The following is a 57,671-nucleotide window of genomic DNA, read 5'->3' on the forward strand; positions in this document are numbered from 1 at the left end:
CCTGCGGTGGGCGGCGTGTCTCGGCCCGGCCGTCCGTGCGGCGCGGAGACACGGCGTACCGGCGTACCGTTCGGCCCCGCGTGCCGTTCGGGAGGTCGGGCCATGGAGCTCACCAAGGTCACTGCCCTGATGAAGGCCACCGCCCTGGAGCTCGCGATCCTCACCGGACACCTCGTCCTGTACCCGTCCGGGATCGTGGCCGAGCGCCTCTCGCCCACCACTCCCCCGACGGCGATCACCCCGGGCCGGCGCCCGGTCCTCCTGCTGCACGGCTTCGTGGACAACCGCTCGGTCTTCGTCCTGCTGCGCCGCTCCCTCACCCGGAACGGCCGTCACTCCGTCGAGTCGGTCAACTACTCACCGCTCACCTGCGACCTGCGAGCCGCCGCCGAGCTGCTCGGCCGCCGGGTGGACGAGATCCGCGCCCGTACGGGACACGACGAGGTCGACATCGTCGGGCACAGTCTGGGCGGGCTCATCGCCCGCTACTACGTACAGCGCCTGGGCGGTGACAGCCGGGTACGGACCCTGGTCATGCTCGGCACCCCGCACTCCGGCACCACCGTGGCCCCGCTCGCCGACGCCCATCCCCTGGTGCGCCAGATGCGCCCCGGCTCGGAGGTGCTGCGGGAGCTGGCGGGACCGTCGCCCGGCTGCCGGACCCGGTTCGTGAGCTTCTGGAGCGATCTCGACCAGGTGATGGTGCCGGCGGAGACCGCGCGCCTCGACCACCCCGACCTGCTCGTGCACAACGTGCGCGTCAGCGGGATCGGCCATCTCGCGCTGCCCGTGCACCCGACGGTGGCCGCCGGGGTCCGGGAGGCCCTGGACGCGGGCGAGCCGGAGGCCTCGGTGCGGCGGGAGGAGGAGCCGGGCGCCACGTCCGTCGCGTGACACTCCGGGCCCCTTCTTCGAACGTTCATCGAACACAAGGCCAAAGCTCTCTCCGTGAGCTGGCGAAACACAGCCGATTGCCCGTTTCCTGAGAGCCCCGACCCCTTCGAAGATTGTCGGCTGCGCATACCGCCGGGTACAGTCGCGCCACTGCTTACCCCCGGGACACCCTCGACGGGCCCGCCCCGGACTGGTCCTGCTGCCGAGGCGAGAGAGACGTTGGTGAACGACCAGCACCCCCACGCCGGGTACGTCGGAGACGGCGCCCACACCACCGGCAGTTTCGCCACCGACCCGCTCTTCGGCTCCTACGCCGACGGTCAGGCGGACCAGAGCGGCCAGTGGAATCTCGGCGGGTACGACGCCACCGGCGCGTACGGAACCACGGGGCAGTACGACACCACGCAGTACGACGCCACCCGGTACGACGCCACAGGGCAGTACGGCACCACGGGCCAGTACGACACGACCGGCCAGTGGGACACGACGGGGCAGTGGAACACCACGGGCGCCTACGACGCCACCGGCGCGTACGCCACGGCGACCGCGCAGCAGGACACGCCCCCCTCGTACGACACCACCGCGCCGTACGACGCCACGGGGTCGTACGAGACGGCCGCCACGTACGACGCCGCACCCTCGTACGACACCACCGGCCAGTGGGACGCCTCCGCCTGGACCGAGGCCCAGCACACCGGCCAGTTCGAGACCCTCCACTCCGGGGCCTACGCCGCCCAGGGCGCGTACGGCTACGAGTCCTACGACGCCACCGGCCAGTGGGCCGCCCCCGCCTTCGCGACCGACACCGGCGCCTACGACGCGACCGCGTGGAACCAGGCCGCCACCGAGGACGGGCCGGTCGTCCCCCACCAGTACACGCCGCAGGCCGAGCAGCAGTACCCCCCGCAGGCCGAACACACCGCGGAGTTCGCGTTCGAGTACGTCCCCGAGACCGAGGCGGACTCCGCCGAGGCCGCCGCGGACCTCGACGACGTCCAGGCCGCCCACGACCTCGACGACGACCCCGACCCCGATTTCGGCTCCGAGTTCGGCGACATCGACGACCGTGACGGCGACCTCGACGTCGACGATCAGCCCGCCGTCGAGGTCCGCACGGACTCCCCCGTCGCCGGGCGCCCCGTGCGCCGCTCCTCCGGCGGCAGCCGCGGCCGCCGCCGTACCCCCGCCAAGCGCTCCGCGCTGCTGACCGTCGCCGTCCCCTCCGCCTGCGTCATGGGAGTCGCCGGCATCGCCGCCGCCTCCGTCGGCGGACTCGCCGGGTCCGGCACCGAGGGCGGGCAGAAGGACGACACCACCTCGCTCGCCGCGGCCGACTCGGCCTCCGTCAAGCAGGTCGCCGCCAACAACGCGCTCGACACCCAGCTCGCCGCGCTCAGCGCCGACGCCCGCGACTTCGGCGACCGCGCCAGCCGCACCCAGGAACGCATCGACCTCAAGGCCCGCCAGGCGGCCGAGAAGAAGAAGCGCGAGGAGGAGGCGGCCCGCAAGGAGGCGGCGCGCCCCAAGTTCAGCCTGCCGGTGAAGCTCCACCAGCTCAGCGCGCGCTTCGGGCAGTCGGGCGTCAACTGGATGTCCGTGCACACCGGCATCGACTTCCCCGTGATGACCGGCACGCCCGTGATGGCCGCGACCGACGGCACCGTCCGCACCCAGCTCAACAGCGCCTACGGCAACATGGTGATCGTGACCGCGCCCGACGGCACCGAGACCTGGTACTGCCACCTCAGCAGCGCCAAGGTCCGCTCCGGCCACGTGAAGGCCGGCGAGGTCATCGCGTACTCCGGCGACTCCGGCAACTCCACCGGCCCGCACCTCCACTTCGAGGTCCGGCCGGGCGGCGGCTACGCGATCGACCCGCTGGCCTGGCTGCGCAGCCACGGCCTCGACCCGACCAGCTGACCTCCCGCCCCACCCCTTCCGCACGTACGAGAGCGGGCCCCGGCCGAAGCCGGGGCCCGCTCTCGTCGTCGCGGGTCCTACAACTTCTCGACCGGCGCGTACCGCAGCAGGAGCCGCTTCGGCTTCTCGTCGCCGAAGTCGATCGTCGCCTGCGCGTCCGCACCCGCACCGGTCACCGTCATGACCGTGCCGAGCCCGAACTGGTCGTGCGTGACCCGGTCACCGATCTGCAGGGAGATCACCGGCTTCTCGCCGGCGCGCCGGGTCGCGAAGCCCGAGGGGCCCGAGCGCGAACGCGAGGAGGAGAGCGAGGAGGTGATCCCCGAGGTCGGTCCGGCCGGCTTCGCCATCGGACCGGTCCGCTTCCACTCCAGGTACGCGGGCGGGATCTCCTCCAGGAAACGCGACGCCGGGTTGTACGAGGGCTGGCCCCAGGCGCTGCGCATCGACGAGCGGGTGAGGTAGAGCCGCTCACGCGCGCGCGTGATGCCGACGTACGCGAGGCGCCGCTCCTCCTCCAGCTCCTTGGCCTGGCCGAGGGCGCGCATGTGCGGGAAGACGCCGTCCTCCATGCCGGTCAGGAACACCACCGGGAACTCCAGGCCCTTGGCGGTGTGCAGCGTCATCAGCGTAATGACGCCCCGGCCCTCCTCGTCCTCGTCCGGGATCTGGTCGGAGTCGGCGACGAGCGCGACCTTCTCCAGGAACTCGGCGAGGGTGGCGGGCTCCTCGCCGCGCTCCTGCTCGAACTCCAGGGCCACAGCGGCGAGTTCCTGGAGGTTCTCGATCCGGGTCTCGTCCTGCGGGTCGGTCGAGGCCTGGAGCTCGGCCAGATAGCCCGTGCGCTCCAGGACCGCCTCCAGGACGACGGCCGGGCCGGCGCCGGACTCGACGACGGTGCGCAGCTCGTCCATGAGCGCGTTGAACCGCTTGACCGCGTTCGCCGAGCGGGCGGCCATGCCGTACGCCTCGTCCACCCGCTTGAGCGCCTGCGGGAAGGTGATCTTCTCGCGCAGGGAGAGGGCGTCGATCATCGCCTCGGCGCGCTCGCCGATGCCCCGCTTGGGGACGTTGAGGATGCGGCGCAGCGGGACGTTGTCCTCGGGGTTGGCAAGGACGCGCAGGTAGGCGAGGACGTCACGGACCTCCTTGCGCTCGTAGAAGCGCACCCCGCCGACGACCTTGTAGGGCAGTCCGACGCGGATGAAGATCTCTTCGAAGACACGGGACTGGGCGTTGGTCCGGTAGAAGACGGCGACGTCCCCGGCCTTGGCCTCGCCCGCGTCCGTGAGCCGGTCGATCTCGTCGGCGACGAACTGGGCCTCGTCGTGCTCGGTGTCGGCGACGTAGCCGGTGATCTGCGATCCCGCGCCCGCGTTGGTCCAGAGGTTCTTGGGGCGACGGGACTCGTTGCGCTCGATGACGGCGTTGGCCGCGGAGAGGATCGTCTGCGTGGAGCGGTAGTTCTGCTCCAGGAGGATCGTCGTCGCGTCCGGGTAGTCCTCCTCGAACTGGAGGATGTTGCGGATGGTCGCGCCGCGGAAGGCGTAGATCGACTGGTCGGCGTCACCGACGACGCACAGCTCCGCCGGGCCGAGGTCCTCGTAGCCCGTGCCGACGAGCTCCCGTACGAGGGTGTACTGGGCGTGGTTGGTGTCCTGGTACTCGTCGACGAGCACGTGGCGGAAGCGGCGGCGGTAGTGCTCGGCGACGTCGGGGAACGCCTGGAGCAGGTGGACCGTCGTCATGATGATGTCGTCGAAGTCCAGGGCGTTGGCCTCGCGCAGCCGCGCCTGGTACATCCGGTACGCCTCGGCGAGCGTCTTCTCGAAGCCGTCGACGGCCTGGTCGGCGAAGGTCTCCTCGTCGATCAGCTCGTTCTTCAGATTCGAGATCTTGGCGCTGAAGGACTTCGGCGGGAACTTCTTCGGGTCCAGATCCAGGTCGCGGCAGACCAGGGACATCAGCCGCTTGGAGTCGGCGGCGTCGTAGATCGAGAAGGAGGAGGTGAAGCCGAGCCGCTTCGACTCGCGGCGCAGGATGCGGACGCAGGCGCTGTGGAAGGTCATCACCCACATCGCGTTGGCCCGCGGGCCGACGAGCTGCTCGACGCGCTCCTTCATCTCGCCGGCGGCCTTGTTGGTGAAGGTGATCGCCAGTATCTGGCCGGGGTGGACGTGCCGCGTGCCCAGCAGGTGGGCGATGCGGTGGGTCAGCACCCGGGTCTTGCCGGAACCGGCGCCGGCGACGATGAGCAGCGGGGTGTCGGTGTGGACGACGGCGGCGCGCTGCTCCTCGTTCAGCCCCTCCAGGAGCGCGGCGGGGTCCACGACGGGACGGGGGTGGCCGTCGCGGTAGTGGGTGTCCCGGGCGGGCGGGGGCACGTCGAAGTGCTCCCCGAAGAGGTCGTGCGGGACCTCCTCCACGGCCGAGGAGCCATGGTGGTCGTCCTCGGGATGGGGCGGGGGCTCCTCCGAGGAGTGGTTCATCTGGAGACCGGCCAGGAAGCTGTCGTCAAAGAGGCTGCTCATCGCCTCACGAGTCTAGGACGCCCCACCGACATTCGGGCCCGCCTTCGGCAGCCGCCTTCGTCACCCGCCTGCGGAACCGGTCACATCAGCGAGGTCGGGCGACGGCCCGACGGCGCCGCGCCCCAGGTCCGGAGGGTGACGCGGCCCAGGTCCAGGGGGTCGCGGCCCAGGTCCGGAGGGTGGCGGCCCAGGTCGCTGGTGACGCGGCCCAGGTGCGGGCGGCGCTGCCCAGGTGCGGGTGGCGCGGCTCAGGTCCAGAGGGTGGCGATGAAGATGTTCGCCGTGGTCAGGGCGCCGACGGCGGCGAAGAGGCCCTTGTCGACCCTCGCCTCGTCCCGCTTGACGTAGACGAGGCCGAGGACGACGACGAGGATCGCGAGCTTGATGCCGACCTTGAGGTTGTTCACGGTCTGGTCGTCGGCCTGGTTGAGGCCGACGAGCGCGACGCCCGTCACCAGCATGGTCAGCGCGCCGTGCAGCATCGCCGGGGTGAAGCGTGCCGTACCGGTCCCCATCGCCTTCATCTGGGTGAGGAAGCCTCCGAGCAGAGAGGCGATACCGATGATGTGCAGGGCGACGAAGACATTGATGAGTACGTCCATGGGGCGGAGCCTAACCGGGGCCCCGGCACCTCCTCCGGCCGGGTCCACCGGGGCCCTAGCACCGGCCCCCGGCCGGGTCCAGCGGCTCCGGCACTTCGGTCGGTCGGCCGCAGGAATGCCCTCCGGCCCGCTCCTCGGGCGAAAGAGACCGGTCCCCGACCGTCAACTGTCGCCAATAGCGGTCAACTCACCGCCCGGGCGTGACCTCAGGTTTAGCGTCCTCCACCAGGTGGCCGGCTCCCCACCACCGCCGGCGATCCGGCGGCTGTCGGTCACCCCCGCCGAGAAAACCCGGCGGCGGTCCGCTCCCCTGTGCGGACCGCCGCCGGCCCGGCGGGCCCGTCCCCCAGGCAGAGGATGTGACCCGCCCTCGTGGCAGCACACCGAAAACCCAAGCAGTCGCCCCTCGGTGGCCAGGCGGTCCGCACCGCCGCCACCCTCGCCCTCGCCTCCGCCGCCACCGCGACCCTCTTCGAGGGATCGGGCCACGCGGACCCCCGGCCCACCACCGCCCAGGTCAAGGCGAAGGTCGACCGGCTCTACGAGGAGGCCGGGGTCGCGACCGAGCGGTACAACGGTGCCAAGGAGAAGGCCGACGAGGCCCGCGCCGGCTTCGAGCGGCTGCGCGACGAGGCGGCCCGCAGGACCCAGCGCCTGAACACCGCGCGGGACCGGCTCGGGGCCATGGCCGCCGCCCAGTACCGCTCCGGCGGCCTCGACCCCGCCGTACAGCTCGCCCTCACCTCCCACCCCGACGACTACCTGGAGCGGGCCGCGCTCGCCGAGAAGGCCGGGGACCGGCAGGCGGCCGTGGTGAGCGCCGTACGACGTGAGCTCGCCGCCATCCGGCAGCTGCGCGGCGAGTCCACGGGGCACCTGGACACGCTGCGCGAGCACGAGACGGAGCTACGGCGGCAGAAGGCGGCCGTGCTCGCCAAGCTCCGGGCGGCACGCACCCAGCTCGCCCGGCTGACCGCGGAGGAACGGGCCCGGTACGAGGCGGCCACCGCGAGCCGCGGTGGCACCGCCACCTCCATCGGCAACAGCGGTACCGCCCCCGCGGCCACGTCCGGCGGCTCCGCGACGCAGCGGGCCGACCGCTCCTCGGGCGGCGAGCGCGGGCCGGTGACCGCCCCCGGCACACGGGCCGCCCAGGCCATCTCCTTCGCCCGCGCCCAGCTCGGCAAGCCCTATGTGTGGGGGGCGACGGGCCCCTCCGGCTACGACTGCTCGGGCCTCACCCAGGCGGCCTGGCGCGCGGCCGGCGTCACCCTGCCCCGCACCACGTACACCCAGATCAACGCCGGCCGGCGCGTCTCCCGAGCCCAGCTCGCCCCGGGGGACCTGATCTTCTTCTACTCCGGCATCAGCCACGTCGGGCTCTACATCGGCGGCGGCCAGATGATCCACGCCCCCCGACCGGGCGCCCCGGTACGGATCGCCCCGATCGACGAGATGCCCTTCGCGGGAGCGACCCGGGTCGGCTGAGGACTTCTCCTCCACTCGGTCCGGCCACCGCCCGCGCGTACGGGCGGGTGGTCGGCGGGCCTCAGACCAGGCGGCGGGCGGTGGCCCAGCGGGTCAGCTCGTGGCGGTTGGAGAGCTGGAGCTTCCGCAGCACCGCCGAGACGTGCGACTCGACCGTCTTCACCGAGATGTAGAGCTGCTTGGCGATCTCCTTGTACGCGTACCCACGGGCGATCAGTCTCAGCACCTCGCGCTCCCGCTGGGTCAGCCGGTCCATGTCCTCGTCCACCGGAGGCGCGTCCGTCGAGGCGAAGGCGTCGAGGACGAAACCGGCGAGCCTCGGGGAGAACACGGCGTCGCCCTCCTGGACCCGGAAGATCGAGTCGACCAGATCCGTGCCGGTGATCGTCTTCGTGACATAGCCACGGGCACCGCCACGGATCACCCCGATCACGTCCTCGGCCGCGTCCGAGACCGACAGGGCGAGGAAGCGGACCGGATTCTCCGTCGCGCCCATCAGGCTGGTGCAGCGCCGCAGCACCTCCACCCCGCCGCCGCCGGGGAGGTGCACGTCGAGGAGGACGACCTCGGGGCGGGTCGCCGTGATGACGGTGACCGCCTGGTCGACGTCGGCGGCCTCACCGACCACCTCGACGCCGGTGACCTCGGTCCGGCCGATCTCGGCCTGGACTCCCGTACGGAACATCCGGTGGTCGTCGACGAGCACCACCCGCACCCGGCGCTCCGGGCCCGTCGCCCCCGCTTCGGTCGCTGCCCCGGTCTCGTCGCTCATCCGTCCGCCCTCTCCATCTCAAGCTCCACTTCGGTGCCCCCGCCCGGCACGGACCGCAACCGGGCGGTGCCGCCGTTGCGCTGCATCCGACCGATGATCGATTCTCGTACGCCCATCCTGTCCTCGGGCACCGCGTCCAGGTCGAATCCCGGCCCCCGGTCGCGCACCGACACGAAGACCGTGCGTCCCTCCACCTCGGCGTACACCTGCACGGCCCCACCCTCGCCACCGTACTTGGCGGCGTTGACCATCGCCTCGCGTGCGGCCTGCATCTGCGCGACCAGTCCTTCGTCGAGAGGGCAGTCACCGACGACGACCACCTCCAGCGGGACCCCGTGGTTGTCCTCGACCTCGGCCGCGGCCTTCTTCACCGCCTCGGCGAGGGTCTCGGGCTCCTCGTCCTTGCCGGTGCCCTCGGGCTTGTAGAGCCAGTTCCGCAGCTCCCTCTCCTGGGCACGGGCGAGGCGGCGGACCTCGCCGGCGTCCTCGGCGTTGCGCTGGATCAGGGTCAGGGTGTGCAGCACGGAGTCATGGACGTGGGCCGCGACCTCGGCGCGCTCCTGGGCGCGGATGCGCATGGTCCGCTCCTCCGTGAGGTCCTGCGACATCCGGACGAGCCAGGGGCCGGCGAGCAGGGCTATGCCGGTGAGGACCGCCAGGGCCGCGGTGAGGGCCGTGCCCAGCTGGGCGACCGAGCCGCGGACCACGACGAAGACGGCGAGGCCGGTACCGACCAGGGCGACGCCGACGAGACCGCGGGTGATGCGGAAGGCGCGGCTGTGTCGGCCCGCGTCGGTCCAGCTGGCCCGGCGGGCGTTGTCCGCCTGGCGCCAGACCACGGCGGCGCCGACGGAGATGAGGAGCAAGGGCCAGATGTACCGCCAGGACTGGCTGTCCAGGCTGATGCTCTGCACCAGGAGCACGGCGCCCACCGCGAGGGTTATCAGGGCGAGGATCTGTCCCCGGTCGGGCTTGCGCAGTCTGCGCCGACCGTCCGGGGTGGTCTCGAAGACGGGGCGCGGGACGTTCTTCCCGCCGACGCCGAGGGGGACGACGATCCAGAAGGCCGCGTAGAGCAGGAGTCCGAGGCCGTCCATGAAGAAGAGGACCACGAAGATCACTCGCACCCAGACGACCGGGAGGCCGAGGTGTCCTGCGAGGCCGCGGGCGACACCGCCGAGCCACCGCCCGTCGGCGCTGCGGTAGAGCCGGCGCACGGGCGGTTCGTCGGTGTCGGTGACGCGAGCGGTTGCGGACATGCACCGATCGTCACACGTTCGGCCCGCCCGGGACATCAGGGTCGGCCCTGAGATCTTCCCTGGTACCGCCTCGGGGAGGACGGGGCGCCGAATATCAGGGTCGGGCCAGGGTCGGCCCCGGTGCCGCTCGGCGTCACGGGCCGTCACCATGGACGCATGACGAGTTCGATGCCTTCGCAGCACGAGGCCCCGCCGACGGCGGAGGCCGTTCCCGCCCCGCCCCTGCGGCGTTCGCGCGGCAGCAAGGTCGTGGGCGGGGTCTGCGGCGGTCTCGGCCGTTACTTCGACATCGACCCGGTGATCTTCCGCGTCGCGGTCGGCGTGCTGGCGGTGCCGGGGGGCCTCGGGCTGATCCTCTACGGCTTCGCCTGGCTGCTGATCCCGCTCGTGGGCGAGGAGGAGAACGAGGGGCGCAGGCTGCTGACCGGCCGGGTCTCCGGTGCCACGCTGGCCGCCATATTGATGGCCCTCGTGGGCTGCGGCATCTTCCTGTCGATGCTGCACAGCGGCACGATGCTGGGCTCCGCCCTCCTGGTGGCGCTCGTGGTCTCCACGGCGGCGGCCTGGTCGCGGCGCCGGCGGACCGGTGTCGTGGAGCCCGAGGGCCGGCCGGAATCGGCGCCCACCGGCAAGACGGGCGCCGAGGCCCCGCCGGAGACCAAGGCCCCGCCGCTGGTCGAGTTCACCTCCTGGTGGAAGGACCCGATAGTCAAGGACGGCTCGACGGGCAAGGTGGCCGTGGGCTACCTGTGGGGGCCGCACGGCGTCCTGGACGAGAAGGGCCGGGTGGGCGGCAAGGTGCCGAAGCCCGGCAGCCAGTGGGGTCCCGACCCCACGGCCCCCGGACGCCCCAAGCCCTCGGTCCGGCGGAGCCCGCGGTCCATCGCCGGCCTCGTCCATCTGCTCGCCACGGTCGCGGCCGTGCTCGGTACCGCTCTCACCTGGGAGACCGAGCCGCTGGGCACGAGCCTGCAGACCGGGCTGGTCGCCGCCCTCGCGGTGTTCGGCCTCGGCCTGGTCGTCAGCAGCTTCCTCGGCCGGACCGGGTTCGGCACGGTCTTCCACACGGTGATCACCGCGGGCCTGCTCGCACTGGCGACGGCGCTGCCCCAGCAGATCACCACGGAGTGGATGCGGGAGACGTGGAAGCCGGCGTCGGTCACCGCGGTCCAGCCACACTACGAGGTGGGCACCGGGGTCGGCACCCTCGACCTGTCGGGGCTCCCGGTCCCGGCCGGTGCGACCGTCTCCACGACGGCCGAGGTGGGCGCGGGACAGCTCAAGGTGATCGTCCCCAAGGACGCGGTCGTGAAGCTCCGCGCCCAGGTGGGGCTCGGCGATCTGCAGCTGCCCGGCGAGCCGCCCAACGACATCGACGTCTCACCGGATCGCGACGTGACCCGGACGCTCGACCCGCCGACCGGGACCACCCCGGCGGGCACCCTGGACCTCTCTCTCGAGGTCGGTATCGGACAGGTGGAGGTCACCCGTGCTGCTTCATGAGTTCCGTCCCGGCCGGCTGCTCGCGGGCCTCACGGCCCTGGGGCTGGCCGCGGTCTACGCGGGCGACGCCGCCGGGGCCTGGACGACCCCGTGGTACGCGGTGATCCCGCTGCTCTGCGGCGGCCTGGGGCTGGCCGGCCTCGCGACCTGGGTCGCCTACCGAATACGGCGCCGGTCGGCGAGGAGCCTGTCCAGCGACAGCACGGACGCCCCGGCCAGTACCAGCGGGAGCCAGGCCATCAAGTAGGCGAGGTCGTTGCCGAGGTAGTACGGGTCCACCTGCCAGCTCACCGTCAGCCAGAGGCTCAGAGAGAGCAGCGCGCCCCCGAGGGCCGCCAGGCGGGCGAAGAGACCGAGCAGGGTCCCGATGCCGACGGCGAGCTCGCCGAAGGCGATGGCGTACCCGAAGCCGGCCGGGTTGTTGAGGGCGAGGTCGACCAGGGCGGGGACGGCCGAGGTGTCCCGGACACCGCGCATGGTCTCGCCGATGGAGCCGCTGCCGGTGTCGGAGAAGAAGGCCGAGTCGGTGAGCTTGTCGAGCCCGGCGTAGACGAACGTGACGCCGAGAAAGATCCGGAGCGGAAGGAGCGCGTAGCGGGAGCCGGTCGCCTTCCACCGGTCGAGGGTGCCCCGCCACCCGGCACGACGACCCGCCTCAGCGGATCGCCCCGGACGGCCCACCTCACCGGACCGACCCGGACGGCCCGCGCCCGCCACGCCGCCCGCGCCCTCCACGGCGTGCGTACCGGCCACCGCGTCCCTACCACTCGCACCCGCCACGCCGCTCTTGGCGTCGCCAGGCGTACCGTCCACGCCGCCCGTGCCGCCCACGGCGTCCGCGCCGCCGCCGGTCACGCGGTCCGGGTCATGGGCCCCGTCGGCCGTGCCGTCCGCCCGGTTCGCGTGTCCCGTCATCGCCGGCCACCTCTCCTCGCCCCGTACGACTGTTCGCGGAACGATTCTCCTCGCACCTGCGCCCGGGGGATACGGGAAGGGGGCCGGACGATCAGTCCACGACGTCGATCGTGACCCGATTGGTCTCGACGCCGGCCGCCGTGACGACCGAGACCTCCACCCGGCCGGGTTCCACGTCCGCCGGGAGGGGGACGGTCAGGGCCGCGTCCGTGGGGTTGGCGAAGCCGCCGGGGACGGGGACCAGCGGGACGTGGGCGTGGACGGGTCCGATGCGGACGACCAGACGGGTCAGTGGTTCGGGGGCGCCGGCGCCGGGCGGGACGAAGCCGCAGCCGCGGATCTCGATGTCGTCGCCCGTGCGGATCGGGGCGTCGAGGTCGCCGGCCTCCCGGGAGCGGACCACGGAGTGGATCGTGGGGCGGACCCCCTCGGTGAACTTGGCGGCGAGGTGCCAGGCCGCCGAGACGGCGAGGAGGAGCACGAGGGACCAGGGCACCTCGGGGAGCCCGGCGGGGGTGCGGGCGAGGCCGGCGGCCGCCAGGGCGAGGACGCAACCGGAGACGAGGAGGTACTGGACGTCGGCGAGGCTCGCCCGGCCGCCGTCGTCGCAGAGCAGATCGGCGGCGCGGGGACGGTCGGCGCGGACCTTCTGGAGACGGCCGGCCGCGATCCCCGCGGTGACGGCGAGGCGGGCGGTGACGGTGACGGTGGACACCAGGGCGAGGACGGTCAGCAGCCCCGCGCCGCGGGCCAGGCCGAAGGCGGTCGCGCCCGGCGACAGGAAGACCAGGAAGAGGAGGGTGTAGCCGAGGAACAGGAGCCAGCCGGCGGCGACGGCACGGGTGGTGGAGAGCCGGTTGTCCTCGCCGATCAGAGGGGCGAGGAGACCGCCCCGGGAACGGTGGGTGTGGGCTGCCGCGCTGAGGAGGGCGGCGAGGACCAGCGCGGCACAGAGGCCGGCCGTACGGGCGCCGGTCCAGGCGCCGCCGATCGCGGTGAGGGCCTGGCCGAGGAGGAGGGCGAGGAGGGCGCCCCAGACGGCCACGAGGCCGCCTCGCCGGACCCGGTCGAGCCAGGCCACCCCGGCCTCCCGGCCGTGGACGGCCACGGCGCGGGCGGACTGGGCGAGCTCGTCGGAGACCCACTGCCGGGCGGCGACCGGGGAGTGGGCGACGGCGGCGGGGACGCCGTGTCCGGCGGCGAGTTCGTCGCGCCGGGCGAGGAAGGCGGCGACCGCGCGCCGGTGGCCGGCCTGCCCGCAGTGGGCGCAACCGGCACAGGCCGTCGCGTGTTCGCCGTACTGTCTCGCCTCTTGAACCGCCACGGTGCTCACTTCCCGAGCTCGCTTCACGACACCGGTGCGTCCCGAAGGGTCAACCAGCCTTATATTCCACGGAATTGTGTCGCACCGGCGGCTTCCGCGCCCACCGCGTGCGCCCCGCCGGAGAGTGATTGACGCGCCATCCCATTGACGTACAGAAGGGTGAAGCGATGGTGTTACGACAGGAGTTCGGGCTCCGCTCGGCTGATCCTGCGCCAGAGCGGCTGGTAGTTGATCCAGGCGACGAGGTCGCTGCCGAGCTGTTCGCGGGTGGCGACGGCCTCGCGGTGGTAGATCAGGACGGGTTTCCCGGCCGCCCGCGCGGTCAGCTGGACCTGGGCGCAGCGCTCCAGGGCGATGAACCACCAGGCGGCCGCGTCGACGGAGGTGCCGACGGTGAGCAGCCCGTGGTTGCGGAGCACGATCGCCTTGAACGCGCCGAGGGCGATGGCGATCCGGCGCCCCTCCTCGGTGTCCACGGTGACGCCGGTGTAGGCGTCGTAGAGGGCGTGGTCCTGGTAGAAGGCGCAGGCCTCCTGGGTGATCGGGTCGAGGAGTTCGCCGAGCGCGGCGAGGGCCCGGCCGTGGAGGGAGTGGGTGTGGGCGACGGCGACGACGTCGGGCCGGGCGCGGTGGACCTGGGCGTGGACGGTGAACGCGGCCTGGTTGACGTGCTGGCCGCCCCGGAGGACCTGGCCGTCGCCGTCGACCAGGATGAGGTCGCTCGCGGTCACCTCCTCGAAGGGCGCTCCGAAGGGGTTCACCCAGAAGCAGTCGGGGTACTCGGGGTCGCGGGCGGTGATGTGGCCCGAGACGCCCTCCTCGTACCCGAACCGTCCGAAGACCCGGAGCGCGCCCGCGAGTCGCTGTTTGCGGTGGACGCGTTCCTCGTCGGCCGTCGCGTGGACGGGCGGCATGGCGAAGTGGAGCCGCTCGACGGGTACGGGGTCGGGTATCACGCTCATGCGCCGGAAGGTAACGCCCGGCCGGGCAAGTCACCAGAGCCCGGACACGACGAGCCCGCCCGCACCGGCACCGGACGCGCCGAACCCCGACACCACCAGCCCGACCATGCCAGGGCCGGACGCGCCGAACCCCGACACCACAGGCCCGGCCGGGCCCGCTCACCTCACCGCCCCGCCCCGCCCCGGCCCGGCCGCGACGCGACGAAGCCGCCGTCCCGGTGGTCCGGGGCGGCGGCTTCAGAGGCCTGCGGGAGCGACTACTCCCACTCGATGGTGCCCGGCGGCTTGCTGGTGACGTCGAGGACGACCCGGTTGACGTCCTCGACCTCGTTGGTGATGCGGGTCGAGATCTTGGCCAGGACGTCGTACGGCAGACGCGACCAGTCGGCCGTCATGGCGTCCTCGGAGGAGACGGGACGCAGCACGATCGGGTGACCGTAGGTGCGGCCGTCGCCCTGGACGCCCACGGAGCGGACGTCGGCGAGCAGGACGACCGGGCACTGCCAGATCTCGCGGTCGAGGCCGGCCGCGGTGAGCTCCTCGCGGGCGATGGCGTCGGCCTCGCGGAGCAGGTCCAGGCGCTCCTTGGTGACCTCGCCGACGATGCGGATGCCGAGGCCGGGGCCGGGGAAGGGCTGGCGCTGGACGATCTCCTCGGGCAGGCCGAGCTCCTGGCCGACCATGCGGACCTCGTCCTTGAAGAGCTGGCGCAGCGGCTCGACGAGCTCGAACTCCAGGTCCTCGGGGAGGCCGCCCACGTTGTGGTGGGACTTGATGTTGGCGGTGCCGGTGCCGCCGCCGGACTCGACGATGTCCGGGTAGAGCGTGCCCTGGACGAGGAAGGCCACTTCCTCGCCGTCGGCGGCGCCCTCGGCGACGATGTCGGCCTGCGCCTGCTCGAAGACGCGGATGAACTCACGGCCGATGATCTTGCGCTTGGTCTCCGGGTCGGAGACGCCGGCGAGGGCGGTGAGGAAGCGCTCCTGCGCGTCGACGACCTTCAGGTTGACGCCGGTGGAGGCGACGAAGTCCTTCTCGACCTGCTCGGTCTCGCCCTTGCGCATGAGGCCGTGGTCGACGTACACGCAGGTGAGCTGCGAGCCGATGGCCTTCTGCACGAGCGCGGCCGCCACGGCGGAGTCGACACCGCCGGAGAGACCGCAGACGGCACGCTTGGTGCCGACCTGGGCGCGGATGGCCGCGACCTGCTCCTCGATCACGTTGCCCGTGGTCCAGCTGGGCTCGATGCCGGCGCCGCGGTAGAGGAAGTGCTCCAGGATCTGCTGGCCGTGCGTGGAGTGCAGCACCTCGGGGTGGTACTGGACGCCGTAGAGCTTCTTCTCGTCGTTCTCGAAGGCGGCGACCGGCACGACGTCCGTGGACGCGGTGACGGAGAAGCCCTCGGGGGCGGCGGAGCAGGCGTCGCCGTGCGACATCCACACGGACTGCTCGACCGGGGTGCCCTCGAAGAGGGTGGAGCCGGCCCGGGAGACGTGCAGCTCGGTGCGGCCGTACTCGCGGGCACCGGTGTTGTCGACGGTGCCACCGAGGGTCGTCGCCATCAGCTGGAAGCCGTAGCACATGCCGAAGACGGGGACGCCCGCCTCGAAGATCGCGCGGTCGAGGCGGGGGGCGCCTTCCGCGTACACGGAGGACGGGCCGCCGGAGAGGATGATCGCCTTCGGGTTCTTGGCCAGCATCTCGGCCACCGGCATGGTGGACGGGACGATCTCGCTGTAGACCCGGGCCTCACGGACGCGGCGGGCGATGAGCTGGGCGTACTGGGCGCCGAAGTCGACAACGAGGACTACGTCCGGGTTGGTGACGTCGGGCGCGGCAGCGGGGGTCGCTGATGACACTACGGCGGCCTTCCGGCGGTAGGAGGAGGGTCCCCCGAAGGGGGGTGCTATTTGTCGATTCTACCGGCGCGCCGGTGACGTTTTTCGTCTCACCATCCGAACCCGGGTTGGCCCCTGCCCGGCGGCGGGGTCCATACTGTCGCCATGCGCAAGCTCACGACCTTCGTCTTTACCTATGGCAACCGGCCCACCGGCTGCCATGGTCGTGCTGCTTGAGCAACTGACAAGCGACTTCCCAGGCGCCCCGGGCCGACAGGCCCGGGGCGTTCTGTTGTTCCCGGGCCGGTTCGCTCCGGGGCATCCGACACCTCAGGAGCCCCACCATGACGACGAACACCGCCACCCCCGAGAAGACCGGCGCCCGCACCGACGAGGCGGCGGCGCTGATCGGTGACTCCCGTGAGCGGATCGACGCGCTCGACGATCGGATCATCGGTCTCATCCAGGAACGGATGGCCGTCTCGGCCGTCATCCAGGAGGCGCGGATCTCCTCCGGCGGTCGCCGGGTGAACCTGAACCGCGAGATGGAGGTCCTCGGCCACTACCGGGACGCGCTGGGCAAGCCGGGTACGGCGCTCGCGATGACGATGCTGGAGTTGTGCCGGGGGCGCATCTGAGTGGGTGCCCGGATCTGAGTTCGGGCCCGCTCTCACCCGTACGGCGCGTGACCGGCTCCGACCCGTCTTCGTTGGTCCAGGTGTCCGTGCCAGCCAGGGGCGGGCCGTAAGAAACCACGCGTGGCTTCGCTGGGGCGTGTGGCGTACCTCCGGTACGTCGTGGGACCTCGCACCAGCGCTTGTGACCGGGCAGCAGGGGACAGCAGCCCGGTCGCCCAGAAGGAGCGGTCGGTCCCGGGGACGCCCGGGGCCGGCCGCAACCGGCATCAGACAGCGCACTTCTCCGAAGACGTCCCCCGCCCTCCCGCTCCCACCCCTCCCCGCGGCGCAACCCCCCGGCGCCGCCCCGCTCGGTACCGCCGCTGCCCTGACACCGGTGCCGACCCCAAGGGCCCCGCGCCGCGACCGGAATCGCGCCACGGGGCCCTTGCATGCGCCCGCCTCATGTGTGACACGCGTCACATGAAGATCTCGTGCAACCGCTACAACCTTCTCCGCCGATCGCGGGTCATCTATGCAGCAACACCAAAGCTGGTGGGGGCGCTGCACTCGGAGGGGGGTGCAGCGCCCTTTCCTGTCTTCCGAGCCTAGAACGCCGGCAGCCGCTCCGGGCCCGACCACCGTCAGGCCACTCCGAGCCCGACCGCCTTCAGGCCGTACCAGGCCCGGAACGCCGGCAGGCCGCTCCGGGCCCGACCGGCGTCAGGACTTCTTCGGCGGGACCGCGGGCATGCCCAGGAACGGCAGCCGCAGGGCGCCGAAGGCCTCGGCCGGGACCGCGGGGGACTTCGGCTCGACCGCCGTGAGCCGTACGTACGCCTCGCCCTGCCGCGGTCGTGTGTCCTCCTCGCCCTTGTTCGGCCAGAAGGACATGGCCCGCTCCGCCTGAGCGGTGATCGTCAGGGACGGGTTCACCCCGAGGTTGGCGGAGACCGCCGCCCCGTCGACGACGGAGATCCCCGGGTGGCCGAAGAGCCGGTGGTACGGGTCGATGACGCCGGACTCGGCGTCGGCGCCGATGGGGCAGCCGCCGAGGAAGTGGGCGGTGAGCGGGGTGCCCATCAGCTCGCCGACGTTGGAGCCGGCGAAGCCGTTGATCTCCTCGGCGAGGAGGGTGGCGGCCCGGGTGGCCTCCGGGATCTGGACCGGGTTCGGGGCGCCGTGCCCCTGGCGGGCCGTGAGCAGGCCCTTTCCGAGGCCGCCGGGCTTGCGGTAGGTCGTGAGGGAGTTGTCGAGGGACTGCATGACCAGGCCGATGATGGTCCGCTCCGACCAGTGCCAGTTGGAGAGCGAGCGGGCGGCCTGCGTGGGGTGCTTGAGGAGGTTGAGGAACCAGTTGCGCACCCGGTGGGCCCCGTAGGGCACCTGGAGGACGGTCAGGCTGCCCATGGAGTTGGAGCCCTTGCCGTACCGCACCGGCTCGATGTGGGTGTTGGCGTCGGGGTGGACGGAGGAGGTGATGGCCACGCCCCTGGTGAAGTCGGCCTTCTCCTTGCCGTGCCTCTTGCGGTAGCGGCGGTCGGTGGTCTGCGCGCCGACCAGGCCCTCGGAGTTGGTGCGGGTCAGCTCGCCGAGCCGCTGGGAGATCCCGGGCAGCAGTCCGCCGTCCCTCATCCGGTGCAGCAGGGTCTGGGTGCCGTAGGTGCCGGCCGCGATCACCACCCGGCGGGCGGTGAACGTGCGCCCCTTCCCCTTCCTCCGCTGATCGGTGGGGAGGGTCCTCACCGCGAAGCCGCCCCGCGAGTCCTCGGTGACGGTGACGACCGTGGTCATGGGGTGGACGGTGGCGCCCGCCTTCTCGGCGAGGTGGAGGTAGTTCTCGTTGAGGGTGTTCTTGGCGCCGTGACGGCAGCCGGTCATGCACTCGCCGCACTCGGTGCAGGCGCGCCGGGACGGGCCCGCGCCGCCGAAGTACGGGTCGGCGACCTCCCCGCCGGGCTTCGCCTTCGCCGTGCCGTCGGCGTCGTCGCCGTCCCCGAAGAAGACGCCGACGGGTGCCATGTGGAAGGTGTCGCCGATGCCCATCGCCTGGGCGGCCGCCTTGAGGTGCACGTCCGAGGGGGTCGTCGTCGGGTTGAGCCGGACGCCGAGCATGCGCTGCGCCTGGTCGTAGTACGGCCGCAGCTCGTCCTGCCAGTCCGTGATGTCCTTCCACTGCGGGTCGTCGAAGAACGGCTTGGGCGGTACGTAGAGGGTGTTGGCGTAGTTGAGCGAGCCGCCGCCGACGCCGGCGCCCGCGAGCACCATGACGTTGCCGAGCAGGTGGATGCGCTGGATGCCGTAGAGGCCGAGGGCGGGGGCCCACAGGAAGTTCTTCACGTCCCAGGAGTTCTTCGGCAGGGTCGCGCGGGTGAAGCGGCGTCCGGCCTCCAGGACGCCGACCCGGTAGCCCTTCTCGGTGAGCCGCAGGGCGGTGACCGAACCGCCGAAGCCGGAGCCGACGACAAGGACGTCGTAGTCGTGGACGCCGTCCTCCACCTGCTCCTGATTTTGGGTAGGGGGTACCGCGGTCATGGCTCTCCTCGTACGGAAAGGGGCGGAAACGGTCGGGGAGTCCGGCGTCAGCGCAGGCGCAGGGCCTTCATCGCCTTCAGGGACACGCTCATGAACGCGGCGTACTTCTCGTCGTCCATCCCGAAGGAGGGCGCGAGCGGGATCAGCCGCTGCTGGGCGACGGTCTGGGCCTCGGTGTACTTGAGGATGCCCTCGGAGCCGTGGCGGCGGCCGAGGCCGGAGTCCTTCATGCCGCCCATCGGGGACTGCACGCTGCCGTAGGCGGGGGCGTACCCCTCGTTGATGTTGACGGTGCCGGTACGGAGCCGGGCCGCGACGGCGTGGCCGCGGCGCGAGTCCTTCGTCCAGACGGAGGAGTTCAGGCCGTACGGGGTGGCGTTGGCGAGGGCGATCACCTCGTCCTCGTCGCTGAAGCGGTAGATCGAGACGACCGGTCCGAAGGTCTCCTCACCGCAGACGGCCATCGGGGCCTCGACGCCGTCGAGGATGGTCGGCTCGTAGAAGAGCGGGCCGATGTCGGGGCGCGCGACGCCGCCGGCGACGAGCGTGGCGCCCTTGGCGACGGCCTCCTCCACGTGCTTCGTGACCGTCTCCAGCTGCCGCTCGCCGACGAGGGAGCCCATGTCGGCCCCGTACGCGAGGGAGTTGCCGAGCCGCATGGCCTTGGTGCGGGCGGCGAAGCGGTCGAGGAAGACGTCGGCGACCGACTCGTGCACGTACAGCCGCTCGATGGAGATGCAGAGCTGTCCGGCGGAGGAGAAGCAGGCGCGGACGGCGCCGGCGGCGGCCTTCTCGATGTCGGCGTCCTTCAGGACGAGCATCGCGTTCTTGCCGCCGAGTTCGAGGGAGACGCCGACGAGCCGGGCGGCGGCGCCCTGGGCGACCTCGCGGCCGGTGCGGGTGGAGCCGGTGAAGGAGACGTAGTCGGCGTGCTTGACGACCTCGGGGCCGACGACGGGGCCGTCGCCGAGGACGACCTGGAAGACCTCGGCGGGCAGTCCGGCCTCGATGAGCAGGTCGCGGGCCCACAGCGCGGTGAGCGCGGTCTCCGTGTCGGGCTTCATGACGACGGCGTTGCCCGAGACGAAGGCGGGGAGCGCGTCGCCGACGGAGAGTTCGAGCGGGTAGTTCCAGGGCGCGATCTGGCCGACGACCCCGCGCGGCTGGCGCAGCTCGGTGACCTTGGTGAGGGTCGGTACGACGCCGGTGTGGTGGCGGGGACGCAGGTAGGAGGAGGCCTTGCGGCCGTAGTGGCGGGCGGCGACGGCCACCGCCTGCACCTCCTCGTGGGCGTGCAGGCGCGCCTTGCCCGTCTCCAGCTGGATGAGGTCGAGGACCTCGGCCTGACGCTGGAGGACGAGGTCGTGGAAGCGGAGCAGGACGGCGGCGCGGGCCCTGACCGGGGTGGCGGCCCAGGCTTCCTGGGCGGTACGCGCGCGCGTGAAGGCCTCGGCGACGTCCTCGGGGGTGGACTCGGGCAGGTCCGCCAGCTTGGCCCCGGTGAAGGGGGTGTGGTTGGCGGTCCGGCCGGAGCCGACGACGCCGCGGGTGAGCCGGGCGACCACTTCGGGCGTCACGACGTCGGCGGCGGTGCGGGCGCCGGCGGGCGCGGGCGCGACCGGATTGGTCGCCGCGGCGGGCGCGGCGGGAACCGAAGGGGCGGCGGGGGCCTGCGAGTCCGTCATGAGGGCGAGCGTAGGCGGCGTTCCGGCCTTTGGGTACCCGTCGGTAACGCGTTTTCACCGGGTACGCACATCACGCCAGCGATCACTGGCACATAAGCCCTGATCAGGGGCTTACGACTGAGGAGAGGCCGCCGGCGGAGATTTCCCCGAGGGGTCCGGTGACGTCGCCGAGGGAAGGTTCGCCCCCTCAGTCGCCCGGCGCCCGCCAGTGCTGGAGGACGACGTCGAACTGCTGCCGGGTGGTCTCCCAGCTCGACTCGGGGGCGGACATGTAGATGGCGTACTCCGTGCCGTCGTCCTCGTAGTACATCAGGTCGATCGCCCGCCGCGGCCCGGGGAAGTCCTTCCGCTCGGTCCAGCTGAACTCCCACAGACACGAGCGGACCTGGTCGCGGTAGGTGGTCTGGTTGAGCTTGATCCGCTTGTAGTCCATCCGCTTCTCCAGGACCCGTTCGAGGTCCAGGGAGTGCATGTACGGGTTCTCGAAGTCGGGGCTCCTGTCGATGCTGATCCGGATCCGGTGGTTGCCGTTGTCCGGGGTGTAGTCGACCTGGTCGCCCTCCGTCTGCCGCTTCCAGCCCTTCGGTACGAGCAGGCTGAAGCCCTTGGGGTCGTCGACGCGCTGCCAGCCGTCCGGGATGACCTTCCCGCCGCCCTGGGCGGCGGTGGAGGGGGCGGAGCCGATGGCCGTGGGGCGTCCGGCGTTGCCGTTCCGGTCGCCGCCCGCGTAGTTCATGGCGGCGAAGACGCCGCCGCCGGCGACGAGTCCGGCGAGCACGGCCGCCAGGACGACGGTGCGCCAGCGGCCACGACCGGAGGCCGGCGCCGGGACGGCGGACGGCGGGACCGCGGTGAGCGGCGAGGCGGCGGCGGGGTGGTGCGGGCGGGTCTCGGGCCCCTGGGCACTGTGCGGCCCCTGGGCCGGGTGGGGTGCTTGAGCACCGTGGAGTCCCTGGGCCGGGTGGGGCCACTGGGCCGTGCGAGCGCGTCCGGAGGTGCGGGAGGCGCCCGTCGGACCCGTGGCGTCCCGCGCGCCCTCTCCGTCGTCCTCCTCGCTCAGCTCCACCAGGTCGAGACCGAAGGCGGACCCGTCCCCCGAGGGCTCCAGGTCCTCCCTGGCCACCCGCTGGGTCGGCACGTACGCCTGCGCCGCCGCCGGGGTCCGCCCCTCCATCGCGTCGAGCAGCATCCGCCCGGCCTCGTCCGCCTGCGGCCGCTGCTCCGGGTCCTTGCGCAGCAGGGCCACGATGACGGGGGCCAACGGGCCCGCCTTCTCCGGGTACGGCGGCTCCTCGGCCACCACGGCCTGCATGGTGCTGATCGGCGAGGTGCGGCGGAACGGCGAGCTGCCCTCCACCGCCGTGTACAGGGTGGCGCCGAGGGACCAGAGGTCGGAGGCAGGGCCGGGGTCGCCGCCCCGCACCCGCTCGGGCGCCAGATAGTCGATGGAACCGACGAGTTCACCCGTCCGGGTGATCGTCGCGTCTCCCTCGATCGCCGCGATCCCGAAGTCGGTGATCAGGACGCGCCCGTCGCGCGCCAGCAGGACGTTGCCCGGCTTGACGTCGCGGTGCAGCACCCCGGCGGCGTGCGCGGCCCGCAGCGCGCCCAGCACGTGCAGCCCGATCCTGGCCGCCTCGTGGGGATCGATCGCGCCCTTCTCCTTGGCGGCGTCGGCGAGCGACGGACCGTCGACGTACTGCATCACGATCCACGGACGGTCGTCGTGCTCCAGGACGTCGTGGACGGTCACCACACCCGGGTGCGTGATCCGCGCGGCGGCCCGCGCCTCCTTCTGCGTCCGGGCGTGCAGCACGAGCCGGTCGGCCTCGGCCACGAACCGGCCCGCCGTCAACTCCTTCACCGCCACCACGCGGTGCAGTACCTCGTCGTGCGCGCGCCAGACCTTGCCCATGCCGCCGCGCCCGATGGACTCGCCCAGCCGGTAGCGACCGGCGAGCAACAGCCCCGATCCTGTGCTCTGAGAATGTTCCACGTGCCCCCGCCTGTTCCTTCGGATGCCAGGTTACGGAGGGGGGACGGGGTGACGGAACCTCGGGGCGGTCATAGGAACAGCACTGTGACCGGGGGCCGGTGGCCGATCCGGGCGCTCCCGCCGTCCCTCCCCCCGTTCAGCGGCCCGGCCGGAACGCCTTCGTGGCCTCGTCGAAGATCTCCGAGACCTTGTCGCGCCGGTCCTTCGGGCCGATGACCTGCACGACGTGGTAGCGACCGCCGTCGATGAGGGCGAGGTTGCGGACGAACACCTCGCGGCCCGTACTGTCCAGCCACCAGTAACTCCCCGTGGCCGTCGCCGTCCTGCCGATGTCGACCCGGCGCACCTCGTCCACGTCCGCCCAGCTCGACGTCCGCCACGGATCCAGTTCGCGCTCCCTGGAGTTCTGGTACTCCAGCGGATCGGAACCGTTGTCCCGGACACTGTCCCGGCCGGGGACGACGATCATCGTGAAGTCGCCTCCGGTGTAGCGCACTTGCCCGGCGTCGTTGATCGGGCTGCGCCGCCACCCGTTCGGCACCCCGATCCGGAACCCCTCGGAGTCCTGGCGCAGCGTGTACCCGGCGGCGAGAGCCGGAGCCGGGGGATCTCCGGCGGGCGGGGTGGTGCGCGGCGCGGTGGGCCGGCCCGTGGTCGGCGGCGCCGTCGTGGCCGGGCGGCTCGCGGGCGCGGTGGTGCGCGGGGTCTGACCGGCGGTGGGAGTGGTCGGCCCGGCGGGCGTCTCCCCTTCGCCGGGCATGAACAGGACGGCGTACGCGACGACCCCGCCGAGCAGGAGGAAGACCAGGATCAGGAGCGTACGGCCGAGGGCGCGCGGGGAGCCGGACGGACGGGACGACGACGGGCGCGCGGTGCGCGGCGCCCTGACCGCGCGCTGCGGGATCTCCTCGTGGTACGAGTCGTGGAACTCCTCGCGGAAGTCCCCCCGCGCGTCCGCCCGTACGGGGTCGGGCTCGCGTTCCCGCGGGTGCGGGTCCTCCCGGTGGACGGGCGGCCGCGGGTCCTTGCCGCGCTTGTGGCGGTGGCGCCCGGCGCCCGCTCCCCCGCGCCTGCGGCGCACCAGCTCGCCGCGCCGCCGCACGATCGGCAGCCGCGCCTCGTCGAAGGACGGCAGCGGCACGATCCCGACGCCGGCCTCCGGCTCGGGAGCCGAGCGCACGAGGGAACGCAGCCAGCCGCGCAGCTCCTCGAAGTCGGGCCGCTCGGTCGGGTCCTGACGCAGCAGGGACTCCACGACAGGGCGCAGCGGCCCGCACTCCTCGGCGAAGGCGGGCGGCTCGGCGCAGACCAGCTGGACGAGCTCGGCGGCGCTGTCCTCCGGGTAGGGGGCGTGCCCCTGGACGGCCCGGTAGAGGAGCGCGCCGAGCGCCCACAGGTCCGTGGCGGGGCCGATGGGCGGGGCCAGGCGCCAGTTCTCGTGCACGGGTCCGGCCTGTTCGGGCGCCCAGCGCTCGGTGACGGCGCCGACGACCGCGATCCGGGTCTGCCGGGCCCGCTCGGCCGCCAGCCGGGTGGTGGGGCCGCGGTCCGCCTGCGCGGGGATGGCGACCGGCGCCGCCTCCCGGCCGCCGGCGGGGGCCGGGAGCAGGGCGGGGTCCGGGGTCGCGGCGGTGTAGCCGGCGGGCAGGGCCGGCCGTCCCGAACCGGGCAGCACGGGACCGCGGCCGGGGCCGGACCCGCCACCGGCCGGGATCGGCGCGGAGCTGTCGCGGGAGGCGTGCGGGCCGTCGCTCCAACTGCCCTTGAGCATCACGCGCGGCGGCGGGCCGGAGCGTGGTCCGGGGTCGCCGTACGGCTCGTCGCCGTCGCCGTCGTCCTCGTCGTCCTCGTCGTCCGCCACGCGCGCCCACCACTGCGGCTCGGGCGCACCGGCCGCCTGCGCCGTCGGCGCCGGGGGCGGCTCGGGCGGATCCGCCGGCGCGGGGCGCTGGGCGGGGAGCGCCCCGGTCTCGCTGAGCCGGGCGGCGGCGCGGGCGCCGGCGCGGTAGGCGGCGATGGCCCCGGCCCGCGCGGCCCGCACGTCCGCGGTGGGCGGCGCGGCCACGGGCCTCGTCTCGGCGGCGGGCCGCTCCGTCGACCGGCCGTAGGGGTCGACACCGTATGTGCCGGGGGCGGTTCCGTAGGGGGAGCCGGTGGGGTCGGTGGGGTCTGCGTCGGGGTCGGTGTCGGAGTCGGGGCCGAATCCGGATGCGGGGTCGACGTCTGTGTACGGGTCGGCGCCGGAATCCGGGTCGGTCTCGACGTCGGGGTCGGTGTCGTAGCCGGTTCGGTGGCCGCTGTCGTAGCCGGGTCCGTGACCGTTGGGTCCGTAACCGTCGTCGGGTCCGTAGCCGTCGTCGTAGTCGGGTCCGGGGTCGGTCTCGTACCGGCCGGGTGACTCGGTGGAGGGCTCGGCACCGTAGCCGTAGCCGTACTCCGGCGCCGCGACCGGCTCCTCGCCCCTGTCCGGGTACGGGTCCGTCCCGTACGGGACCAGCGCGTCGGCGTAGGGGCCCTCGTGGACGACCTCGTGGGCCTCCTCGTAGACCTCCGCCTCGTACAGGTCGGAGCCGTACTCCCCGGAGCCGTACTCCCCGGACGCGTACTCCCCGGACTCGTCCCGCTCCGATCCGTACCCCTCGGGGTCGTACTCCTCCGCCGCGTACTCCTCCGCCCCGTACTCCTCCACCGGCGCCGACCACGACGGTGCGGGCGACTCCGGATCCGGTACCGGCGCGTATCCGCAGAGGGCCTCCTCCGCGGCGCCCACCGCGAGGCCCGTGAGGACCACCCGGCCGTCGTCGCAGACGAGTACGGTCCGGGCGGTGATGTTCCGGTGCACCCAGCCGTGGGCGTGGAGCGCGCGCAGGGCGGTGAGGACGTCGGCGCCGATCTCGGCCGCCCGGTACGGGTTGAGCGGCCCTTCGGCGAGGAGGGCGGCCAGCGGCCGGGCGGCGACGCGTTCGCTCACTATCCACAGCGAACCGGCCTCGGCGAAGACGTCGAAGACCTGGTCGAGGAGGGGATGGTCGGGGATCTGCGCGGCGGCCTGGGCCGCCTCGATGGCCCGGCGCACGACGGGCTCGGCCGGGCGGCGGGTCGCCCGCCCGGCGCTGCCGTACGGACCGGCGCGGCCGTCCTCGCCGTCGAGCACCTCGGCGTCGACGAACTCCGGCAGCGGCACCTGGCGGACCAGGACCTCCTGCCCGCTGTACGTGTCGAAGGCGCGCGTCTCCGCCAGGTCGTACGCGTCGGCGTCCGCCGGCGGCAGCGGCAGGCGGTAGCGGTCCGCCAGCACCCTTCCCGCGTAGTCGTCCACGACGCCTCCCCACGCGCGCACGCTGTCCCCCGTGGACCCGCGGACCCCCGTGATCGGGCGGGGTCACGCGAGTCCGACAATTCCGGTCCGGCACCGTGCAGTTATCGGCTCTGTTCGACTGTGTACGGTCCTCGAACCCTCACGATACGGGGCCTCGGTCAGTCCTTGGGGCTGAACGTGGCGAACGCCGTCTCGCGCAGCGTCCTGCACTCCGCGCCGTTCCACTCGTCCGCCTTGCAGCTGATCATGATGGAGTAGCCGTGCTTGGCGTCCACCTTGAAGCCGCGGTTGAGCACGTGGACGCGCATGCCCTGCTGGACGCGCTCGAACTCCCAGTCGGCGACGGTCGGGTAGCCCTTGTACGAGACCGTCCTGATGCCGAAGTGCTTGTAGCCCTTGCTGGTGGCGGCGACGCCTATCTTGCCCAGCTCCCAGGCGGCCGCCGCGTCGTCCTTCGGGCTGGCGTTGAAGTCGACCTGGATGCGCGGGAAGCCGCCGCTCGCGCTGAATATCCCGCCACCGCTGTAGCCCGGGATCGAGCGCACCGTGAAGTTCGAGGGCATCGCCATGGAGAAGTGGAAGCGCTCGTTGGTGACGAGGGTGTAGCCCGCGGGCAGCTGGGCGCCCGTGCCGCCGTCGGGCTTGCCGGACGGCGTGGCGCCGTTGCCGTTCGACCCTTCGGTGGTGCCGGTGGTGCCCGTGGCGCCGGCGCCCGTGGTCCCGTTGGTGCCGGTGTCGCCGGGCTGTGCGCCGCCCTGCTGGCCGGGGCCGCCGGGCGTCTGGCCCTTGCCCCCGTCGGAGCCGCCGGAACCGCTGGAGCCGTCGCCGCCGGCCGAGGCACCGGCCGAGGCCGTGGTGCCCCCGCTGTCCTTGCCCTGGTTGCCCTCCTCGCCACCGCCGAGGGAGACCGCGAGGATCGTCCCGAGCAGGGCGAGGACGGCGACCGCCGCGATGATCACGAGCGTGCGGCGCGGTACGACATCGGTCAGCGACGCGCGGGCCGGGTTCGGCCTGCCGCCGCCGTGCGCCGACGCGGTGCTCGCCGCCGCCGTCGCGGCCGTCCGGGAGCGCGTCGGCTTCGGGTCGGCCTTCACGGAGGCCGCCGCGTTGCGTACGGACTTCAGGGCGCCCCGCATGCGGTCGGCCGTGGCGTCGGGCGCCTTGTCGGCGGCCGGGGCGTCGGGCGTGCGCTCGGGACGCGGCGGCAGCGGTACGACCCTGGTGACCTCGGGGGAGACCGGGGGCGCCGCCTCGGGCGCGTCGAGCACGGCGAGGAGCAGGACGCGGGCGCGGGCGTCGTCGAGCCGCTGGGCCGGGTCCTTGGCCAGGAGGCCGTAGATGACCTTCTCCAGCTCGGGTCCGGAGTTCTTCGGCGGGTCGACCGGCTCGGTCATCACCGCCGTGAGGGTGGCGATGGCGGAGCCCTTGTCGTACGGCGGGCTGCCCTCGACCGCCGCGTACAGCAGTCCGCCGAGCGACCACATGTCGGCGGCGGGGCCGGGCTTGTGGCCGCGGGCGCGCTCCGGGGAGATGTACGAGGGGGCGCCGACGAGCATGCCGGTGGAGGTGATGGAGGGGTCGCCCTCCACCTGGGCGATGCCGAAGTCGGTGAGGACGACCCGGCCGTCCTCGGCGATCAGCACGTTGGACGGCTTCACGTCGCGGTGCAGGATGCCCTCGCGGTGCGCCGAACGCAGCACGTCGAGGATGGCGAGGCCGACCTCGGCGGCGCGCCGGGGCGTGAGCGTCCCGTCCTCGCGCACGGCGTCGGCGAGGGACTTGCCCTCGATGAGCTCCATGACGATCCACGGACGGTCGTCCTCGTCGACGACGTCGTACACGGTCACGGCGCCGTTGTTGCGGATCCGGGCGATGGCCTTCGCCTCGCGCAGGGTCCGGGTGATGAGGCGTCGCTTCTCGTCCTCGTCGATGCTGGTGGGGAAGCGGAGTTCCTTGACGGCGACGGTACGGCCGAGGGTCTCGTCGACCGCGCGCCACACGGTGCCCATGCCGCCGCGGCCGAGGATCGCGCCGAGCCGGTAGCGTCCCGCGAGGAGACGGCCTTCGTTGACCGGGGCCTTGCGCCCCCGGTCGCCACCGGTGGTGCGGGCGCCGCCCGCGGCCGGCCTGCGGCCGCTCTCGCCGTCGCCGTCGCCCGCGCCGAACCCGGCGCGCCCGGTCGACGGCTCGGTCCCGCGCAGCCGTCCGGCGGCGGAGGCGTCCTGAGCGTCCTTCACCGCCCGGGGATCCTGCGCGTCCTGAGCGTCCTTCACGTTGCGAGCACCCCCGGTGTCCCGGACGTCCGCCGCGCCCGCGGCGTCGCCGGGGCTCACGGGCGCCGCCCGATCCACCGGTTCCGCCGAGTCCTGTGCACTCTGCACATCACCCGCGTCCCCCGTGTCCCGGCCGTCACCCGCAGCGTCCGAACCCTGCTTGACCTGCGCGTTCTCCGCGTCCCGCGCCGGCTTGCGCGCGGCCGGGACCGCCCCTCGGTCGCCGTCGGCCGAGGCCCCCGCGGCGGCGTCCCGCCTGGGGTCCTTCGCCGTGTCCCGCGACTGCTCCGCCTCCGACATGCGTCCCCTCTGCGATCCCTGATCTTCGCCGCGTCTGCCGCTTCCCGCGCGATGCGGTAACCCGCCCTGGAAGAGAGGCCATTGTCCCTCACCTCGGGACGGGTGGCGCCCCCGGGTCCGTACTCCGGGATGACGACGCCCCCGCACACCCCCCAGGTTCCCACCCGACGCGTGCGGCGCAGCCGTCCTGTCAGATCGGCACGATGTCCGGCGCCCCGAGCCGGGCGGCGTCCGCCGTCAGGTCGTCGGGCTGCCGCTGCGACTCCCGTTCCGCCTCGACCCGCTTGTCGTAGTGCTCGACCTCCTTCTCGATCTGGAGCTCGTCCCAGCCGAGGACCGGCGCCATCAGCTCCGCGCACTCACGGGCGCTGAGCGTTCCCCGGTCGAAGGTCTCGATGGAGATCCTGGTCCGCCGGGTGAGGACGTCGTCGAGGTGGCGCGCGCCCTCGTGGGAGGCGGCGTAGACGATTTCGGCGCGCAGGTAGTCGTCGGCGGCCGCGAGCGGCCGGCCGAGTGCGGGGTCCTCGGCGATGAGGTCGAGGATCTGCTCCGTCAGGGAGCCGTACCGGTTCAGGAGATGCTCGACGCGGACGACGTGGAGGCCGGTCCGCGCGGCGATCCTCGCCCGCGCGTTCCACAGGGCCCGGTAGCCTTCGGCGCCGAGGAGCGGGGTGTCCTCGGTGACGCAGGGGGCGACGCGCTGGTCGAGGCCGTGCACCGCCTCGTCGACGGCGTCCTTGGCCATGACGCGGTACGTCGTGTACTTGCCGCCGGCCACCACGACCAGACCCGGGACCGGGTGGGCGACGGTGTGTTCGCGCGAGAGCTTGCTCGTGGCGTCCGACTCGCCGGCGAGCAGGGGGCGCAGGCCCGCGTAGACGCCCTCGACGTCGTCGCGGGTGAGCGGGGTGGCGAGCACGGTGTTCACGTGCTCCAGGAGGTAGTCGATGTCGGCGCTGGACGCGGCCGGGTGGGCCTTGTCGAGGTCCCACTCGGTGTCGGTGGTGCCGACGATCCAGTGCCGGCCCCAGGGGATCACGAAGAGCACGGACTTCTCGGTGCGCAGGATGAGCCCGGTGGAGGAGTGGATGCGGTCCTTGGGGACGACCAGGTGGATGCCCTTGGAGGCGCGGACGTGGAACTGGCCGCGCTCGCCGATGAGGGCCTGGGTGTCGTCGGTCCACACCCCGGTGGCGTTGACGATCTGCTTGGCCCTGATCTCGTACGCCACCCCGGCCTCGACGTCCTGGACGCGGGCGCCGACGACCCGCTCGCCCTCGCGCAGGAAGCCGATGACGCGGGCCCGGCTCGCGGCCAGGGCGCCGTAGGACGCGGCGGTGCGCACGAGGGTCGTGACGAAGCGGGCGTCGTCCATCTGGGCGTCGTAGTACTGCATGGCGCCGACGAGGGCGTCCTTCTTGAGGCAGGGGGCGACGCGCAGGGCGCCCCGCCGGGAGAGGTGCCGGTGGACGGGCAGGCCTCGGCCGTGGCCCGAGGAGAACGACATCGCGTCGTACAGCGCGACGCCGGAGCCCGCGTAGAACCGCTCCCAGCCCTTGTGCTGCAGCGGGTAGAGGAAGGGGACCGGCTTCACCAGGTGGGGTGCGAGCCGCTCCAGGAGCAGCCCGCGCTCCTTGAGCGCCTCCCTGACCAGGGCGAAGTCCAGCATCTCCAGGTAGCGCAGGCCGCCGTGGATGAGCTTGCTGGACCGGCTGGAGGTGCCGGACGCCCAGTCGCGGGCCTCGACGATGCCGGTGGAGAGCCCTCTCGTGACGGCGTCGAGGGCCGTCCCGGCGCCGACCACTCCGGCGCCGACGACCAGCACGTCCAGCTCGCGCTCGGCCATGTCCGCGAGCGCTTCGACGCGCTCGGCGGGTCCCAGTGTCGCTGTCCTCACGGCTGTTGCCTCCCGTCGTCCCCCGTCGTACTCCGGTCGTTCCAGCACGCGAACCGGGCCACGCGGTCCGGCTCACAGCTCGATTCTGTCCCTCCCGGGCGACTTCAGCCACCGCCTCGCCACCGACCTGTGGATAACACTCGACGACCTGCGGCTACGCAATGCCGCATATCGGTCATATTTACGCCTAGTCTGACATTGCGCTCGACCCGTTCTGTCCACCGGGCTTGCGCGTCGAGTCCCCTCCGGCTACTGGGAAGGACGGCCCACCCATGCCCGCTGATCTCGCCGTCATCGGCCTCGGCCACCACGGACTCCCCCTGGCCCAGGCCGCCACCGCCGCGGGCATCGACACCATCGGCTACGACACCGACCCACGCCCCGCCGCCGAACTCGCCGCCGGCCGGTCCCCGGTCGACGGCTCCCTCACCGTCCCGGAGATCCGCCGGATGCTCTCGGGGGGCTTCCGGCCCACCTCCGACCCCGCCGAACTCGGCCGGGTCCGCACCGCCGTCCTGTGCGCCCCGACCCCCCTCGGCCCGGACCGCGCGCTCGACCTCACCGCCGTCACCGACGCGGCCCGCGTGCTCGCCGCCCGGCTGCGCCCGCACACCACCGTCCTCCTGGAGTCCCCGGTCCCGCCGGGCACCACCGAGGGACTGCTCCGCGAGGTCCTCGAAACGGGCTCCGGCCTCCGCGCCGGCCGCGACTTCCATCTCGCGTACTCCCCCGGCCGCCTCGACCCCGGCAGCCGTACCCACGGCTTCGCCGGCACCCCCAAGGTCATCGGCGGCCTCACCCCGGCGTGCACCGAGTCGGCGGCCGCCTTCTACGGCCGGCTCACCGACAAGGTGGTACGCGCGCGTGGCCCCCGCGAGGCGGAGACGGTCAAACTCCTGGAGACCAACTTCCGGCACGTCAACATCGCCCTCGTCAACGAGATGGCGGTCCTCTGCCACGAACTCGGCGTCGACCTGTGGGACGTCATCCGCTGCGCCGAGACCAAGCCCTTCGGCTTCCAGGCCTTCCGCCCCGGCCCGGGGGTCGGCGGTCACGGCGCCCCCGTCGACACCGTCGGCGCCCACCGCCCGCTGCGCCTCGTCGAACTCGCCGGCCAGGTCAACGAACGCATGCCGGCGTACGTCGTCCAGCGCGCCGCCACCCTCCTCAACGAGCACGGCAAGTCGGCCCGCGGCGCCCGGATCCTGCTGCTCGGGATCACGTACAAGCCCGACCTCCCCGACCGCCAGGGCTCCCCCGCCGACGAGATCGCCCGCCGCCTCATGGACCTCGGCGCGGCCGTCAGCTACCACGACCCGCACGTCCCGGACTGGCGCGTCCGCGAGCTCCCCGTCCCCCGCGCGGACTCCCTCTACGAGGCCGCCGCCCACGCGGACCTCACCGTCCTGCTCCAGCACCACCGCACGTACGACCTCCAGGGCCTCGCGGTGAAGGCACAGCTCCTCCTCGACACCCGGGGCGCCACCCCGACCGGCACCGCCCACCGGCTCTGAGCCGCGCGGCCACCGGCCGAAACCCACTGTTCCGCTGTCACACCCGGCTGCTAGCCTCCGGGCCTCTCGCACACACATCCGTGCGACGTCGTCCCTGGGGGGATCCACAGCATGAGCCAGCCCGTTCCGCCGCCCGGCAACCCGTTCGCCGGCGGCGCCGCGCCCGAGCCCTACCCGGTCGCGCCGCCGCCCGCCCCCGCCCGCGACAACGTGGTGCTCGGTCTGGTCGCCGCCCTGGTCGCGGCGCTCGTCACGGCCGGTGTGTACGGCGCCCTGATCGGCGGCATCGAGCGCGAGATCGGCTGGGCCGCCGTCGGCGTCGGCTTCCTCGTGGGCCTCGCCGCCGGCAAGGTCGGCGGTCGCAACCCCGTCCTGCCGGTCGCCAGCGCGGTGCTGGCCCTGGGGGCCATCTACCTCGGCCAGCTCGTGGGCATCGCGATCCTCGTCTCCGAGCAGCTGGACGCCTCCGCCCTGGACCTCTTCCTGGAGGAGTTCGGCCTGATCACCGACGCCTGGAGCGAGAACAAGGACGCCCTGACGTTCCTCTTCTTCGGTCTCGGCTCCTTCGCCGCCTTCTCCGGCGCCAGGAAGGCCTCCGCGTAGCCGGACCGCCGTACGCCGAGGGGCCCCGCACCGGGTGGTGCGGGGCCCCTCGGCGTACGTACGGCGGATCAGCGCTTGTGCTGGGAGTCCGCGACGGTGACCTCGACGCGCTGGAACTCCTTGAGCTCGCTGTAGCCCGTGGTGGCCATCGCGCGGCGCAGGGCGCCGAAGAAGTTCATCGAGCCGTCCGGGGTGTGCGACGGGCCCGCGAGGATCTCCTCGGTGGTGCCGACGATGCCCAGGTCGACCAGCTTGCCGCGCGGCACGTCCTCGTGGACGGCCTCCATGCCCCAGTGGTGGCCCTTGCCGGGCGCGTCCGTGGCGCGGGCCAGCGGGGAGCCGATCATGACCGAGTCGGCGCCGCAGGCGATCGCCTTCGGCAGGTCGCCGGACCAGCCGACACCGCCGTCGGCGATGACGTGCACGTACCGGCCGCCGGACTCGTCCATGTAGTCGCGGCGGGCCGCGGCCACGTCGGCGACGGCGGTCGCCATCGGGACCTGGATGCCCAGCACGTTGCGCGTGGTGTGCGCCGCGCCGCCGCCGAAGCCGACGAGGACACCCGCCGCGCCGGTGCGCATCAGGTGGAGCGCCGCGGTGTACGTGGCGCAGCCGCCGACGATGACCGGGACGTCCAGCTCGTAGATGAACTGCTTCAGGTTCAGCGGCTCGGACGCGCCGGAGACGTGCTCGGCGGAGACCGTCGTGCCGCGGATGACGAAGATGTCCACCCCGGCGTCGACGACGGCCTTGGAGAACTGCGCGGTGCGCTGCGGGGAGAGCGCGGCGGCGGTGACGACACCGGAGTCGCGCACCTCCTTGATGCGCTGCCCGATCAGCTCTTCCTTGATCGGGGCGGCGTAGATCTCCTGCAGACGACGGGTCGCGGTCGCCTCGTCCAGCTCGGCGATCTCGTCCAGCAGCGGCTGCGGGTCCTCGTACCGGGTCCAGAGACCTTCGAGGTTCAGGACGCCCAGGCCGCCCAGTTCGCCGATGCGGATGGCGGTCTGCGGCGAGACGACCGAGTCCATGGGAGCGGCCAGGAACGGCAGCTCAAAACGGTAGGCGTCGATCTGCCAGGCGATCGAGACCTCCTTCGGGTCCCGGGTGCGCCGGCTCGGGACGACGGCGATGTCGTCGAACGCGTACGCCCTGCGGCCGCGCTTGCCGCGCCCGATCTCGATCTCAGTCACGATGTGTGGCCTTTCCCTCTACGTCTGCGCCTACCAGTATCCCCGACACAAGCGTGGGGGGCGGCTCCGGCCACATGCCGGAACCGCCCCCACGCGTCGCGCTGTGTTACTTCCTGCTGTAGTTCGGCGCCTCGACCGTCATCTGGATGTCGTGCGGGTGGCTCTCCTTGAGGCCCGCGGAGGTGATCCGGACGAACCGGCCCTTCGACTCCATCTCGTCGATGGTGGCCGCGCCCACGTAGCCCATCGTCTGGCGCAGACCGCCGACGAGCTGGTGCAGCACGTTGGCCAGCGGGCCGCGGTAGGGCACCTGGCCCTCGATGCCCTCGGGGACGAGCTTGTCGTCCGAGGCCACCTCGGCCTGGAAGTAGCGGTCCTTGGAGTAGGACCGGCCCTGGCCGCGGGACTGCATCGCGCCGAGCGAGCCCATGCCGCGGTACGACTTGAACTGCTTGCCGTTGATGAACTGCAGCTCGCCCGGGGACTCCTCGCACCCGGCGAGCAGGCTGCCGAGCATCACGGTGTCGGCGCCGGCGGCGAGCGCCTTGCCGATGTCGCCGGAGTACTGCAGACCGCCGTCGCCGATGACCGGGACACCGGCCGCGCGGGCGGCGAGCGCCGCCTCGTAGATGGCGGTGACCTGCGGGACGCCGATGCCGGCGACCACCCGGGTGGTGCAGATGGAGCCGGGGCCGACGCCGACCTTGACGCCGTCGACACCGGCGTCGATCAGGGCCTGCGCGCCGTCGCGCGTCGCGACGTTGCCGCCGATGACGTCGACGCCGACGCTGGACTTGATCTTCGCCATCCAGTTCAGGGCGTTGCTGTTGTGCCCGTGCGAGGTGTCGACGATCAGGAAGTCCACGCCCGCCTCGGCCAGGCCCTGGGCGCGCTCCAGCGCCTCGGGGCTGGCGCCGACGGCCGCGCCGACGAGCAGCCGGCCTTCCTTGTCCTTGGCGGCGTGCGGGTACTTCTCGGCCTTGACGAAGTCCTTGACCGTGATGAGGCCCTTGAGGATGCCCGTCTCGTCGACCAGCGGCAGCTTCTCGATCTTGTGGCGGCGGAGCAGCTCCATCGCGTCCACGCCGGAGATGCCGACCTTGCCGGTGACCAGCGGCATCGGGGTCATGACCTCGCGCACCTGGCGGCTGCGGTCCGACTCGAAGGCCATGTCGCGGTTGGTGACGATGCCGAGGAGGCGGCCGCCCTGGTCGGTGACCGGGACGCCGCTGATGCGGAACTTGGCGCAGAGCGCGTCGGCCTCCGCGAGCGTCGCGTCCGGGTGGACGGTGATCGGGTCGGTCACCATGCCGGACTCGGAGCGCTTCACGAGGTCGACCTGGTTGACCTGGTCCTCGATGGACAGGTTGCGGTGCAGCACGCCCACGCCACCCTGCCGCGCCATGGCGATGGCCATGCGGGACTCGGTGACCTTGTCCATCGCCGCCGAGAGCAGCGGGATGTTCACGCGGACGTTGCGGGAGATGCGGGACGAGGTGTCGACCGCGTTCGGGAGGACCTCGGACGCGCCCGGCAGGAGCAGCACGTCGTCGTAGGTCAGCCCGAGTGTCGCGAATTTCTCGGGCACTCCGTCGACGTTGGCAGTCATGACACCTTCCCAAATGGCCTTGATCGGTGCGGGATGTCCATGCTAACGGGCCGAAGCGGTGTCTCATTCCACGATCAAGATCAGCGGCGAGCTTTGGACGTTCCCACGTGTACGAAAGGGACGACAAGCCCCGGTGAGACTTACTGCTCGGCCAGCGCCCTGAGCCGGCTGAGCGCGCGGTGCTGCGCGACCCGGACGGCGCCGGGGGACATGCCGAGCATCTGCCCGGTCTCCTCGGCGGTCAGTCCGACCGCGACGCGGAGCACGAGCAGTTCGCGCTGGTTCTCCGGGAGGTTGGCGAGCAGCTTCTTGGCCCACTCGGCGTCGTCGCTGAGGAGCGCGCGCTCCTCGGGGCCGAGGGAGTCGTCGGGCCGCTCGGGCATCTCGTCGGAGGGCACGGCCGTGGATCCCGGGTGCCGCATGGCGGCACGCTGGAGGTCGGCGACCTTGTGTCCGGCGATGGCGAAGACGAAGGCCTCGAAGGGTCTGCCCGTGTCCTTGTAGCGCGGCAGCGCCATCAGGACGGCGACGCAGACCTCCTGGGCCAGGTCCTCGACGAAGTGCCGGGCGTCGCCCGGGAGCCGGTTGAGGCGGGTGCGGCAGTACCGCAGGGCGAGCGGGTGGACCCGCGCGAGCAGGTCGTGCGTGGCCTGGGCGTCGCCCTCGACCGCGCGGCGGACGAGCGCGCCGATCTCCCCCTGCCCGGCAGGCATGGGGGACCCCACGGTCTCGTCGTCGCGCATCGCTCCATGGTGCCCCGACGCTTCCGCGTTCGTGGCACCGCGTCCGTAGTTGTGCACCGAAGCGTTATGAGCAGGTGCGCCGGAACTCATCTCCCGCGCCCTCCCCTCCCGCTCGATCGACTCGTCCCCGAGGAACTCCACACCTCAAGGATGCGTCATTCGGCGGGGAAGTGACACAAGCCCACCCCGTCCACCCCACGACGGGCGTGGGTGAGGACGGGGACGTGGCGGGTGACCTGCGATTCAGCGGACCAGGCCCCAGCGGAACCCGAGGGCGACGGCGTGCGCCCGGTCGGAGGCGCCGAGCTTCTTGAAGAGCCGCCGGGCGTGGGTCTTGACCGTGTCCTCGGAGAGGAAGAGCTCGCGCCCGATCTCCGCGTTGGACCGGCCGTGGCTCATGCCTTCGAGGACCTGGATCTCGCGCGCGGTGAGGGTGGGCGCGGCGCCCATCTCGGCCGAACGGAGCCGGCGCGGGGCGAGCCGCCAGGTCGGGTCGGCCAGCGCCTGGGTGACGGTGGCCCGCAGTTCGGCGCGCGAGGCGTCCTTGTGCAGATAGCCGCGGGCGCCGGCGGCGACCGCGAGGGCGACGCCGTCGAGGTCCTCGGCGACCGTGAGCATGATGATGCGGGCGCCGGGGTCCGCGGAGAGCAGCCGGCGGACGGTCTCCACGCCGCCCAGACCGGGCATGCGTACGTCCATCAGAATCAGGTCCGAGCGGTCCGCGCCCCAGCGGCGGAGGACTTCCTCGCCGTTGGCCGCGGTGGTCACGCGCTCGACGCCGGGCACGGTCGCGACCGCGCGGCGGAGCGCCTCTCGGGCAAGCGGGGAGTCGTCGCAGACGAGGACGGATGTCATGCCTGACCTCCGCGGCTCTCGCAGCTGTAGCGCGTCACCTTGAGCCTCCAGGGCTGTACGTAATCGTCACCTGTGCGATTGACGCTCTCGGACACCTGCCCGATCGCTTGTTCCTTCAACCGCCACCGCACTCTCAACGACGGTCACTCGAAAGAGTTACGGGTCGGACGGCAGGCTTCGGCACTCTACGTGAGGGGTCGTGCGCGGAGGAGAGCGACGCGCGCCTTCTGTCCATCGGCGAAAGCTATGCCCCATTTAGCGGCTTTTCTTCCCTTTTCGCGGTGTCTGTGGCTAGATTCGCAATGAGTCATATTTACATCTACTTAGACAGTAGGTGTACCGACCCGAGATCCGTCGGAGCCCGAGGAGCCCCGGCCATCAGCCATCCACCCGCCCACCTATCCGTTCGACACGGTTTCAAGGGGACAAGCGCAATGGCAGATTTCTCCCGCCTTCCCGGACCCAACGCCGATCTGTGGGACTGGCAACTGCTCGCGGCCTGCCGCGGCGTCGACAGCTCCCTGTTCTTCCACCCCGAGGGAGAGCGCGGCGCGGCACGGAGTGCGCGTGAGAACTCGGCGAAAGAGGTCTGCATGCGGTGCCCGGTGCGCGCGGAGTGCGCGGCACACGCACTCGCCGTGCGGGAGCCCTACGGCGTCTGGGGCGGCCTCACCGAGGACGAACGCGAAGAGCTCATGGGACGCGCGCGCAATCGCCTGATCACCGCGGCGCCGACGGCCCCGTCGGCCGCGCCCGTGGCATCCGTGACATCGATGACGACATCGGCGTCGGCAGCAGGCCGGCCGATTGTGGAGCGCATGTGAAGGAACGTTTCCTCAACTAGCACCGCGCAACACCGGGAACCAGTACCGAGCCTGACCGACCGCGCCCACGCGCGTGTCGCGCGACCGCGTCTACGCGCGCGTGGCGGCGCGGGTCAGCTCGTCGAGCGTGGCGGCCACCGCCGGGACCTGCGCCAGGTCGGGCAGCGTCAGCGCCACGATCTCCCGCTCCACCGCCGGTTCCACGGTCACGGTCCGCGCCCCCTTCGGCCGTACGGACTCGATGGCCAGCTCCGGCAGGACGGCCACGCCGAGCCCCGCGCCCACCAGGCCCACCACGGCCGGGTAGTCGTCGGTGGCGAAGTCGATGCGGGGGGTGAAGCCCGCCTCCTCGCAGACGTCCACGAGCTGCCGGCGGCAGCGCGGGCAGCCCGCGATCCAGGACTCCTCCGCGAGTTCGGCGATGCCCACCGACCCGGCCCCGGCGAGCCGGTGCCCCTCGGGGACCAGACCCACCAGCCGGTCGGCGAGGATCGGCCGGACCACCAGGTCGTCCCACTCGGCCTGCCCCGCCCCGTACCGGAAGGCGAGGGCCACGTCGCAGTCGCCCTCGCGGAGCATCTCGATCGAACGCGGCGGTTCGGCCTCGACGAGCGAGACGCGGGTGCCGGGGTGCGCGGCCCGCAGCGCGGCGAGCGCGGTGGGGACGAGCGTGGAGCTGCCGCTCGGGAAGGACACCAGACGGACCCGGCCCGCCCGGAGCCCGGCGATGGCGGCGACCTCCTCCTCGGCGGCGGTGAGCCCGGCGAGGATGCCGGAGGCGTGGCGGACCAGGACCTCACCGGCCTGGGTGAGGCGCATCTCGCGGCCCGTGCGGATCAGCAGCGGCGTGCCGGCGGAGGCTTCGAGGGCCTTCATCTGCTGGCTGACGGCGGGCTGGGTGCAGCCGAGTTCGCGCGCGGCGGCCGAGAAGGAGCCGGTGGCGGCGACGGCGCGCAGGACGCGGAGATGGCGTGCCTCGATCATGCGTTTCAGCATAAGCGAATCTTGGGTGAGGCCGCACATTCTCGCCTGCGGCTTTGAGATCGGTGCCCGTAAAGTGCCCTCATGACCTTGCTGAGTGTGAATGTGGGCCGCGCCCAGGCCGCGGACTACACCGAAGCCGCCTCCGGACTGACCGCCATCGACAAGCGGCCGGTCGACGGGCCCGTACGGATCGAGGCCCCCGGCGCGCCCGGGGTCGGGAAGAGCGGGCTGGCCGGGGACACGGTCTGCGACCTGCGCTTCCACGGCGGCGACGACCGCGCCGCGTACGCCTTCGCCCGCGAGGACCTGGACCTGTGGGAGCGGGAGCTCGACCGTGAGCTCGCCAACGGCTCCTTCGGCGAGAACCTCACCACCCGCGGCCTCGACGTGAACGGGGCCCTGGTCGGCGAGCGGTGGCGGATCGGCGAGGAGGTCGTCCTGGAGGTCACCGGCGGCCGCATCCCCTGCCGTACGTTCGCGGGCTTCCTGGAGGAGACGGGCTGGGTCCGCCGCTTCACGCGGTCCGAGGCCGGACCCGGCGCCCTGCTGCGGGTGATCGTGCCGGGCGAGATCCGCGCCGGCGACCCGATCACCGTCGTCCACCGGCCCGACCACGACATCACCGTCGCGCTGCTCCACCGCGCCGCGACCGTCGAACGGACCCTGCTGCCCCGCACCTTGGCGGCCGCCGAGTGGATGGAGTCCGGACTCCTCGCGCTCGCACGCCAGTACGCGGAGAAGTACGCCCGCGCGTAGTCGCCCGCGGGCGGACGGTGGCGGACCGGTGGCGGAGGAGGACGCCCGGGCGGGAGGCGCCGGTCGGGGCACTACCGTGCCCGTATGACGACTGCACTGATTACGGGCGCCACCGCGGGCATCGGGGCCGCCTTCGCACGGAGGCTGGCCGCCGACGGTCACGATGTCGTGCTCGTGGCCCGGGACGTGAAGCGGCTCCGGGAGCAGGCGACCGAGCTGCACGACCGGCACGGCATCGAGGCCGAGGTGCTCGCGGCGGACCTCGCCGACGAGAAGGGCATCGCCGCCGTCGAGGCCCGGCTCTCGGACCCGAAGCAGCCGGTGGACATGCTGGTGAACAACGCCGGGTTCGGCAACAAGGGCCGCTTCCTCGACGTACCCATGGCCGACGAGCTGAAGATGCTCACGGTGCACTGCGAGGCGGTGCTGCGGCTGACCTCGGCCGCCGCCGCGTCGATGAAGGAGCGCCGCCGGGGGGCCGTGGTGAACGTCGCCTCGGTCGCGGCCTTCCTGCCCCGGGGCACGTACGGGGCGTCCAAGGCCTGGGTCGTGCAGTTCACCCAGGGCGCGGCGCGGGACCTGGCGGGCAGCGGGGTCCGGCTGATGGCGCTCTGCCCCGGCTTCGTGCGGACCGAGTTCCACGAGCGGGCCGGGATGGGGACGGACAACATCCCCGGTTGGATGTGGCTCGACGCGGACAAGCTGGTGACGGCGGCCCTCGCGGACCTGGAGCGGGGCAGGACGCTGTCGATCCCCGACCCCCGCTACAAGGCCCTCATGGGTGTGGTGAAGCTGGCGCCGCGCGGTCTGCTCGGCGGGGTGTCCTCCAGGGCGGGGCGCAAGTACGGGCCGAAGTGACGGCCCTTCGCCCCGCCCGTCGCACCGCCCCGCGCGCCCCTCTTCGCGACGGCCCTCACACCCGCTCGGCGAGCGTGCCGAGGTCGAGTCCCGCGGTGGTGCCGTTCCGCCAGGTCACGTGCAGGGCGTGGCCGGTGACCCGGACGTCCGCGAGCGCGGCGACGGGGGCCGGGGCGGGTTCGGCGGTGAGCGAGGCGAGGGCGACGAAGAGGGTGGCGGGCCCGCTCGTGACGCCGTGCAGGGTGAGGGTGCGGCTGCCCGGCCCCTGAAGGGTCTCCCCGGTGGGGAGTTCGTCCGCCTCGTCGTCCGCCGGATAGCCGTGGACCGGGTGGAGCTGGGCGTGCGGCCCCCCGGGAGTGGTGGCCCAGCCGGTCTGCCGTACGGGGGTCCCTTCCGGGGCGCCGAGGACGAGGTGGGCGCGGACCTCGGCGCGGCCGTGGGCGAGGGTGGCGGAGAGGACCCGGACGCCGGGGTACGGGATGTGCCGGGAGGCGGCCCAGCCGGGGCCGCCGCCGGCGGGGACGGCGGCGCCCCGGGTGGTGGACGCTCCGTCCCGCGTGAGCAGCGCGAAGTGGTTGTCGGCGGGGGCCGGTCCGGTGGTGGGACCCGTCCGGGTCGCGTAGGCCTGGCGGGCGTAGCCGGGGTCGTCCTCACCCTGATCGACGCTGTGGACGTGGTTGCTGCCGTGGTTGTGGAGGCGTACGAGCCCGTCGGCGGCGGTGGTCTGGACGAGCAGCCCGGTCGGGCCGAAGAGGCGGACGGTGTCGGCGCGTTCGGCGGGCAGGGGTTCCTCGGGGTCGGTCCAGGCGGGGTGGTCCGCGGGCAGGAGGAGGCCGAGGAAACCCTTGGACGCCCAGTAGGGGGAGCCGGGGCCGGAGTACTCCTGGACGAACGGCGGGTACGGGCCGTGCCAGCCGAGGGTGAGGAGCCCGTCCGGGTCGGTGGCGCCGCGGTCGAGGAAGTACCGCACCGTCCCCGAGGCGAGGCGGCGGGTGGCGCCGGGGGTGAGCGGGGTGTGCCCGGTGAGGGCGCCGAGCCAGGGCGCGGCGGCGGCGGCGAAGCGGTAGATCAGGGAGCGCCCGTACGGGAGGGGCGCTCCGTCGGCGTCGAAGAGGTGGACGTAGTCGTCGAGGTGGGCGCGGAGGCGGGGCCCGTACCGGTCGAGGAGCGCCCGGTCGCCGGCGAGGTGGGCGTGGAGGACGGGGTAGAAGTGCAGGGCCCAGGCGTTGTAGTGGTCGAAGGCGCGGTTGTCGCCGTCGCTGTACCAGCCGTCGCCGAGGTACCACTCCTCGACGCGGGCGAGGGAGCGGTCGATCGTGGCGGCGGCCCGGTCGGTCTCGGCGCCGGCGTCCTGGAGGAAGCCGGCGACGGTGAGGCCGAAGAGCCACCAGTTGTTGTCGACGGGGGACGGTCCGAGGGCGGGGCGGAGCCAGTCGACGACCCGGGCGCGGGTGCGGTCGTCGAGCCGGTCCCAGAGCCAGGGCCGGGTGAGGCGGAGGCCGAGGGCCACGGAGGCGGCTTCGACGATGGCCTGCCGGGTGTCGGTCGTGCGGGGCCAGGAGTCGGGGTCGCCGGTGCCGGGCGTCGCCGTTCCCGCGGCGAGTCCCTCGGCGTACCGGTCGAGGTGGCCGTGCGGGTCCGCTCCTCCGGCGCCCGCGACGCGGAGTGCGGCGAGGAGGAAGGTGCGGGCCCAGCCCTCCAGGCCGTCGGAGCGGGCTCCGGACCAGCTGGGCCGGGGTCCGGGAAGGTCGATCAGCCCGTGGCGGGGTGAGGCGAACGGCCGTACCGCGAGCAGGAGTCGGTCGGCCGCGGCCTCCCAGTGGGCACGGGTCCAGCCGGTGTACGGGCTGAGCTCACGATTCTCGGGCGGCGTGGGCATGATGCTCCCTGCGGTGACGACTGCGTCGCCGGGAATCCTGAACAGGCTCCGATCGAACGTCAAGAGGATCGGAGCGAATGATCGAAATTCTCAGCGTTCGATCATTCGGGGCCGGGGTTGAACTAAGGTCGGGGAACCACCACCACCGCGAGGGGGAACTGCGCCGTGCGCGAGAGTGCTGCCGAACGACACGACCGACTGCTGGCCCTGGTGCGCGAGCGCGGCACCGCCCGCGTCGCCGAACTGGCCGAACGGCTCGGGGTCTCCCCCGTCACCGCCCGCCGCGACGTCGAACTGCTGGCCGGCCGGGGCCTGCTCGACCGGGTCCACGGACAGGTGTCCTGGCCGCGGCGCCAGGGCGGCCAGGCCGGCGGACGGCCCGGCGAGGGCCTGGTCATCGGCCTGCTCGCCCCCTCCGCCACGTACTACTTCGCCGAGGTCATCCGGGGCGCGCACGAGGCGGCCGCCCGGGCCGGCGCCCGGCTCGTCCTGCGCGTCTCGGACTACCGGCCGGAGGAGGACCGGGCCCGCACCGAGGGACTGCTCGCGGCCGGCGCCGAGGGCGTGCTCGTCGCGCCCGGCTGGCGGGGGCCCGAGGACCGGCTCGCGTACGGCGACTGGCTGGCCGAACTCCCGGTGCCCGCGGTGCTCCTGGAGCGCCGCGCCGAGCCGGGCAGCCCGCTCGACGGCCTCGACCGGGTCGCCTCCGACCACGGCCACGGCGTCCTGCTCGCCCTGCGCCACCTGCTCGCCCTCGGCCACGCGACCCCGCTGCTCGTCGCCCGCCGCGACTCCCCCACCGCGCTCGCGGTGCGCACCGGCTACGCCGAGGCGCTGGGGACGCTGGGCCTGACCGAGCCGCGGCCCGTCATCGACTCCGTACCGGCGGAGGCGGACCCGGAGGGGTTCGAGCGGGCGGTGAAGGCCCTGCACGAGGCGGTCGGCTCGGGCCTGGCGAGCGCGGCCCTGGTCCACAACGACGTGGACGCGATCGAGATCGTGCAGCGCCTCGCCGAGCTGGGCGTGCGGGTGCCGCAGGACCTGGCCCTCATCGCGTACGACGACGAGGTCGCCGCGCTCGCCGACACCCCGCTGACGGCGGTCGCGCCGCCCAAGCGGCAGGTGGGGCGGCACGCCACCGAACTCCTGGTGGAGCGGCTCACCGAGGGCCCCGACGAGGACGCGGCACGGCGCCATCTGGGGCTCCTGCCGAGGCTGCGCGTACGGGACTCGTGCGGGGCGCACGCCGCGGACTCCGACTGACGTCGCGCGGGGTGCGCCGAACGACCTCCGGTTGATCTTTTTTCGATCAATCAATCTTTCGCTCTTGACTTCGGTCATGAACGGTCACAGGATCACGGCCACAACCTCCCCGCCGCCCGCCTTCAGGAGTCGTGCCGTGACCCGTAGTTGGAGCAGAACGTCCCGTGTCATAGCCGGCACCGCCACCGCCCTCGCCGTCCTCACGGCCTGCGGCGGCGGCGGTGACGACACCGCGAACAAGCCCGACGGGCCCGTGACCATCACCTTCTGGGGATGGGCCAAGGGCTCCAAGGACGTCGTGGACGCCTTCAACGCCTCCCACACCGACATCCAGGTGACGTTCGAGGAGATCCCCTCCGGCACCGCCGGCGGCTACGCCAAGATCTCCAACGCCGTGAAGGCGGGCAACGCCCCCGACCTCGTCTCCATCGAGTACTCCTCGCTCCCCGAGTTCGTGAGCTCCGGAGCCCTCCAGGACATCGGCGGCGAGTTCACCGAGGCCGACCGCGCCAAGCTGCTCCCGCAGACCGTCGAACTCACCACCCTCGGCGGCAAGTCCTGGGCCGTCCCCTTCGACGCCGCCCCGCAGGCCTTCTTCTACCGCAAGGACCTCTTCGCGAAGTACAAGGTCGAGGTCCCCACCACCTGGGACGCGTTCAGGAAGGCCGCCGAGCAGGTGAGGAAGGCCGACGCCAAGGCCCGTATCGCCACCTTCTTCCCCGACGACCCGACCACCTTCGAGGCCATGGCCTGGCAGGCCGGCGCCCAGTGGTTCAAGGCCGAGAACGACACCTGGAAGATCGACACCACCGACGCCGCCACCACCAAGGTCGCCGGCTACTGGCAGGGCCTCCTCGACGCCGGACTCGTCCACAAGAACGCCTCCTTCAGCCCCGAGTGGACCGGCTCCCTCAAGAACGGCACCACCATCGGCTACCTCGGCGCCTCCTGGGGTGCCGGCGTCCTCAAGGGCACGCTGCCCGAGCAGGACGGCAAGTGGGCCGTCGCCCCCATGCCCAGCTGGGACGGCAAGCCCGCCAGCGGCATGCTCGGCGGCACCTCCTTCGCCGTGACCAAGGACAGCCGGCAGAAGGCGGCGGCCGTCACCTTCGCCGAGTGGATGTCCACCACCGAGGACGGCGTGAAGGCCCGGATCGCCTCCGGCACCTCCTCCGCCTTCCCGGCCGCCACCGCGCTGCGCCCCGTCGCCAAGAAGGCCTTCGACGCGGGCTACTACGGAGGCCAGGACATCTACGCCCTCTTCGAGGCCTCCGGCGCCGCCATCAGCCCGAACTGGGCCTGGGGCCCCACCACCGGCACCACCAACACCACCATCAAGGACCACTTCGGCAAGATCACCCAGGGCGGCCCCGGCATCGCCGACGCCGTCAAGGCCGGTCACGACGCCACCGTCGCCGAACTCACCAAGCGCGGCCTGAAGGTCGAGGGCTGACCGGATGAAGGCCCGCACCCGCGCCGCCACGGTCCTGCTGACCCCCTTCTTCCTGCTGTTCACCCTGGTGATGGTGGTGCCGATCGGATACGCGGTCTGGCTCAGCCTCTTCACCGAGAAGCAGTCCGGACTGGGCTTCGGCGGCACCGAGACCGTCTTCACCGGCCTCGACAACTACACCGCGGCGCTGGGTGACCGGGCCTTCCGCGAGGGCTTCGGCGTCCTGCTCGGATACTGCCTGCTGTACATCCCGCTGCTGCTCGCCGGAGCCCTCGGCCTCGCCCTCCTGCTCGACTCGGCGCTCGCCCGCGCCCGCCGCTTCTTCCAGCTCGCGCTCTTCCTGCCGCACGCCGTCCCCGGCATCATCGCCGCCCTGATCTGGGTCTACCTCTACACACCCCAGCTCAGCCCGGTCGTCCAGGCCATGGAGGCCGGAGGCATCGGCTTCGACTTCTTCTCCCCCGAAGGCGCCCTGCCCTCCGTCGTCAACATCGCCCTGTGGGAGTGGCTCGGCTACAACATGGTCATCTTCTACGCGGCCCTCCAGGCCATCGACCGCTCCGTGCTGGAAGCGGCCACCGTCGACGGGGCCGGCGCCTGGCGCATCGCCTTCTCCGTCAAGATCCCGCTCGTCAAGGCCTCGCTCGCGATGGTCGGCCTCTTCACGATCATCGGCTCCCTCCAGCTCTTCACCGAGCCGCTGATCCTCAACAAGGGCACCGGCTCCGCCGTCACCTCCACCTGGACGCCGAACATGTACGCCTACACCGCGGCCTTCGACCGCAACGACTACGGACTCGCCGCGGCGGCCTCCGTGCTCCTCGCGCTGACGGCGGCCCTGCTCTCCTTCGCGGTGACCCGGCTGACCGGCCGCCGCAAGGCCGGAACGGCACGCAAGGAGCGGACGGCATGAGCAAGCCCCGTACCGCCGACCGCTGGCTCTCGCAGGCCGCCGTCAACGGCGCCCTCGTCCTCGCCGTCGTCTACATGCTCTTCCCGCTGGTCTGGCTGCTCACCGCCGCCACCAAGGACGCCGGCGGCCTGCTCGCCGGAAACGCCTTCTCCTTCGAGGGCTTCGACCTCGGCGGCAACCTCTCCCGGCTCGCCGAGTACAACGACGGCATCTACTTCCACTGGTACCTGAACAGCCTCCTGTACGCCGGAATCGGCGCCCTCGCCTGCTCTTTCGTCAGCGTCGCCGCCGGATACGCCTTCCACGTCTACGACTTCCGGGGCAAGGAGAAGCTCTTCGGCCTCGTCCTGCTGGGCGTGCTCGTCCCCACCACCGCGCTCGCCCTGCCGATGTACCTCCTGGCCAGCGAGGTCGGCGTCGTCAACACCTACTGGGCCGTCCTGATCCCCGTCCTCGTCAACCCCTTCGGCGTCTACCTGTCCCGGGTCTTCTGCGCCGGCTACATCCCCGACGAGGCCCTGGAGGCGGCCCGCATCGACGGAGCCGGCGAACTGCGCGTCTTCTGGTCCATCGGTCTGCGCATGGTCATGCCCGGCTTCGTGACCGTCTTCCTCTTCCAGTTCACCGCCGTCTGGAACAACTTCTTCCTCCCCCTGGTGATGCTGTCGGACCAGAAGCTCTACCCCCTGAGCCTCGGCCTGTACGCGTGGAACAGCAACGCCCACGCCGAACCCGACTTCTACCCCCTCGTCGTCACCGGCTCCCTGCTCGCCGTCGTCCCCCTCGTCGTCGCCTTCGTCTCCCTCCAGCGCCACTGGAAGGCCGGTCTGACCGCCGGCAGCGTCAAGTGAGGAGCACAGGTACAACGATGCACCCGACCACCGACAACCGGCCCGCGCTGCTGCTGGCCATGGGCGAGGGCGTGGCGGACCGCCTCCTCACGGCCGCCCACCGCACCCGCCTCGCGCACCTCACCCGCACGGACCCCCACCTGGTGGCCCACGACCTGACCGCCCCCGGCCCGCGCGTCACCGCCGCCCTCGCGGAGGCCGAGATCCTCCTCACCTGCTGGGGAGCGACCCCGCTGACCGCCGAGATCCTGGACCGGGCACCGCGCCTGAGGGCGGTCGTCCACGCGGCCGGCTCGGTCAAGCACCACATCACCGAGGCCTGCTGGGACCGGGGCCTGCGCGTCACCTCGGCCGCCGCGGCCAACGCGCTGCCGGTCGCCGAGTACACGCTCGCCTCGATCCTCTTCGCCGGGAAACGGGTCCTCGGCTCGGCCCAGCGGTACGCGGAACTCCGCACCGACCACGCCTGGCTCACCGAGTCCGCGACCTGGGGCAACTACCGCCGCACGGTCGGCATCGTCGGCGCGTCCCGCATCGGCCGCAGGGTGATCGACCTGCTGCGCCCCTTCGACATCGAGATCCTCCTGTACGACCCGTACGTGGACGTCCCGCCCCCCGGCGTGGAACTCGTCGGCCTCGACGACCTGTGCGCCCGCAGCACGGTGGTCTCGGTCCACGCCCCCCAGCTCCCGTCCACCCGCCGCATGATCGGCGCGCCCCAGCTGGCGGCGATGCCGGACGGCGCGACCCTGATCAACACGTCCCGCGGCTCCCTGATCGACGAACAGGCCCTCCTGCCGCACCTCCTGACGGGCCGCCTCCACGCGACCCTGGACGTGACCGACCCGGAACTCCCTCCCCCCGACTCCCCCCTCTACACCCTCCCGAACGTCCTCCTCACCCCGCACGTGGCGGGCTCCCTCGGCAACGAACTGCACCGGATGACGGATCAGGCGCTGGACGAGGTGGAGCGGTACGGAAGGGGGGAGCCGTTCGTGGAGGAGGTGCGGGCCTCGGACCTCCAGCGCTCGGCGTAGCCGGGGGCCGGAGGCCGGGGCGGGGCGAGGCCGGGGAGGGGCCGGGGCGGGCCGAGGCCGGGGAGGGGCCGGGGATCAGCCGCGCGCCGGACTCACCCCCGGGGCGCGGACCTGGAGGCGCACGCCTCGAAGACGACCGGGGCGGTGGCCGGTTCGAGGCGGAGCAGCACCGGGAGCAGGTCCACCAGCCGGTACGCGCGCAGCAGCCGCCCGAGCAGGATCCGGCCGCGCGCCGGCTCGACGACCCGGGCCACCCGCCCCCAGCGGAGGGCCGTGCCGGCGTCCTCCGACTCGCCGGGGAGTCCCACGCGCCGCACCTCGGCGGTCGCGCGGGCATGCTCCCCGCCGTCCGCGAGAGCCGTGACGAGCGCGAACCACGGATCGCGGTTCGCTCCCCCGTCCCGCGCGGCGAGCGCGCGGACGAAGGCGGTGGCCCGGTCGGGGTCGCCCGCCGCCACGAGGGTGCGCACGATCTCCTCAAGGCGGCCGAAATCCGCCGCGGTGGCGGTCCCGGCGCGGTCCAGGGCGTCCGCGAGGAGCGCGTCGACCGCCCCGCCGTCACCGCGGGCGAGGAGGAGGCCCACGGTCGCCGGGACCATCAGGAGGGAATCCCCGCCGTCCTCCCCGACCCGGGCAAGGCAGCGCTCGGCCCGGGCCGCGTCGCCGGCCCGCGCGTGCGCCGCGGCCGCGGCGGCCCACACCCGTGCCCGGTCACCCGCCCGTGAGACGCGTCGGGCGTACCCCTCCGCGACGGCTCCTCGGCCCCGGGTCGCCGCCTCCTCCGCCAGGACGACCCACAGGCCCTCCCGGCCCACCCCGGCCACCCCCTCCACGAGGGCCTCCGCCCGGGCGGACAGGCCCTCCTCGACCAGCTGCCGCACCAGCGAGGTCACGGCCATGTACCGGCTGGTCATCGCGGTGATGCCGGCCAGGAGGGCCTCGGCCCGGTCGTACTCCCCCGCCCGGGCCAGGGCCTCGACCGCGGTGCCGGCCTGGACCTGGGGGCCGATCAGAGCGGTTCCGTGGAGGTCCGCCAACGGGCCCACCCGGTCCTCGACGTCCACCAGCAGACCGCGGGCCAGGTCGGTGAAGCCCGCCTCGGCCAGCGCCCGGGCCGTGTGGACCACGTCGAGCGTGCCGCCCCTGGACTCCGCCCTGACCCGCTCCTCCACCTCCGCCACGATCTCGGCCGCGGCAGCCGGAGCCCCGGGCACGGCACCGTCCCGCGCGCACGCGGTCACCACCCCGCGGACGAGTGCGAACCCGCCGTCCCCGTCCGGTACCTCGGGCGCGAGCGCGCGGGCCCGCTCCACCCGCCCGGAACGGGCCAGCGCCTCGACGACGGAGCCCAGTGGATCGCGCGCCAGCGTCCGCCAGGGGGCGCCGTCCCGCGCGAGGGCCTCGGCCCGGTCGAACTCCCCGGCCTCGGCGAACGCGTCCACGACCACGCGCAGGGCACGCTCCCGCGCCCACTCGTCCTCGATGAGCGCGGCCGTCGACTCGACCGCCCCGGGGCCGTGCGTCGCGGCCAGAGCGGCGACGATCCCCACCAGGGCGGCCCCGCGCCCCTCCGGGTCCTCGATCGTCTCGGCCAAGGCGCCGGCCGCGTCGATCCGCCCCGCCGCCACGAGGGCGCCGACCACATCGGCCAGGGCACGGCCCCGCGCCTGCGCGGTGGTGGGGAGCAGGGCCGCCGCGACGGCGCGCTCGTACTCCCCCGCCTCCGCCAGCGCTACGACCACGCCGCCGAGCACGTGCGACACGCCGACCAGCAGGTCGACCCGGTCCAGGACGGCCGCGGCGCGGTCGTCGCCGGCCCGCAGGAGGACCTCCGCGACGCGGACCAGCGGCAGGACCTCGCCGTCCGGGCCCGCCTCGGCGGCGAGCCGCAGGGCCTCCGCGACGTCGCCGCGGGCGGCGTGGGCGGCGGCCGACACGGCCAGCACGCGGGCCCGGGCCGCTCCGTCCGGCTCGGCGCGGCCGAGGGCGAGGGCCCGCTCGGGCGCGCCCGCCGCCCACCAGGCCCGGGACACCTCGCAGAGCAGCCCCGCCCTGGCCCAGGGGTCCGGCACCAGGACGGCGGTGTCCGCCGCCCGGTCGAGCAGACCCAGCCGCACCCAGGCGCGGCTCACCGCGGCCAGTGCCCTGTCCCCCTCGTCGCCGAAGACGTTCCCGCAGCGTGCGGCGGCGTCGTGCGCCGCGTCCAGCAGGGTCACGGCCCCGGCCGTCTCACCGGCGCCGTGGAGTATCAGGGCGACGTCCACCAGGGCCTGTGCCCGCCAGTCCAGGCTCGGGATGCTGCGGGCGAGCCCCTCGGCCCGGCCGTACCTGCCCAGGACCGCCCAGGCCCACGGGAGCGTCGGCGGGATGCGGTCGCTCCTGTCGACGAGCTCCTCGCGGGCGATCACCAGACGCACGGTCCACAGGAGATCCGGCACGCCCGCGTCGACGAGTGCGGCCTCCGCCGCCTCGATCTCGGCCAGGGCCGCCAGGTCCCCTCCGGTCCGTTCCAGCAGCCGGTCGTGGCGGGCGCCGTCCAGCGCCCACTCCACCGCGCGGTCGAGGGCGCCCGCCGAGCGCAGCATCGGGGCGTAGCCGTGCAGGAGGTAGTCGGGGGACGCGGCGGGCCAGCGGCGCAGCCGCCACTCCTCCGCCCAGGTGTGCAACCGGTCCCGGTGCCGGTCCAGTTCGCGCGGTCCCAGCATCTCGCGCGCTCCCACGACGAGTTCCTCGTGGGCGAGCAGATAGGCCTCGCCGCGTACCGCGAACGTCCGCCCCGGTCCCGTCCGCAGCACGTCCCTGACCCGGTAGGGCACTTCGCCGGTCAGCTCCGCGAGGTCGTCCGCCGTCAGACCGCCGCCCGCCGCGGTGAGCAGGGCGAGGAGTTCGTACGGAAGGCCGCCCGCCGCGATGAAGTGCTTCAGCTCGCGTTCGGCCTCGGCCCGGATCGCGCGCGCCTTCGGGGACGTGGGCAGGAGGCGGACGGTCGCGGGGTTCCGGAGCGGGTGGTCCTCGGGGACGTCGGCCGGGAGGGGCGGGTTGAGGCGGCCGGAGACGATGACGGGCAGACCGAGCGGGAGCAGGCTCACGATGGAGCGGGCGTCGGGTCCCGTGGTCACGCCGCGGTCCTCGTCGAGGCCGTCGACGAGGAGGACGAGCCGTTCGCCGCGTCTCGCGCAGGCCTCGGCGGCCGAGGAGTAGAGGCGCAGCAGGTGCGCCTCGCGCGTGGCGGCGGTCAGGAGGGCGGGGAGCCCTTCGCCGGCCAGCTCCGTCAGCTGCTCCAGGACCACGTCGACGTACGCGACGACGTCGTTCTGGGCGCCGAGGCGGGCCGTGATGAAGAAGGGGACGACGCGCACCCCGGCGGGCGGGTGGAGCGCGAACCAGGCCATGAGCGCCGTCTTGCCCGCCCAGGCGTCCGCCCGCCACCAGCGATACCCGTCCCCCGTACGGCAGAAGGCGGCGAGTTCGGCCAACTCGGTTTCCCTGCCGATGAGTTCGGGCGGGGCGATGCGCCGGACCTGCTCCCGGTAGGCCGAGCGGACCACCGTCCCCGTACCGAATCCGACCTGGTTGCCGTCGCCGATCACGACGACGCCCGCCTCGTTGTCGACCGTGACCGGTCGCTCTCCCCCTGCCCGCTCCATGCGCCCAACCTAGACTGGAGAGATCCCACCTGGGTCGGGAGGCGTCATGACGTTCACGCAGATCATCGACTTCAAGACCAGCCGGGTCGACGACATGAACCGGCTGATGGACCGGTGGATCGAGCAGACCAAGGGGAAGCGGACGGCCACGCACAGCGTCCTCGGCAAGGACCGGGCCGATTCCACGCACCTGGTGGAGATCATCGAGTTCCCGTCGTACGACGTGGCCATGCGGAACTCGCAGCTCCCCGAGACCGACCGGATCTTCCGGGAGATGGTCGCCCTCTGCGACGAAATGCCGACCTTCACCGACCTGGACGTGGTCCGGGACGAGTCGCTCTACAAGACCAACGCCCGCCGGCTCCTGGAGATGATGGCGTCCGAGCCGGAACTCGCGCTGATGGACGAGGTGCTCGCCGAGGGGTACCACGACCACGATCCGACCAACGAGCAGGACGTCATCGGGATGGACGCGGTCCGGCGCGAGGTGGAGATGTGGCGGCGCGGCTTCGACTTCGCCTTCACCGTCGACGACCAGATCGCCGAGGGCGACCGGGTGTGCACCCGCTGGACCTGGCAGGGCAGCCACACCGGGGACTTCATGGGGCTCCAGCCCTCCGGCATGGAGGTGACGATGACCGGGACGGTCGTCCACCGCTTCCGGGACGACGGGAAGATCACGGAGGGGTGGTGGCAGTACGACCTGCTCGGGCTGATGGGTCAGCTCGGCGCGGTCGAGGGCTAGGGCCCGTCTGACCCTGGGCGTCGGACCCGGACCCCGGCGGGAATGGCCGGACAGGCCCTGGGGGCCCGCGGCGGGGACCGGTCCGGAGGGCGGGCTCCGGATGCCCGCCGGGGTGCGGCACACCCCGTGACGCACCGGGGCCCGGTGCCCCCGCGACGGGGGCACCGGGCCTCGGTGATCAGCCGTGATCAGTGATGATCGGTTACGTCACGCCTCAGTGGGAGTGGCCGTGACCGCCGTGACCGTGGTCGGCCGGCTCCTCTTCCTTCTTCTCCACCACGAGGGTCTCGGTGGTGAGGAGGAGGGAGGCGATCGAGGCGGCGTTCTCCAGGGCGGAGCGCGTCACCTTCACCGGGTCGATGACGCCGGCCTTGACCAGGTCGCCGTACTCGCCGGTCGCCGCGTTGAAGCCCTGGCCCTTGTCGAGCTCCGCCACCTTCGAGGTGATGACGTAGCCCTCGAGGCCGGCGTTCTCGGCGATCCAGCGCAGCGGCTCGACGGCGGCGCGGCGGACGACCGCGACACCCGTGGCCTCGTCGCCGGTCTTGCCGAGGTTGTCGTCGAGGACCTTGACGGCGTGGACGAGCGCGGAGCCACCGCCGGAGACGATGCCCTCCTCGACCGCGGCGCGGGTCGCCGAGATGGCGTCCTCGAGGCGGTGCTTCTTCTCCTTGAGCTCCACCTCGGTGGCGGCGCCGACCTTGATGACGCAGACGCCGCCGGCGAGCTTCGCCAGGCGCTCCTGCAGCTTCTCGCGGTCCCAGTCCGAGTCCGTGGACTCGATCTCGGCCTTGATCTGGTTGACGCGGCCGTGCACCTCGGACGAGTCGCCGCCACCGTCGACGATGGTGGTGTCGTCCTTGGTGATGGTGACGCGGCGGGCGGTGCCGAGCACGTCGAGACCGGCCTGGTCGAGCTTGAGGCCGACCTCCTCGGCGATGACGGTGGCACCGGTGAGGGTGGCGATGTCGCCGAGCATGGCCTTGCGGCGGTCACCGAAGCCGGGGGCCTTGACGGCCACGGCGTTGAAGGTGCCACGGATCTTGTTGACCACCAGGGTCGACAGGGCCTCGCCCTCGACGTCCTCGGCGATGATCAGCAGCGGCTTGCCGGCGCCGGCCTGGATGACCTTCTCCAGGATGGGCAGCAGGTCCTGGATCGAGGAGATCTTGCCCTGGTTGATCAGGATGTACGGGTCGTCGAGGACGGCCTCCATACGCTCCTGGTCGGTCACCATGTACGGGGACAGGTAGCCCTTGTCGAAGGCCATGCCCTCGGTGAAGTCGAGCTCCAGGCCGAAGGTGTTGGACTCCTCGACGGTGATGACACCGTCCTTGCCGACCTTGTCCATCGCCTCGGCGATGAGCTCGCCGACCTGCTGGTCCTGCGCGGAGAGCGCGGCGACGGCGGCGATGTCGGACTTGTCCTCGATCGGGCGCGCGGTGGCGAGCAGCTCGTCGGAGACGGCCTTGACGGCGGCGTCGATGCCCTTCTTGAGGGCGGCCGGGGAGGCGCCGGCGGCGACGTTGCGCAGACCCTCGCGGACCAGGGCCTGGGCGAGCACGGTGGCGGTGGTGGTGCCGTCACCCGCGATGTCGTTGGTCTTGGTCGCCACCTCCTTCACCAGCTGGGCGCCGAGGTTCTCGTACGGGTCGTCGATCTCGACCTCGCGGGCGATCGTGACACCGTCGTTGGTGATGGTGGGGGCGCCGAACTTCTTGTCGATGACGACGTTGCGGCCCTTGGGGCCGATCGTCACCTTCACCGTGTCGGCAAGCTTGTTGACGCCGCGCTCAAGGGCGCGACGGGCGTCCTCGTCGAACTTCAGGATCTTCGCCATGGGAGCGGTTCAGCCCTCTCGGAATCGGGTGGAACGAACCGCGCCCCGGGGCGCCTGGAAGGGGCCTCGGGGCGCAGCTCTGAGCATCTGCTTCAGTGCTCGGTACTTCGGTACTTCAGAACTTCGGTGAATTACTTCTCGACGATCGCGAGCACGTCGCGGGCCGAGAGGACGAGGTACTCCTCGCCGTTGTACTTCACCTCGGTGCCGCCGTACTTGCTGTACAGCACGACATCGCCGGTCTTGACGTCGAGCGGCAGACGCTCGCCGTTCTCGAAGCGGCCCGGGCCCACGGCCAGGACGACGCCCTCCTGGGGCTTCTCCTTGGCGGTGTCCGGAATGACCAGGCCAGAGGCGGTGGTCTGCTCGGCGTCGAGCGGCTGGACCACAATGCGGTCCTCGAGCGGCTTGATGGCAACCTTGGAGCTGGTGGTCGTCACGATCCGACCTCCCCCTTCGGAGATCTCGGGGTTAACTGTCTGAGGTGGCGAACCAGGTGGATCCGTCGTCGCGGGTGCCGGACCTGCCCGTCGCTGTGTTGGCACTCTCCAGTGGGGAGTGCCAGACCTGAGACTATGACCGCGATTAGCACTCGGTCAAGCGGAGTGCCAATTCCTCACCCGGTGGCGGTGCCCGGCGGGGTCCGGCCCGGCCGGGACGGGGTCGTGGCGGCGGCCGCCCGCGGGGGTTTCGCCTCCTGCGTGCCGACGCGTTCGGCGGCCTTCCGGCCGAGCCGTTCGATGGAGTCCACGGTCGAGGCGCAGCCGGTGAGGGCCAGCAGGGTGCCGACGAGCGCGGCTCCGGCGAGCGCCCGGTGCGCCCGGCCCGTCACCACCGGCCCGCCCGTGGCGCGTCGGCTCGCACGGGATCCGCTCACACGTAGTCCTCCAGCTTCGCGACCGCGTACCCCTTCGCCGTGATCACGTTCATGACCCGGCGGATCATGTCGGGCATCGTGCCCTTCCAGTCGCCCTTGCCCCGGAAGTGGGTGAGGACGATGTCGCCGGGGTGCAGGTCCCGGTCCCACTCGCGCCACTCCATGTGGTCCGGGAACGCCTCGGACGCCCACAGCGGGACCGCCTTCACGCCGCAGCTCCTGGCGGCGCGCAGGGTGTCCTCGTTGTAGTTGCCGTACGGCGGGCGGAAGAGCTCGGGCCGCTTGCCGAATCGTTTCTCGATGACGTCCTGCATGCCGCAGATCTCGCTCTTCTGCCGGCTGTACGAGAGTCCCGGCAGATAGCGGTGGTTGAGGGTGTGGTTGTGGAGCGAGACCCCGCCCTCCTGCGACTTCTGCATGCGGGCGAAGTACCCGTAGTCGTCCTTGACGACGTAGTCGCTGAGGAAGGCGCTGTAGGGGATCCGCAGCTCCTTCATCATCCGCAGCAGCTCGGGGTCCTTCTCGGAGCCGTCGTCGATGGTGAGGAAGACGACCTTCTGCTTGGTCGGCACCGTGGTGAAGACGGGCGGCAGCCCTTCGCCGTCCGTCTCGAAGCCCTTGCGGGTGGTGATCTTCGGCTTGACGGCGGGCGGGGCGGGGGCTTCGAGCGGGGGCCGGGCGAGGCCCCACTTCCTGGCGGCGGCCACGCGGGCGGCGCGCTGCGCGCGCACCTTCTCGGCGTAGGCGGCGAGCGCGCCGGCCGCGCCCTGGGCCTGCTGGCCGGCGGCGGGGGCGGGTGCGCCGCCGTCGGCCCCGGAGCCGCCCGAGCAGGCGGTGGCGGTGGAGGCGAGGGCGGCGACGACGAGGGCGGCCCCGAGCAACCGGGAGGAACGGTGCACACCTGTTGCCATCTTTTATTCCTTTTGTCGTACGAACCGTATGGCGCCGCATCCTGTCAGCGCGGCCGCCCCTTCCCGGGCACGACACCGCCGTACGCGCCCACCGTCCCCCGGCCGGCCCACAGCACCGCAGGGCCCACAATGGGACGGGTGACCGACCTCGCCTCCTTCGCCTCCCTGCACGGCCCCGAGGGCCAGACGCTGCTCGCCGCCCTGCGCGACCACGACCCCGCCCAGGAGCTGGCGGTCGTCTCCCGGCTGCGCCGCGACCACCCCGCCGAGCTGGTCACCGCGGCCGTCGGCCAGGCGCGGCTGCGGCAGCGGGCGGTGGCGAAGTTCGGCGCGGAGGACGCGTACCGGATGTACTTCACGCCGAACGGGGTCGAGCAGTCGACGCGCGCCTCGGTCGGCACCCACCGGGCGGCCCGGCTCAGGGAGCTCGGCGTCCGCTCCGTCGCCGACCTCTGCTCCGGCGTCGGCGGCGACGCGATCGCGCTCGCCCGCGCCGGGATCTCCGTCCTCGCCGTCGACCGCGACCCGCTGACGGCGGAGGTGGCCCGCGCCAACGCCGAGGCGCTCGGTCTCGCGGAGCTGATCGAGGTGCGGTGCGCGGACGTGACCGACATCGACACGGCCCCGTACGACGCGGTCTTCGTCGACCCGGCGCGGCGCGGCGGCCGGGGCCGGATCTTCGACCCGGAGGCGTACTCACCGCCGCTGTCCTGGGCGGTCGAGGCGGCCCGCAAGGCCCCGCACGCGGCCCTGAAGGTGGCCCCGGGCATCCCGCACGAGGCGGTGCCCGCGGAGGCCGAGGCCGAGTGGATCTCGGACGGCGGGGACGTGAAGGAGGCCGTCCTCTGGTTCGGCACGGAACCCGGCGCCCGCCGGGCCACCCTGCTGCCCTCGGGCTCGGCCCTCACCGGCCGGGGGCTCCCCGACCCGGCGGTCCGCCCGGTCGGCCGCTACCTCTACGAGCCGGACGGCGCCGTCATCCGCGCGCACCTGGTCGCCGAGGTGGCCGAGGACGTGGCCGGCGGCCTGATCGACGAGACGATCGCGTACGTCACGGCGGACGCGCTCCTCCCCACCCCGTACGCCGCCGCGTACGAGATCACCGACGTACTCCCCTTCAACCTCAAGAAGCTGAAGGCCCTGCTGCGCGAGCGGGAGGTCGGCACCCTCACCGTGAAGAAGCGCGGCTCGGCGGTCGAACCGGAGGAGATCCGCCGCAAGGTGAAGCCGAAGGGCCCCCACGCGGCGACCGTCCTGCTCACTCGGGTCGCGGGAGCTCCGACGATGCTGATCGGCCGGCCGGCGGCCGGGGGCCGGTGAGCCGTACCGCGAGGCGGTAGTGGCCGACGGCCTTCGCCAGGCCCGTCAGGCCCGTGATCCAGAGGATCAGGGCCACGCCCATGCCGTAGGCGACCAGGCCGTAGCCGTCGTCACGGGTGGCGCCCGCCGGGACCGCGAAGCCCGTCCAGAGTCCGAGGCCGCACAGCGCGAAGGACAGCAGCAGCCAGCAGACGCTGAGGACCGGGGCGCGCAGCCGGGCGTCCGTCGGGCCGTGCCGGTCCAGGGCCGCCCACCGGACGAGCCGCTCGCGGGCGGTCCGGTCGCGCCGCAGACCGCGGACGGTCAGCCACACGGCCGGGACGAGGACCCCGATGCCGAGGACCGCCGTGACGAGCCCCGTCAGCA

Annotated in this window: 44 protein-coding genes (1 of these 44 running past the window's edge); 18 read left to right on the plus strand and 26 right to left on the minus strand. The window is 72.8% G+C overall.

Annotated features, from left to right (window positions below):
- Window positions 1–102: 102 nt before the first annotated feature.
- Together ABT129_RS30030 and ABT129_RS30035 are read left to right on the plus strand one after the other, a co-directional pair.
- Window positions 103–894, plus strand: a complete 792-nt coding sequence (locus ABT129_RS30030) for a lipase family alpha/beta hydrolase (protein ID WP_351907867.1) — start codon at window positions 103–105, stop codon at window positions 892–894.
- Between the two features lie 222 nt (window positions 895–1,116).
- The gene (locus ABT129_RS30035) at window positions 1,117–2,814 is read left to right on the plus strand and encodes a M23 family metallopeptidase (protein WP_351907869.1); all 1,698 of its coding nucleotides are present in this window, start codon (window positions 1,117–1,119) and stop codon (window positions 2,812–2,814) included.
- A gap of 77 nt (window positions 2,815–2,891) precedes the next feature.
- On the opposite strand, the gene pcrA is transcribed toward ABT129_RS30035, so the two are convergent.
- Both pcrA and ABT129_RS30045 read right to left on the minus strand, forming a co-directional pair.
- Window positions 2,892–5,345 carry a DNA helicase PcrA gene (gene pcrA, locus ABT129_RS30040; protein ID WP_351907871.1) on the minus strand — a complete coding sequence of 818 codons (2,454 nt, stop codon included), beginning with the start codon at window positions 5,343–5,345 and terminating at the stop codon, window positions 2,892–2,894.
- 248 nt (window positions 5,346–5,593) lie between these two features.
- Entirely contained in the window at window positions 5,594–5,947 is a 354-nt protein-coding gene (locus tag ABT129_RS30045; RefSeq protein ID WP_351907873.1) for a hypothetical protein, read from the minus strand.
- 372 nt (window positions 5,948–6,319) lie between these two features.
- Between ABT129_RS30045 and ABT129_RS30050 the strand changes: the two genes are divergently transcribed.
- Entirely contained in the window at window positions 6,320–7,435 is a 1,116-nt protein-coding gene (locus tag ABT129_RS30050) for a C40 family peptidase (protein ID WP_351907875.1), read from the plus strand.
- Between the two features lie 61 nt (window positions 7,436–7,496).
- Here the strand turns inward: ABT129_RS30050 and ABT129_RS30055 are convergent, their stop codons facing one another.
- Together ABT129_RS30055 and ABT129_RS30060 are read right to left on the minus strand one after the other, a co-directional pair.
- On the minus strand, window positions 7,497–8,207 hold the full coding sequence (locus ABT129_RS30055; protein ID WP_351907877.1) for a LuxR C-terminal-related transcriptional regulator: 711 nt from the start codon (window positions 8,205–8,207) through the stop codon (window positions 7,497–7,499).
- Window positions 8,204–9,466, minus strand: coding sequence for a PspC domain-containing protein (locus tag ABT129_RS30060; RefSeq protein ID WP_351907879.1), 1,263 nt, complete (start codon window positions 9,464–9,466; stop codon window positions 8,204–8,206). The genes ABT129_RS30055 and ABT129_RS30060 overlap by 4 nt, the downstream gene beginning before the upstream one ends.
- A gap of 156 nt (window positions 9,467–9,622) precedes the next feature.
- Here ABT129_RS30060 and ABT129_RS30065 point away from each other — a divergent pair, with 156 nt between their 5' ends.
- Both ABT129_RS30065 and ABT129_RS30070 read left to right on the plus strand, forming a co-directional pair.
- The gene (locus ABT129_RS30065; RefSeq protein WP_351907881.1) at window positions 9,623–10,969 is read left to right on the plus strand and encodes a PspC domain-containing protein; all 1,347 of its coding nucleotides are present in this window, start codon (window positions 9,623–9,625) and stop codon (window positions 10,967–10,969) included.
- The gene (locus tag ABT129_RS30070; RefSeq protein WP_351907883.1) at window positions 10,956–11,216 is read left to right on the plus strand and encodes a hypothetical protein; all 261 of its coding nucleotides are present in this window, start codon (window positions 10,956–10,958) and stop codon (window positions 11,214–11,216) included. The genes ABT129_RS30065 and ABT129_RS30070 overlap by 14 nt, the downstream gene beginning before the upstream one ends.
- Here ABT129_RS30070 and ABT129_RS30075 read toward each other — a convergent pair.
- The 4 genes from ABT129_RS30075 to guaA all read right to left on the minus strand — a co-directional run bounded on the left by ABT129_RS30075 (window position 11,126) and on the right by guaA (window position 16,029).
- The gene (locus ABT129_RS30075) at window positions 11,126–11,722 is read right to left on the minus strand and encodes a DoxX family protein (RefSeq protein ID WP_502981960.1); all 597 of its coding nucleotides are present in this window, start codon (window positions 11,720–11,722) and stop codon (window positions 11,126–11,128) included. The two genes, ABT129_RS30070 and ABT129_RS30075, sit on opposite strands and share 91 nt — an antisense overlap.
- 253 nt (window positions 11,723–11,975) lie before the next feature.
- On the minus strand, window positions 11,976–13,208 hold the full coding sequence (locus ABT129_RS30080) for a hypothetical protein (RefSeq protein ID WP_502981959.1): 1,233 nt from the start codon (window positions 13,206–13,208) through the stop codon (window positions 11,976–11,978).
- Between the two features lie 173 nt (window positions 13,209–13,381).
- The gene (locus ABT129_RS30085; protein WP_351907886.1) at window positions 13,382–14,170 is read right to left on the minus strand and encodes a class II aldolase/adducin family protein; all 789 of its coding nucleotides are present in this window, start codon (window positions 14,168–14,170) and stop codon (window positions 13,382–13,384) included.
- 257 nt (window positions 14,171–14,427) lie between these two features.
- On the minus strand, window positions 14,428–16,029 hold the full coding sequence (gene guaA / locus ABT129_RS30090; RefSeq protein ID WP_351907888.1) for a glutamine-hydrolyzing GMP synthase: 1,602 nt from the start codon (window positions 16,027–16,029) through the stop codon (window positions 14,428–14,430).
- 323 nt (window positions 16,030–16,352) lie between these two features.
- Between guaA and ABT129_RS30095 the strand changes: the two genes are divergently transcribed.
- Window positions 16,353–16,646 (plus strand): chorismate mutase, encoded by a 294-nt coding sequence (locus ABT129_RS30095; RefSeq protein ID WP_351907890.1) that lies wholly within the window; start codon window positions 16,353–16,355, stop codon window positions 16,644–16,646.
- A gap of 702 nt (window positions 16,647–17,348) precedes the next feature.
- Here ABT129_RS30095 and ABT129_RS30100 read toward each other — a convergent pair.
- The 6 genes from ABT129_RS30100 to ABT129_RS30125 all read right to left on the minus strand — a co-directional run bounded on the left by ABT129_RS30100 (window position 17,349) and on the right by ABT129_RS30125 (window position 30,630).
- Window positions 17,349–19,160, minus strand: a complete 1,812-nt coding sequence (locus ABT129_RS30100; RefSeq protein WP_351907892.1) for a GMC family oxidoreductase N-terminal domain-containing protein — start codon at window positions 19,158–19,160, stop codon at window positions 17,349–17,351.
- A 47-nt stretch (window positions 19,161–19,207) separates the two neighbouring features.
- Window positions 19,208–20,845: a succinic semialdehyde dehydrogenase gene (locus ABT129_RS30105; protein ID WP_351907893.1), complete on the minus strand. Its 1,638-nt coding sequence runs from the start codon at window positions 20,843–20,845 to the stop codon at window positions 19,208–19,210.
- A 187-nt stretch (window positions 20,846–21,032) separates the two neighbouring features.
- Window positions 21,033–22,841 carry a serine/threonine-protein kinase gene (locus ABT129_RS30110; RefSeq protein WP_351907894.1) on the minus strand — a complete coding sequence of 603 codons (1,809 nt, stop codon included), beginning with the start codon at window positions 22,839–22,841 and terminating at the stop codon, window positions 21,033–21,035.
- 136 nt (window positions 22,842–22,977) lie between these two features.
- Window positions 22,978–26,160 carry a serine/threonine kinase C-terminal domain-containing protein gene (locus tag ABT129_RS30115; RefSeq protein ID WP_351907896.1) on the minus strand — a complete coding sequence of 1,061 codons (3,183 nt, stop codon included), beginning with the start codon at window positions 26,158–26,160 and terminating at the stop codon, window positions 22,978–22,980.
- Between the two features lie 158 nt (window positions 26,161–26,318).
- Window positions 26,319–28,733 (minus strand): protein kinase domain-containing protein, encoded by a 2,415-nt coding sequence (locus ABT129_RS30120; protein WP_351907898.1) that lies wholly within the window; start codon window positions 28,731–28,733, stop codon window positions 26,319–26,321.
- Between the two features lie 190 nt (window positions 28,734–28,923).
- Window positions 28,924–30,630 (minus strand): glycerol-3-phosphate dehydrogenase/oxidase, encoded by a 1,707-nt coding sequence (locus ABT129_RS30125; RefSeq protein WP_351907900.1) that lies wholly within the window; start codon window positions 30,628–30,630, stop codon window positions 28,924–28,926.
- Window positions 30,631–30,902: 272 nt separating this feature from the next.
- Here ABT129_RS30125 and ABT129_RS30130 point away from each other — a divergent pair, with 272 nt between their 5' ends.
- Both ABT129_RS30130 and ABT129_RS30135 read left to right on the plus strand, forming a co-directional pair.
- Entirely contained in the window at window positions 30,903–32,144 is a 1,242-nt protein-coding gene (locus ABT129_RS30130) for a nucleotide sugar dehydrogenase (protein ID WP_351907902.1), read from the plus strand.
- Between the two features lie 111 nt (window positions 32,145–32,255).
- Window positions 32,256–32,747, plus strand: coding sequence for a hypothetical protein (locus tag ABT129_RS30135; protein WP_351907904.1), 492 nt, complete (start codon window positions 32,256–32,258; stop codon window positions 32,745–32,747).
- Window positions 32,748–32,815: 68 nt separating this feature from the next.
- Here the strand turns inward: ABT129_RS30135 and ABT129_RS30140 are convergent, their stop codons facing one another.
- The 4 genes from ABT129_RS30140 to ABT129_RS30155 all read right to left on the minus strand — a co-directional run bounded on the left by ABT129_RS30140 (window position 32,816) and on the right by ABT129_RS30155 (window position 37,147).
- Window positions 32,816–33,940 (minus strand): GuaB3 family IMP dehydrogenase-related protein, encoded by a 1,125-nt coding sequence (locus tag ABT129_RS30140; protein ID WP_266895555.1) that lies wholly within the window; start codon window positions 33,938–33,940, stop codon window positions 32,816–32,818.
- A gap of 106 nt (window positions 33,941–34,046) precedes the next feature.
- Window positions 34,047–35,549: an IMP dehydrogenase gene (gene guaB, locus ABT129_RS30145; RefSeq protein ID WP_351907906.1), complete on the minus strand. Its 1,503-nt coding sequence runs from the start codon at window positions 35,547–35,549 to the stop codon at window positions 34,047–34,049.
- Between the two features lie 140 nt (window positions 35,550–35,689).
- The gene (locus ABT129_RS30150) at window positions 35,690–36,292 is read right to left on the minus strand and encodes a sigma-70 family RNA polymerase sigma factor (protein WP_056552247.1); all 603 of its coding nucleotides are present in this window, start codon (window positions 36,290–36,292) and stop codon (window positions 35,690–35,692) included.
- Window positions 36,293–36,535: 243 nt separating this feature from the next.
- Window positions 36,536–37,147: a response regulator transcription factor gene (locus ABT129_RS30155; RefSeq protein WP_003948568.1), complete on the minus strand. Its 612-nt coding sequence runs from the start codon at window positions 37,145–37,147 to the stop codon at window positions 36,536–36,538.
- Window positions 37,148–37,581: 434 nt separating this feature from the next.
- On the opposite strand from ABT129_RS30155, the gene ABT129_RS30160 reads away from it, so the two are divergent.
- Complete coding sequence (locus ABT129_RS30160; protein WP_351907908.1) at window positions 37,582–37,971, plus strand: WhiB family transcriptional regulator; 390 nt, start codon at window positions 37,582–37,584, stop codon at window positions 37,969–37,971.
- A gap of 90 nt (window positions 37,972–38,061) precedes the next feature.
- Here the strand turns inward: ABT129_RS30160 and ABT129_RS30165 are convergent, their stop codons facing one another.
- Window positions 38,062–38,955 (minus strand): LysR family transcriptional regulator, encoded by an 894-nt coding sequence (locus ABT129_RS30165; RefSeq protein WP_351907910.1) that lies wholly within the window; start codon window positions 38,953–38,955, stop codon window positions 38,062–38,064.
- Window positions 38,956–39,036: 81 nt separating this feature from the next.
- Here ABT129_RS30165 and ABT129_RS30170 point away from each other — a divergent pair, with 81 nt between their 5' ends.
- The gene (locus ABT129_RS30170; protein ID WP_351907912.1) at window positions 39,037–39,711 is read left to right on the plus strand and encodes an MOSC domain-containing protein; all 675 of its coding nucleotides are present in this window, start codon (window positions 39,037–39,039) and stop codon (window positions 39,709–39,711) included.
- An 84-nt stretch (window positions 39,712–39,795) separates the two neighbouring features.
- Window positions 39,796–40,569 carry an SDR family NAD(P)-dependent oxidoreductase gene (locus ABT129_RS30175; protein ID WP_351907914.1) on the plus strand — a complete coding sequence of 258 codons (774 nt, stop codon included), beginning with the start codon at window positions 39,796–39,798 and terminating at the stop codon, window positions 40,567–40,569.
- A gap of 55 nt (window positions 40,570–40,624) precedes the next feature.
- On the opposite strand, the gene ABT129_RS30180 is transcribed toward ABT129_RS30175, so the two are convergent.
- Window positions 40,625–42,448, minus strand: coding sequence for a DUF2264 domain-containing protein (locus ABT129_RS30180; RefSeq protein WP_351907916.1), 1,824 nt, complete (start codon window positions 42,446–42,448; stop codon window positions 40,625–40,627).
- Window positions 42,449–42,613: 165 nt separating this feature from the next.
- Between ABT129_RS30180 and ABT129_RS30185 the strand changes: the two genes are divergently transcribed.
- The 5 genes from ABT129_RS30185 to ABT129_RS30205 all read left to right on the plus strand — a co-directional run bounded on the left by ABT129_RS30185 (window position 42,614) and on the right by ABT129_RS30205 (window position 47,965).
- Window positions 42,614–43,711, plus strand: a complete 1,098-nt coding sequence (locus ABT129_RS30185) for a substrate-binding domain-containing protein (RefSeq protein WP_351907918.1) — start codon at window positions 42,614–42,616, stop codon at window positions 43,709–43,711.
- A 136-nt stretch (window positions 43,712–43,847) separates the two neighbouring features.
- Entirely contained in the window at window positions 43,848–45,164 is a 1,317-nt protein-coding gene (locus ABT129_RS30190; RefSeq protein WP_351907920.1) for an ABC transporter substrate-binding protein, read from the plus strand.
- 4 nt (window positions 45,165–45,168) lie between these two features.
- Complete coding sequence (locus tag ABT129_RS30195) at window positions 45,169–46,077, plus strand: carbohydrate ABC transporter permease (RefSeq protein WP_351907922.1); 909 nt, start codon at window positions 45,169–45,171, stop codon at window positions 46,075–46,077.
- The gene (locus tag ABT129_RS30200) at window positions 46,074–46,928 is read left to right on the plus strand and encodes a carbohydrate ABC transporter permease (RefSeq protein ID WP_351907924.1); all 855 of its coding nucleotides are present in this window, start codon (window positions 46,074–46,076) and stop codon (window positions 46,926–46,928) included. The genes ABT129_RS30195 and ABT129_RS30200 overlap by 4 nt, the downstream gene beginning before the upstream one ends.
- 17 nt (window positions 46,929–46,945) lie before the next feature.
- On the plus strand, window positions 46,946–47,965 hold the full coding sequence (locus ABT129_RS30205; protein ID WP_351907926.1) for a hydroxyacid dehydrogenase: 1,020 nt from the start codon (window positions 46,946–46,948) through the stop codon (window positions 47,963–47,965).
- Between the two features lie 92 nt (window positions 47,966–48,057).
- Here ABT129_RS30205 and ABT129_RS30210 read toward each other — a convergent pair whose 3' ends face one another.
- Window positions 48,058–51,612, minus strand: a complete 3,555-nt coding sequence (locus ABT129_RS30210; RefSeq protein WP_351907928.1) for a hypothetical protein — start codon at window positions 51,610–51,612, stop codon at window positions 48,058–48,060.
- Between the two features lie 46 nt (window positions 51,613–51,658).
- On the opposite strand from ABT129_RS30210, the gene ABT129_RS30215 reads away from it, so the two are divergent.
- Window positions 51,659–52,357: an ester cyclase gene (locus ABT129_RS30215; RefSeq protein WP_351907930.1), complete on the plus strand. Its 699-nt coding sequence runs from the start codon at window positions 51,659–51,661 to the stop codon at window positions 52,355–52,357.
- Window positions 52,358–52,571: 214 nt separating this feature from the next.
- Here ABT129_RS30215 and groL read toward each other — a convergent pair whose 3' ends face one another.
- From groL to ABT129_RS30235, 4 genes are all read right to left on the minus strand, one after another.
- The gene (gene groL, locus ABT129_RS30220) at window positions 52,572–54,197 is read right to left on the minus strand and encodes a chaperonin GroEL (protein WP_351907932.1); all 1,626 of its coding nucleotides are present in this window, start codon (window positions 54,195–54,197) and stop codon (window positions 52,572–52,574) included.
- 131 nt (window positions 54,198–54,328) lie between these two features.
- Window positions 54,329–54,637, minus strand: coding sequence for a co-chaperone GroES (gene groES, locus ABT129_RS30225; protein WP_015035628.1), 309 nt, complete (start codon window positions 54,635–54,637; stop codon window positions 54,329–54,331).
- 176 nt (window positions 54,638–54,813) lie between these two features.
- Window positions 54,814–55,074: a hypothetical protein gene (locus ABT129_RS30230; protein WP_351907934.1), complete on the minus strand. Its 261-nt coding sequence runs from the start codon at window positions 55,072–55,074 to the stop codon at window positions 54,814–54,816.
- Window positions 55,071–55,985 (minus strand): polysaccharide deacetylase family protein, encoded by a 915-nt coding sequence (locus tag ABT129_RS30235; protein ID WP_351907936.1) that lies wholly within the window; start codon window positions 55,983–55,985, stop codon window positions 55,071–55,073. Before ABT129_RS30235 ends, ABT129_RS30230 begins: the two co-directional genes overlap by 4 nt.
- A gap of 129 nt (window positions 55,986–56,114) precedes the next feature.
- Between ABT129_RS30235 and ABT129_RS30240 the strand changes: the two genes are divergently transcribed.
- Window positions 56,115–57,305: a class I SAM-dependent methyltransferase gene (locus ABT129_RS30240; RefSeq protein ID WP_351907938.1), complete on the plus strand. Its 1,191-nt coding sequence runs from the start codon at window positions 56,115–56,117 to the stop codon at window positions 57,303–57,305.
- Here ABT129_RS30240 and ABT129_RS30245 read toward each other — a convergent pair.
- Window positions 57,244–57,671, minus strand: the 3' portion of a protein-coding gene (locus tag ABT129_RS30245) for a hypothetical protein (RefSeq protein WP_351907940.1). 238 nt of this gene lie beyond the right edge of the window; the window shows 428 of its 666 coding nt (coding positions 239–666); its start codon lies off the right edge, out of view; it ends in the stop codon at window positions 57,244–57,246. The genes ABT129_RS30240 and ABT129_RS30245 overlap by 62 nt on opposite strands.

This window comes from Streptomyces sp. NPDC002057, assembly GCF_040296665.1.
Lineage (GTDB): Bacteria > Actinomycetota > Actinomycetes > Streptomycetales > Streptomycetaceae > Streptomyces.

Coding starts and splice junctions, on each gene's coding strand:
- ABT129_RS30195 (WP_351907922.1), top strand. CDS start 45,169: ATGAAGGCCCGCACCCGCGCCGCCACGGTCCTGCTGACCCCCTTCTTC.
- ABT129_RS30120 (WP_351907898.1), bottom strand. CDS start 28,733: ATGTCGGAGGCGGAGCAGTCGCGGGACACGGCGAAGGACCCCAGGCGG.
- groL (WP_351907932.1), bottom strand. CDS start 54,197: ATGGCGAAGATCCTGAAGTTCGACGAGGACGCCCGTCGCGCCCTTGAG.
- ABT129_RS30085 (WP_351907886.1), bottom strand. CDS start 14,170: ATGAGCGTGATACCCGACCCCGTACCCGTCGAGCGGCTCCACTTCGCC.
- ABT129_RS30210 (WP_351907928.1), bottom strand. CDS start 51,612: ATGGAGCGGGCAGGGGGAGAGCGACCGGTCACGGTCGACAACGAGGCG.
- ABT129_RS30170 (WP_351907912.1), top strand. CDS start 39,037: ATGACCTTGCTGAGTGTGAATGTGGGCCGCGCCCAGGCCGCGGACTAC.
- ABT129_RS30055 (WP_351907877.1), bottom strand. CDS start 8,207: ATGAGCGACGAGACCGGGGCAGCGACCGAAGCGGGGGCGACGGGCCCG.
- ABT129_RS30045 (WP_351907873.1), bottom strand. CDS start 5,947: ATGGACGTACTCATCAATGTCTTCGTCGCCCTGCACATCATCGGTATC.
- pcrA (WP_351907871.1), bottom strand. CDS start 5,345: ATGAGCAGCCTCTTTGACGACAGCTTCCTGGCCGGTCTCCAGATGAAC.
- ABT129_RS30060 (WP_351907879.1), bottom strand. CDS start 9,466: ATGTCCGCAACCGCTCGCGTCACCGACACCGACGAACCGCCCGTGCGC.
- ABT129_RS30100 (WP_351907892.1), bottom strand. CDS start 19,160: ATGACCGCGGTACCCCCTACCCAAAATCAGGAGCAGGTGGAGGACGGC.
- ABT129_RS30175 (WP_351907914.1), top strand. CDS start 39,796: ATGACGACTGCACTGATTACGGGCGCCACCGCGGGCATCGGGGCCGCC.
- ABT129_RS30205 (WP_351907926.1), top strand. CDS start 46,946: ATGCACCCGACCACCGACAACCGGCCCGCGCTGCTGCTGGCCATGGGC.
- ABT129_RS30155 (WP_003948568.1), bottom strand. CDS start 37,147: ATGACATCCGTCCTCGTCTGCGACGACTCCCCGCTTGCCCGAGAGGCG.
- ABT129_RS30130 (WP_351907902.1), top strand. CDS start 30,903: ATGCCCGCTGATCTCGCCGTCATCGGCCTCGGCCACCACGGACTCCCC.
- ABT129_RS30105 (WP_351907893.1), bottom strand. CDS start 20,845: ATGACGGACTCGCAGGCCCCCGCCGCCCCTTCGGTTCCCGCCGCGCCC.
- ABT129_RS30240 (WP_351907938.1), top strand. CDS start 56,115: ATGGGACGGGTGACCGACCTCGCCTCCTTCGCCTCCCTGCACGGCCCC.
- ABT129_RS30235 (WP_351907936.1), bottom strand. CDS start 55,985: ATGGCAACAGGTGTGCACCGTTCCTCCCGGTTGCTCGGGGCCGCCCTC.
- ABT129_RS30165 (WP_351907910.1), bottom strand. CDS start 38,955: ATGATCGAGGCACGCCATCTCCGCGTCCTGCGCGCCGTCGCCGCCACC.
- ABT129_RS30200 (WP_351907924.1), top strand. CDS start 46,074: ATGAGCAAGCCCCGTACCGCCGACCGCTGGCTCTCGCAGGCCGCCGTC.
- guaB (WP_351907906.1), bottom strand. CDS start 35,549: ATGACTGCCAACGTCGACGGAGTGCCCGAGAAATTCGCGACACTCGGG.
- ABT129_RS30215 (WP_351907930.1), top strand. CDS start 51,659: ATGACGTTCACGCAGATCATCGACTTCAAGACCAGCCGGGTCGACGAC.
- ABT129_RS30160 (WP_351907908.1), top strand. CDS start 37,582: ATGGCAGATTTCTCCCGCCTTCCCGGACCCAACGCCGATCTGTGGGAC.
- ABT129_RS30180 (WP_351907916.1), bottom strand. CDS start 42,448: ATGCCCACGCCGCCCGAGAATCGTGAGCTCAGCCCGTACACCGGCTGG.
- ABT129_RS30030 (WP_351907867.1), top strand. CDS start 103: ATGGAGCTCACCAAGGTCACTGCCCTGATGAAGGCCACCGCCCTGGAG.
- ABT129_RS30095 (WP_351907890.1), top strand. CDS start 16,353: ATGACGACGAACACCGCCACCCCCGAGAAGACCGGCGCCCGCACCGAC.
- ABT129_RS30150 (WP_056552247.1), bottom strand. CDS start 36,292: ATGCGCGACGACGAGACCGTGGGGTCCCCCATGCCTGCCGGGCAGGGG.
- ABT129_RS30135 (WP_351907904.1), top strand. CDS start 32,256: ATGAGCCAGCCCGTTCCGCCGCCCGGCAACCCGTTCGCCGGCGGCGCC.
- ABT129_RS30065 (WP_351907881.1), top strand. CDS start 9,623: ATGACGAGTTCGATGCCTTCGCAGCACGAGGCCCCGCCGACGGCGGAG.